This is a genomic window from Enterococcus sp. 125944 (genome assembly GCF_051909435.1).
GTDB classification, from domain to species: Bacteria; Bacillota; Bacilli; order Lactobacillales; family Enterococcaceae; genus Enterococcus_D; species Enterococcus_D gallinarum.
The window spans coordinates 57,672-108,485 of record NZ_JBQASY010000011.1 but is presented as its reverse complement, the minus strand read 5'-3'; the positions used below and the strand labels follow the sequence as shown (position 1 = coordinate 108,485).

Here is a 50,814-nt window from a genome sequence, read left to right as displayed (position 1 = left end):
ATACAGGTTTTACTATTTTTGAAATAAGTACCTTCCACTTCAAATACATGTATTCAAAGTGAAAGTATTGATTTAAATGATTCTTTTGTAATTTACTCTTGATAAAGTCCCACAGGAAGTAAAGAGTAGTCATATGTTGATCAGAAGAATTCTCGCACAAATCGTTGATTTTGTTTTAGGGATTTTAACCATATTTCTTATCTTTGTAGGAGGAATTCCGCTAATCGGTCGGGTCATCAATAATGACTTTGTTGCTGTTTTGACTGCGATTTGTTTGATGTGTGTTATGTATTTTGCACTGCAATATCCATTCATGCAAAATCAGCAGACGATCGGAAAAGCATTCTTTCAGCTGCAGATCGTTTCAACAGATAAATATCGCAAAAATGTTCCAGTGGCAGTCATTTTTCAACGAGAGATTTTATGCAAACTAGCCAGCTGTTTCTTCATTTGCCTGCCGCTACTGTTTGGCAAAGAAGGAGGGCATGAGGCATCTACACATACAAAGTTAAGAATTGGTAAAGGAGAAAATAGTTGGAAGAAATAAGACAATTTTTGGATCAAGTAATCGCACATTCTTCGCCAGAAGCACCTATTTGGAATCAAGAGGCTCGATTAGCCAATCATCCAATCCGTTGGAGTTATATCGATGGCTGCATGATTCTGGCGATCCAATACATGTTTAATGCAACACAAGACGAGAATTATCTTGCGTTTGTTGAAACCTTTATTGATCACTACATTGATGAGGCAGGGAATCCATTGGGGTACGATGAAAAAGAATATAACTGTGACGCAATCAATGAAGGAAAACTATTGTTTCAGTTATATGCAATCACTAAGAAAAGCAAATACCGCAAGGCTCTAGATAATCTGTATCGGCAAGTTTTGTTGCAACCGCGCACTAAGGAAGGAAGCATGTGGCATAAGCTGGTCTACCCGCAACAAGTTTGGCTAGATGGTTTATACATGGTTCAACCATTTGCGATCCAATACCAACTAACGTTTGGCAACTCCGCAGATGTTAGTGATGTGATTGGGCAATTCAAAAATGTCATGGAGTCAATGAAAGATCCGCGAACAGGATTGCTGTATCACGGATACGACTGTACGAGAACTGCATTTTGGGCGCATCCAAAGACAGGTTGTAGCGCAAACTTTTGGACTCGTTCTCTTGGATGGTATGCTATGGCATTAGTTGACACACTTGAAGTTTTACTGTCCCATGAAGGCTATCTCCAAGAAAAGAAGCAGTTGCAGCGCTATTTAACAGAACTTGTAGGTGCAGTAATGGCTTATCAAGATCCAAAAACGAGTCTCTTTTTTCAAGTAACAGATAGACCAGACGGTGAAGACAATTATTTAGAGACGAGTGGATCTGCTGCTTTGAGTTATGTGATGCTAAAAGCCAGTCGATTAGCTATTCTTCCTTCACAATATAAAATAATCGGCGAGACGATCCTACGCGCTCTTGTAAAGCACAAATTGGTTATTAAAAACGGAGAATTTACATTGAAAGATATCTGTTTAGTTGCTGGCTTAGGGGGGATGCCTGGAAAAGGCAACTACAAAATCAGAGATGGCTCCTATGAGTATTATATTTCAGAGCCAGTTGTCAACGATGATGCTAAAGGCATCGGTCCGTTCGTTTATGCTTACAGTGAATGGTTGCAACTGCAGAACCAATAAAGCCAGTGATTCTTATCATTTTCGTAAGCGCAAACAAACCATTTGGTCTCCTTCGCAGAGTAAGATACAATGAAATGGTAGGCAACTTCCTTCAATGAAAAGGCAAGTGCTGAAAGATAGACCGATTTCATGCGTACACAAAATAAGGAGGCTTTCAAATGGATAAAAGAAACCTGACGATTATTGGCAGTTACGACACTCGGGCTGAAGCATTGACAGCAATTGATCAATTGCGAAACGAAGGGTACAACAAAGACGACATTGTTTTGTTTGCGAATGCAACGATCATCGAGCAGTTTGGCTTAGATACGTTAAGTAGTGCAGAAGTAGAAGCGACTGGAGGATCAGATGATGATCGTTCAATGTGGGAAAAAATCAAAGATGCTTTCTCATTTGGCGACTATGACCATCGGACGATTGATGATGAGAGTGATCCTTTATTTGCCTATCGTGACGACCTTGAGCAGGATCGTTTAGTGGTAGGAGTCTACGATTATCACGCAACCGATCGAATCGAAGAAACAGATACAGCGATCATTGATCAGCCTGTTACAGGTGAGACAGCAATGCCTGATGAATCGGTTCATCCGACCCCTCGAATGGGAGATAGTGATATCGAAACACCAATTAATGACCCAAATCACTTGCGTAATTTATAAAAAAGATCCCATCCAGTAAATGGTCGGCTTATAATCAAAGAAATAGCAGCCCTGCAATGGCTGTTATTTCTTTGTATTTCAGATGTTAAGCTTGTAAAATACGGGACAATTGCTGCAACGAATTCTTAATTTGTTGCTCGTTTCTTTTTTTTGTATAATAGATGGAGAAAACCATTTCTTCAAAAAAATGCACGGTACTTCATATAAAGAGAAGGTGAGGGATAGCAATGAAGTTGAAATTTAATTTGCAGTCAGCACTCGTTAGTTGTTTTGTCACGATTATGTTGAGTATGGCAATTGATCAAGATGTAAATGCTTTTGTTGCGGCCCCGTTCCAGCGCAATTCTTCGGAGCCATCTTCTGAAGCACCAGTGCAGGTTGCCGAAACAAGTACGTCTGAAACGGAAACAACCAGTGAAACTTTTTATGAAGCACGGGTCAGTTCCTACTCCGAAACAACTGCACAGACCAGTGGAACAAAATCAAATGAAGATTCATCGGCCATTCCGTCTACAGAATCAGAAAGTATAGCTGACAGTAGTGAAGCAGTAGTGAAGGAGACAGATACAGCATCTAGCACTTCCAATAATGGATCAGCAAATTCTGATACTACGACTAGTACATCCGAAACGACGAGCTCCTCTAGCAGCAGCTCAAGTACGAGTAGTTCAACCTCTTCATCTAGCAGTTCAAGCAGTACAGACACAACTACTTCTGACGAAAGTGAAGAGAGCACAGAAGCTGGTGATACACCGATTGATAGTAATGATCCGGCCAATGCTGCGGATGGATCAGAACCATTAAAACTTCTTTTAGAAGAACCATTTGATGCCTTTTTTAGATAAGCGCTTCGGCAAAGATCGTCAGAGTTTTAAACCAGCGAATCCCTTACGACTATTCATCTATTTGCTGAAGTAGCGACTGATTATTTTGTGCAATAAAAGTGCACCTTTTTCAAGCATATCACAAAGTGATTTCATTAAATTCGCTTATAATGAGTTGAAAAGGGGGCGCGCTATGGGCAAATATTTCAGAAGCTTTGAAAAGCTGATCAGTGCTATTGTTGATATTATGTTAGCAATTTTAGTTGTATTGGTATTGGTTGTGATGGCAGAAGCAATTTATAAAATCATTACTTATGTCATTCCTTTGACAAAAGTCAGTGATCTATCCTTTTTGATCGAAGAGATTGCTACGCTATTTATTTTACTTGAAATCATTTTGATGTTACTGCGTTATGTAAAAGAAGGACATCATATTCCTGTTCGTTATCTGATTCTGATCAGTATCACAGCGATTTTGCGGGAGTTGTTGTTGGCACAAGGAAAAGGGCTAGAGACGTTGTTTCTGGCGCTGGCAATTTTAGTACTGATTTTTGTTTTACAAGCACTAGAGAAGTTGAAATCTTTTCATAGCTCCAAAGACATCTGAAAAACAAATCAGAAAGTTGCTTAGAAATAAAAATAATCCTATCAGTAAACTGAATGACTCAGTTATTGATAGGATTATTTTTTGCGAATAAACTAGCACTCTCTGCTTGAAGTTGTTTCCCAATATCCGTTTGACGCACAGTGATTCGTTCTGTTTGACGAAGAACGATTTTCTTTTGCGTCATTAGATCCTTCCGCTCCTTGATTGCTGTCTGACGATCTGTAAATGGTTGGTGAGCAGCAAGTGTCATCCCAAAAGAATTAGATAGCAGCGTGTAACCGGCGATACCGGTAACTTCCTGATAGGAGCGGGATAAGCCACCGTCAATTACCAGTAGGTGCCCATTGGCTTTGATTGGCGTCTCTCCTTTTTTCACTTTTACTGGTGTGTGGCCGTTAATGATGTGTCCTGTCGAGTCTAATCCAAACGCAGCGAATAAGCGACGGCAAAATGCTTCTTTTTCTCTTAGGGTATAGTAGGCGTTTTTTTCTTCAATATGCGTGTGTTTATTACTGATGAAATAGCGCTCGAAGGTTTTCATGGATTTTTTACCGAAAAGAGAAGACCCTTCTCCGCACCAGAGATACCAAAGGACATCGGTCGCCAGATCGTCGGTCCTTTCTGGTGTTGCGAAACTCTGTTTTACACATTCTTGAAAGAAATCCATCAATGCTTTGCCCTGATAAGAGGTTTTTCCAAAGGACACTGAAAGGAAGCGACCATCAGGATGACAGGGGATGCAACCGTGGTACAGTAGATTGCCATTATAAATTTGATAGATCGTGCCTTTTTCTACTAGAAAACGTACATGGGTTGCTAACCTTTCGGAGGATTGAAATTGTTTGAGAAGATCCTCCAGTACTTTTTGCTCTTCATCAGTCAAAAGATAGGGTGCTTCGGGATCAACCAATTGAAAGCAAGCATGGATCAGAGGCTCAAAGTGATCCTCTAGCTGAATCTGCAAATCCTTTGTGATTTTACCCAATAGCAAACGATCCGCTAATTGAAATTCGGGGCGTCGTTTGATCACAGCGGCCTCTACCTTGAATTGAATGATTGCAAAGGCTTGCTGGAGGAGCATTGCGTCGTGAATTTCCTCTTCGGAAAGATCATCAACAGTTTTCTTAGGATAAAACCCCTTATTTTCTTGATAATGTTTACGACTAAATGCTATGGCTTTAGAGAGGTCGATGCCATAGCCTTCTTTCAACAATGCTAAATTTCCATACCGTGCAGCGATCCGTATGGTACTTGCCAAACAAGGGAAAGAACCGCAGTAACTCCCGATCCACAAAATATCATGGTTCCCTAATTGGATATCCAAAGAAGGAAGCGCCATGAGCCGGTCGATGATTTTATCAGGTGCGGGTCCCCGGTCATAAATATCCCCAATAACATGTAGGTGATCAACGACAAAACGCTGAATCAAAAATGCTAGCTGTTCACAAAATAGAGGCGCTAAGGATAAGTCGATGATCTTATCAAAAATCGCTTTATAATAGGCTTCTTTGTTGAAGTCCGAGTCATATTGATACAGCAATTCTTCTAAAATATAAGCAAATTGTTTTGGTAAAGCTTTTCGAACTTTGGACCGCGTATATTTGCTGGAAGTAAAACGAGCCACTTTGACCAGTTGAGTCATTAATTGGATCCAATCCTCATGCGGATAGTCTTTTTCTTGCAATACTTCTTTTGGATAGTAAATCAAAAAACATAGCTCGGTCTTCTCAGCAGCGGTCAGTGAGTATTGAAACAATGTTTCGACTTTTTCCCGAATGCTGCCTGAACCATTGCGCAAGATATGATCAAAAGCTTCATATTCACCGTGCAGATCACTGACAAAGTGTTCGGTTGCTTTAGGTAACTGCTGGATCGCCTCTAAATTGATAATCTCAATGAAATCATTTAATTGATCTTCAGTGTGCATAGGCATTATTTTTGTAAAATTCTTCGATCAACATCGAACTTTCTTCGATCGACCGTTTGCTGACATCGATTACATTGATTCCTAGCTGTTGGAATAATTGATTCGCATAGGCTAGTTCATCATCGATCCGGCTTGGTTCTGTATAGTTAGTAGTTTCTTTCAACCCTAATGAAGCCAGTCGAGAACGGCGTATTTCGACGAGTGAGTCAGAATTTGTAGTGAGCCCGATCATTTTTTTGGGATCGATTTGATTAATCTCTTTGGGTAAAGCGACCTCAGGTATTAAAGGCAGATTAGCCACTTTGTAACCACGATTAGCCATATATAGACTTAACGGTGTCTTGGAAGTACGGGAAACACCGAGCAATACGATGTCAGCATCGAGAAAACCACGAGGATCCTTGCCGTCATCATACTTCACTGCAAACTCCATTGCAGCAACACGACTGAAGTATTCTTGATTTAAACGATGGATTGCGCCAGGTTCCTGAACTGCTTGTAGCCCGACGGTTGCTTCGATTACTGAGATCAATGGCGTCATGAAATCGACATGTTGAAGACCGGTGCGTTTAGCAAAGGCTTCGACAAATTTCACTAAATCTTTGTTAACAAGCGTCGTCACAACAATCGATTTATCCAGTAAAGCATCTTGTAAGATTTCCAATAAGCTCTCTTCATCATTTGTAAAAGGATACAGTTGAATATCGGATAGATCGATCGTAGGAAATTGTGCGGAAACTGCACTAATCAATTTTTGTGCTGTTTCACCAACGGAATCTGAAATCAAATATAGTCGAACATTCTTCATTTTTTTCGCTCCTTAGAATTGATTGTTTTCGATCGCATTGCCTGCTTGGATATAGTAGTTCATAATTTTAGACTTGGTTATTTTACCAATGACTTTTTTTGGATTCTCGGCATCAACAACAGGGAGTGTATCTATTTCATGCCTAGCTAATAAGGTACCTGCAGTCAAAATAGTTTGGTCGGCAGTAATCGTGACGATATTCGGCATTCGCGTCATGATCATTGCCACCGGTGTTTTTTCTGCTGCTGAATTGCTGATAGCGAAGCGCAGAAGGTCTTTGCGAGATAGAACACCAATTAGTTCCTCTTCTGCATTTTTCACATAAAGAGACCCGACATCATACATGAATAGGGTTGTCACAGCATCATATACCGAAACGGATTGCTCAATCATTAACGGTGGGATCATAATCTCTGCGACTTTTGCATGGTATAGCTTATCAAACAACAGCGGTTCTACGGTCTGTCCGGTATAAAAATAACCGACCTTGGGCCGGGCATCGAGTAATCCAGTCATTGTCAGGATAGAGAGATCATTGCGCAAAGTAGCACGGCTGAATCCTAGTTTTTTTGCGATGGTTTCACCACTGATAGGTTGATTGTCTTTTACGATTTCAATGATTTTAAGTTGTCGCTTTGTCAATTCCAATGTGTCACCTTCTTTAATTAAATGTGATATGCTATTTATTATATATTTTCTGCGTGGAAAATGCAATAAAGGATTTTGGCGCGAATTTTTCTTAAAAATTTCTTCTTGACGAATCAATGATGTACGCTATATACTTCGTTTTAAGTTTAATAGTATATCACATTAGGAAGGCGGAAAAAAATGAAGAATATCGTTTGGTTCTCAGAAGGTACGAAAGATCAAAAAGAGCTATTAGGGGGGAAAGGAGCAAATTTAGCTGAAATGACCAGTATCGGGTTGCCTGTTCCTGCGGGATTTATTGTTACAACAGATGTTTGCCGACAATTTTTAGAAAACCAGCAACTTACACAGCCGTTGGTAGAAGAAATTATTCGAGCAGTAGCTACATTGGAAGAACGAACCCACAAGTCTTTTGGCGGAAACCAGCAGCCATTACTGGTTTCTGTTCGCAGTGGGGCAAAGTATTCCATGCCGGGGATGATGGATACGATTCTCAACTTGGGGTTAACTGATCAAACGGTACAGACGCTGGCAGCGAATACAAAGAATCCTACATTTGCCTATGATTGCTACCGTCGCCTTATCCAAATGTATGGGGATGTTGTTAAAGGGATCGATAAGAGTCATTTTGAATCCTATTTAACGACCTATAAACATAAAAAGGGATATCCTTCTGATCAATCAATGGTCGCTCCAGACTGGCAAGAGATTTGCGAGGTTTTCAAAAGTATTTATATGGAACATACGCAAGAACGATTCCCTCAAGATCCGCTGGAACAATTATTATCAGCCGTTCAAGCTGTGTTTCGTTCGTGGAATAATCCTCGGGCTATCACTTACCGTAAAATCCACAAAATTGCTCATGATCTAGGAACAGCCGTGACTGTTCAGGAAATGGTTTTTGGCAATAGTGGTGCTGCAAGTGGAACTGGCGTTGCTTTTACTCGCGATCCGACGACAGGACACAGAGGATTATTTGGTGAATTTCTCGCTTGTGCACAAGGAGAAGATGTTGTCGCGGGGGTTCGTACGCCAAGACCGATTAGTGATTTAGCCAAAACACAACCAGAAATCCACGCGCAGTTTTCGGCGATTGCCGAGTTATTAGAGAATCATTACAAAGACATGCAAGATATTGAATTTACCATTGAAGAAGGGCGATTATTTGTTTTACAGACTCGTAATGGCAAACGGACAGCCAAAGCTGCTGTACAGATTGCTATAGATCTAGTTTCTGAAGGAAAGATCACGAAGAAAGCGGCACTGCATCGATTGACACCAGACATGCTTGATCAGTTGCTGCATCCCATCTTTTCCCCGGAGTCACTTGCTAAAGCATCTCCTCTTAGTCAAGGGTTACCTGCCAGTCCCGGTGCAGCGGTAGGTCGAGTTTATTTTTCTGCAGAAGCAGCGGTCAATGCCCACCAAGCAGGAGAAAAAGTTATTTTGTTGCGACAAGAAACCTCACCGGAAGACATTGATGGGATGGTTGTTAGTGAAGCAATCGTGACTTCTAGAGGCGGCATGACTTCTCATGCGGCAGTCGTTGCCCGAGGACTAGGAGTTTGTTGTGTGGCAGGTTGTGATCAGTTAGCAGTCGATTCATTTTTGAAACAGGCTCGATGTGGTGAAGCAATCATTCAAGAAGGAGACTATCTATCAGTGGATGGGACGACAGGCAATCTGTATCAAGGTGCGCTATCACTGGTTGCCTCGCAGGATTTTGGTTTGCTGCAGACGATTTTAGACTGGTCTAAAGAAAGAGCAGACCTAGTAGTACGAGCAAATGCGGAAACCATCGAAGAAATCAAGACAGCAGCTTCTTTTGGAGCAGCAGGTATTGGACTAGCGCGAACGGAGCATATGTTTTTTGGTGAATCTCGGATCTGGCCGATGCGGCAAGTGATTTTAGCTGAAACGACTGAAGAAAGACAGGTAGCTTTGTCTCAGCTAAAAACGTTTCAGTTAAATGATTTTAAGGAGTTATTACTGCAGACAAAAGAACAGAAATGTGTCATTCGCTTGTTGGATCCGCCATTGCACGAGTTTTTACCACGACCACAAGAATACGAAGAAATGGCCGAGCGCAGTGGCTATTCTCTAGAAAAAATCAAGCAACGAGTCCATGATCTACAAGAAGTAAATCCGATGATGGGGCATCGAGGAAGCCGTCTAGGAATTACTTATCCTGAGATTTATGAGATGCAGACAGCTGCAATTATCGAAGCAGCACTGCAAGTTTCTGATACAGGCAGTGTTGTGTATCCTGAGATTATGCTGCCTTTGATCAGTATGCCGGAAGAAATGCGCGTTTTGAAAGAACGTCTTGAAATGTACATCCGACAAATTTTTGCTCACTATCAGAAAGAAGTACCTTTCAAAATTGGGATGATGTTAGAAACACCAAGAGCATGTTTATTAACGAAAGAATTAGCTCCGCTAGCTGATTTCTTCAGTTTTGGGACCAATGACCTGACACAAATGACTTTTGGTTTTTCACGGGACGATGCTGCTGGATTTATTCAGCGCTATTTAGATCAAGGTATCTTGTCTGAGGATCCGTATCAACATCTTGATAAAGCGGGTGTAGGACAACTAATGGAACAAGCGGTAACATCCATTCGCCAGCTAACAAAGGAAAAAGCGATCGGTGTTTGCGGCGAAGTAGGTGGAGATCCTCAATCCATTGCATTTTTGCGGGAAATCGGTATTGACTACGTTTCTTGTTCTCCATATCGAATTCCAGCGGCTTGGTTAGCAATTGCCCAGTCTGCTCCGGATCCTCTTTCTTAACTATGGAACAAAAAGCGGCTTTTTTCGGATATTAAAAAGAGCACTCCTTAAGTTTTAGCTGTTTCACACCTTCCAAAAGTAATCAATAAGCCTAAATAATCAGCGAGATCCTTCCCCAACGTTCAACGTTGCTGCTAGTGGTCGCGCTGATTGTTGAGGCTTTTTTGTTTACTCTAATGACTTTTTAATTGTTGTGTATTTTTTAGATACGAAAAAAAATTTGATGATTAAAAGAACAAGGAACTCTTAATAAAAGGAATACAATGACCGATTACGAAAGAGTAAGTCTGTTTGAAGAAGTTTCTTCGTTGCAGAAGTTAGAGAGAATTTGAAAAATGAAGGAGTGTCTCAAGTTTGAGAAAAAAGAAAAAGAGTATTGGGCTTTATGTTGGTTTGGTTATGATCTTAGTTGCAGTTATTCCAATTTTATTTTTAGTTGTGAGTTCGTATTTAACAACAAAAAAATCATTGATTGAACGAAATGACATCAACAAAGAAAGTGCTGTACGATTGATTATAGCGGAAGAAGATATGCTGCGAAAATCAACAGAAGATAAATTGAAGTCAATGGCAGAACTTCCTCCAATGAAAACAGAATACAGTATGGGGAGAATCCGTGATAGTCTCTCAACAGCGATTGCTGGTACAGATAGTTTTCGAGCAGTTGCTTTCGGAACTGAGGAGAAAGAATTTGTCTCATTCAATCCATTACCCGATGACTATGATCCAACCACTCGACCATGGTATAAAGGAGCAATCGAAGCAGGGGGAGAAGTTTATTGGACAGATCCTTATCTAGATACAGTAACGAATGAATTTGTGACGACAGCTTCTGTGATGATCACAAATTCAAAAAAACAGATCGGTGTCTTGTGTGTCGACGTTTCTTATGAATCGATCCAAAAAATCTTGTCGTCTATTGACGTTGGTCGTACCGGGAATGTTTCATTGGTTTCAGAGTCTGGTGTAGTGATTACATCCAAGGAAAAATCACTGATAGGAACAAATATTCAAGAGAAAACAGTATTCAAACGAATTGCTGCTGCAGAACAACCAATCGGGAGAGTAAAGCCGGCAGATTCCAATGGAATCAATGATGTGATATACGATAAACCTGCTGGGTCAACGGTTTGGGCATTTTCAGAAGTAGAAGCAAATGATCTGGACAAAGAGCTACATTCTATTATTTGGATTTCTGTGGTCGTTGCCGGATTTATGATTCTTTTGATCGTTGCCGTGTCTATTTATACAACGAGGATCGTGAGCACGATCATGAACGTTTTCAATGAGAAATTTTCTAAAATGGGTGCCGGTCAATTGGAGTTGTTAAAACGACATCAAAAAGATCCAAACCAAAAATGGCGATTTGGTCAGTTCGCTGAACGAATCGTTTATCCAGATAAGGATGGCACAGAGATCCATCAGATGGCAGCTAATTATAATCAAATGGTTATAGAAACTGGGAAACTAATCAAAAATGTTCAAAAAGAAAGTGGCAATGTCGCTTCAATGTCTGATTCCTTATTAGAGTTGGCCAAACAAATCGGCGTGGCAGCAGAAGAAGTTTCAGAAACAATTACTGGAATTGCAGAAGTGACTGGCTCACAAGCACAGGAAACAGAACATAGTGTGGCGCAATTACAAAATCTTTCCCATGTAATCAAAGAGCTAAGCAATACCATCAATGAGATGAGCAGCAAGTCGCAAGAAGCGACAGACATCAATCAAGAGAGTTTAAATCTGATGGATAAAGTTGGTTCAAGCTGGCAAAATGAGCTGGAACAGATGGAAAAATTGATGACGAATATGACGAATATGAATGACAATATTCAGAATATCAATACCATTATTCGTGTGATCAATGACATTTCTTATCAAACCAATTTACTGGCCCTAAATGCTTCAATCGAAGCCGCAAGTGCGGGGGAATCCGGCAAAGGCTTTGCGGTAGTAGCAGCAGAGATTCGTAAGCTGGCTGAACAAAGCAAAGCTTCCACGAAAGAAATCGAATCAATCATTGAAGAAATTCGTACACAATCTGCTCAAATGGTAGAACAAACATCTGATTCGCTAAAAGGCGGCGAACGGCAAACGAATTTGATTCAACGGGTCATTGCTTCTTCAAAAGAAGTCTATAAACGCAGTATGTTCATGATTGATGGCATTCGTGATGTAGAAGAAGCAAGTAAGCGGATCGAACAGATCCAAGGAAATGTTTTAGTTGATCTTGAGAACATCTCTGCTTCGACAGAGGAAAATGCGGCTGGTACACAAGAAGTTTCCGCTAATTCAGAAGAAGTTCTAGCGACAATGGATGAATTTACCAACCATGTTTCTGATCTTAGAGATATCTCAAAAGTATTGAAAAAATTGACCGATCAATTTGAATTGAAATAAATGAAAAAAACACCGTGACAGTCTTCGTCAGCAGAAGAACTGTGCGGTGTTTTTTGCGAGGGATCGCTTTTATAGAAAGACAAAAAACGAAGCCTGTTTTCCTGTTTTTCATTGATCCAGGATAGTCAGTCTTCGTTTTTTTGTAGTAAATCACTTATCAATTTATTTTGGTTTGAACATGGCTTATTCATCTATTTGCGAGCGCTGGATGATCATTTCTACCCGTCGATTTTCAGAACGTCCGGCTGCGGTGTCATTGCTTGCTTTAGGTTGCGTATCAGCATAGGCTTGGATAGCAGCATTTTGTTCGGAGATAATCTTCTTGTCGATTAAATAGTTCATCACTGTGATTGCACGAGCCGCACTCAAGTCCCAGTTAGATTCATAAAGACCTGTGCCTTTCTCCGGTACGTTGTCAGTATGACCAGCAATAATAATTTTATGTGCTTTCAACTTTTTTAAAGCAGAAGCAAGGGTATCCAGAGACTGGCTGGTTTGGGAAGTGATCCCAGCACTACCAGAAGCAAATAGGATACTGCTGTCTAATGTGATGTGAAGACCGTCCGCTTCTAAACTGACCTCGCTTTGTCCGTCTAAAGCAGATTCGGCTAAGTCTTTTTGTAATTGTTCACTGATCTTTTCCAGTTGTTGGTTTTCTAGTTGCATGCGAGTTGCTTCTTCTTGTGCCTGTGCTTCAGAAGCATTGGTTGCAGCGCTGTTGCCTGTTTTACCAGAGGCGCCCATATCGATGACAGAACCAATGACTGGGGAGCCGCTATGATGACTGGAAAGAATTGATCCAAATTCACTACGAATCTCCTGAAACTTCTCATCATCGACCTTCGCCATGGCAAACATAACGATAAAAAGGGCCAAAAGCAGTGTCAGCATATCAGAGTAGGGCAGAAGCCATGCTTCATCAACGTGTTCTTCCTTTTTCTTTTTTCTTTTCATGTTGAGTTAACCTCTAGGATCTTTCTTCTCGTTTGTTTGGTTCAATCAAACTATAGAGTTTCTTTTCAATACTCTTAGGAGATTGTCCTGCTTGGATCGCCAATACACCTTCAACAATAATCGACATCACTTGTACTTCTTGTTCCGATTTCAAATTCAGTCGAGAACTGAAAGGAATAAACAAGACATAGCCAAAAAAGATTCCGTACAGTGTTGCCACAAAGGCAGCTGAAATCATATGCCCCAATGCTTCGACATCTTCTAAGTTGCCGAGAGCACCAATCAGACCAATAACAGCCCCTAGAACTCCTAGTGTCGGTGCACTTGTTCCGGCTGTTTTAAAAATATTAGCGCCAACGTGATGCCGCTCTTCGATACCGTAGATCTCATTTTCCATGATTTCTTTGATCTGATCTTCAGGAATTCCATCTACTACCATTTCCAATCCTTTTTTTAAGAATGGTTCTTCCAAGTTTTGAATGGCATTTTCTAAAGACAGTAATCCATCACGCCGTGCTTGGTTGGCCATATCTACGATACTATTGATCGTTTTTTTTACATCGTACTCTTCGTTTTTAAGTAGAATACCGAAAATTTTAGGTATTCGTTTGATGTCACTACTCGGAAACGAATTGACAACAGCTGCGATCACTCCAACGAAAATAATGATAGCTGCTGCTGGGTTGATCAAAACCGCTACGTTTGCCCCTTTTACGATCATTCCGACAACGACGGAAATAACGCCTAATACTATACCGATCAGCAAGAAAAAATCCATTTGTTGCTTCCTCCTATAACTTCTATTACCTAAATATGTACCTTATTTTATTATCGGATAAAAAAAATGAGAAATTAAGATGTGGAAAAAATATTTTTAATATAACGTCTTTATGAAACTTTCTTTCGTTTTTTTCTTTTTTTGGTGATTATTTGTGTAAAAATGCGCAAAAATAAAGTTAATTTAAAAGTGGCTTGACTATTTTAATAAACCGCTTTATTTAAACAGCATTTAAGTTATTTAAATTATTTAATATCCTTTATTTTAAAGAATAGTTTATTTTGTTGATTATTTTTTAATCATGTTTTTAGAAATATCATTAATCATTTTGTTTGCTGCTTCTTCCAGTTTCCTTTGTGAATAAATGATTTAAAAGAAAGGATAACAGCTATTATAAAATGACTATCAAATAACACACTATCTCCATAATCAAAAGATAATAACAGTAAAATTTAAAAAATCAAATTGTAAAATAATTTTAATTACTCTATAATTATACCGCGCGATGTTTTTTTTAATTATATCAAAAAAAAATGATTATTTTGACAAAAGGTTGAAATTCTTATCGGATGATCATCTGATACAGACTGAAAGGAGTACTGAAAAGATTGGATAGTTATGAGTTGTTAAAAACGACGCTTGCTGTTTCTGCTAAAAGAGCAGAGCTGATTTCTTCAAACATAGCCAATGTGAACACGGATGGTTATAAAGCGAAGCGAGTAGAATTTGAAAGCGAATTGAAACAAGCATTACAGGCTGCTGGGAATCAATCTTCACAAGAAGACATTCTTTTACAAGTACAGCCCCGGGTAACTCAAAATGCGAACACAAGTCTTAAGGACAATGGCAACAATGTAGATTTAGAAGTAGAAATGCTGGATCAAGCAGCAAACGGATTATATTACAGTGCATTGACTGCACAAATCAATGGGCGTTTGCAAATGATGAATTATGTATTGAGTAATTAAAGAAAGTAGGCAAATGTAGTGGGTGTTTTTGATGGACTGACGATCAATGCAAGTGGTTTAGCGTTGGAACGATTAAAACTGGATACGATATCGACCAATATTGCGAATGTCAATACCAACCAAACAGAAAATAGCGAAGCATACCAAAAGAAAAGCATTCTTTTTTCTGAAAATCTTAAGACGGTTCAAGATGGAAAGACAAAGAATTATGGTGTTAAAGTGACGGGAATCCAAACGGACGAAACATTGAAATTGACTTATGATCCGACTAACCCTGCTGCGGATGAAGACGGCTATCTTGAACAATCAAATGTGGACATCGCAGATGAAATGGTGGCAATGATCCAAGCAGTGCGTACATATGAAGCGAATGTTTCTGCCTCCGAAATGAATAAAACAATTCTCAAAAAAGCACTAGAAATATCAAAGGGGTAGAAAAAAATGAATGAATTATTATCAACACAAGGATTAACCGAATATCAGAATTCCTTACGGGCACTTGGTGCTTCAGGAACTTCTGCAACTGAAGTTGATTCTTCATCAGGTGCTGCATTCGGTAATTATTTGTCTGATGCGCTTGAAAATCTTAATCAAAAAACTGCAACAATGGATCAAGACACGATCAAAATGATCACAGGAGATGAGAGTGATCTAGGAAATATAATGATTCGAATGACAGAAGCACAGTTAGCGCTCCAAACAGCCGTGACCGTGCGCAATAAATGCTTAGAGGCATATAACGATGTTAAAAATATGCAGTTTTAGCAGTTGGCGAGGGAATAAAGCGAAATGATGGAAAAATTGAAAGAATGGCCGGACCTGATCAAAGAACGATGGCAGGCTCAAAGTTCACTGAAAAAATTGATAGCAATTCTTTCCGTTATCAGCGTTATTGGTGTCGCGGCAACAATGTATTACTTAAATACAAGAGTCGAATACGGTGTTTTGTTTACAGATTTAAGCGAAGCTGATGCAGGAGCGATCACCAATGATTTGACAGATCAGAAAATCGACTACAAGTTGACAGATAATGGAACGACCATTTTGATTGCCAAAGAACAAATCGATGAATACCGGATTGAATTAGCAGTCGAAAATAAATTACCGAACACAGCAACGGGATTTGAGCTTTTTGATGATGCTAGCATGATGACTACCGATGAAGATCGGAAAATCATGTATCAGCGTGCCGTTACCGGAGAGTTGCAACGGGCAATCGAGACATTAGATTCTGTCAAAACAGCGAAAGTTCTCCTAGTGATGCCAGAAGACAGTGTTTTTTCGAGTGAAGAAAGCAAACCTACTGCTTCGATCATTCTAACACTAAAAAATCAACAGATTTCTGAGGAAGCGGTACAAGGAATTGTGACGCTGACTTCGGGTGCCGTTGAGAAGCTTGAGCCAGAGAATGTCAAAGTCGTCGATAGCTCAGGAAATACATTGACGATCGAAAAAGATGAAAATAGTCAGCTCAGTAGTTTGAACAGTAAGTACATTGCAATCAAAAATGAGTATGAAAAAATTCTGGAAGAAAAAGTCTCGAAATTGTTGGCACCAATCTACGGTGAAGATAAATTTCAAGTCTCCATCAATTTAGATCTGAACTTTGATTCGATTGAAAGTACCAAGGTGACTTACGATGATCCGGAAATAAGAAAAGAAACAGTTCAAGCAGCTGGATCTGGCGAAGCGATCCAAGAAGCCCAAACGGGTACAGTCGATGACAATGTTTCTAATGTGACCGGAGATGATGGGGATGCAGGCAGTTCATACAGCCGCTCAGTCGAAAATGAATTGAACACAGAAACGACCAAAAGAATTACAGCACCGGGTATGATTCAACGAATGACAAGTTCAGTGGTCGTTAATGCAGACCTTTCGCAAAATGATCAGGCGGAACTGCAGTTGCTGATTGCCAGTGCTGTAGGATATGATGCTGATCGCGGCGATGATATTGCTATCCAAGGCTTTGACTTTGCCCAAGCAACAGCAGAGGTGGAAGAAACGGAAGGTACGGAACAATTAGCAGCGGCAAAAGGCTATCTGAAATATATCATTTTCGGTGGTATCGCATTGGTCGTGATTTTGTTAGTGCTATTCGTGATTGGATTGGTTCGAAAGCGTCGCGAAGATCAAATTTCAGTAGATGTAACACAAGAATTGCCGGTTGCACAGCCAGCTGATTCAGAACCAGCACCAGTTATGGAAGAATCCGAAGAAGTTGTCTTTGGCGGTCTAGGGCACAACGTTGATACTTCAGTTGAAGAATCAAATGAGCCTGAACAAGAGCCGGTCGAGGAAAATTCTTTAAATCATTCAGCAAAACAACATGCCGATTCAAATCCGGAAGTGGCTGCTGAATTGATTAAAGCTTGGATGAAGGAAAAATAGAGGGGAAAGAAACGATGGAAACACTCGATGGTGTCAAAAAAGCAGCAATACTCTTGATCTCATTGGGATCGGAAACCTCTGCGAAGATCATGAAACTTCTACCGGAAAATTATATTCAAAAAGTGAGTTATGAAATCGCCAATATCGATTTTGTCAGTCCGGAAGAACGCGATCAAGTATTAGAAGAATTTTCAACGACATTCACTGCTAGAAAATATGTTCTTGATGGTGGGATCGATTATGCAAAGAATTTATTGAATCAAGCATTAGGTTCCCACAAAGCAAAAGAAGTGATTGATGTGTTGACGCAGATCCAATTGCGAGAACGCCCATTTAATATTGCACGTAAAGCGGATGTGCAACAGTTGACGAATCTCTTGATTGGTGAGCACCCTCAGACGGTCGCTTTGATTCTATGTTACATGCAGCCCGATAAAGCAGCTAATGTGTTATCGCAGTTTCCAGATCATCTCCAAGTAGAAATTGCAGAACGGATCGGTACGATCTCCAGCACCTCGCCATTGATCATTGAGCGAATCGAAAAAGTGATCGAGAACAAGTTCTCTAACTATGTAGAGAATGACAGTGAAAACGTGGGCGGCGTGCACACATTGGTAGAGATCTTGAATTCAGTGAGTCGAAGCACCGAGAAGAATATTTTGACCGATCTGGAAAAGCGGCAGCCTGAGCTTTCAAATGAAGTCAAATCAAGTCTGTTCACATTTGACGATATCGTTACACTTGACCGATTGGATGTTCAAAAAGTGCTGCGGGATGTACCAAATGAAGTGCTTGTCCTTGCACTCAAAGGTGCTCCAGAAGATATCAAAGCTTTCGTTTTCTCAAATCTTTCATCTCGTGCAGTGGAGAATTTACAAGAAGAGATTCAATTTATGGGACCAACTCGATTGTCTGCTATTGAGGAAGCACAGCAAAATGTGGTCGCTGTGATTCGCCGTTTAGACGAAAATGGTGAGATCTATCTTGGAAGGGGCAACCAGGATGCAGTGGTCAAATAGTAGCTTGTTGAAACATGAAACGGTCAAAAATCTTGATACCGAAAAATCAATTTTAACTGAAGCTGTAATTAAAACGCCTTCTCCGTTACTTTCTCCTACTGATTCGACAGAAGCGGGGCGTCAAAAGCGGCAAGCAGCGCAACGAGAACGTGCGTGGAAACTTGAAATGGAGCGTCAGCGTAAAGAAATTGAAAGGTTGAAACAACAAACACTAGAAGCGGCTCAAGCAGAAGCCCAACAAATCAAACAATCTGCGCAAGAAGAAGGCTATGCTAACGGATTTGCAACTGGACAAAAGGAAGGCTATGAGCAAGGGTATCAAGAAGGCATGTCTGTAAGTAAAGAGACAGCTGCCAAGCTTATTGCACAAGCCGAGCAGAATGTACAGCAGGTAGCAGAAGAGATTAATGCTTTTCGGTCAGAGAAAAAAGCTGAGATGATTTCCTTCGGTGTACAGATCGCCGAAGCACTGATCAACCAGCGTTTCGAGCAAAGCAATGCTGCTTTGCTTGCTTTTTTGGAGCCTATTTTACTGCAGTTTGAACAACCGGACCAGTTCTTGACGATCCGCATTCATGAACAGCATCTGCATGTCCTTAAAGATATCTTGGAAAGTCGAAAGCAGGCGATCAGTAATTTTCGCTATTTGCTGTTACCGGATGATCAGCTTTCAGCTCACGATTTTGTGATTGAATCAGATGATTCGATCGTTGTCTTCGAGTTGGAAAAAGAAATTCAACTTTATCTGCAGCATCTTTTAGAAAGTAGTGAATAGCAATGGTGCTTGAATTACCTGTTGGACCAATTGTCCAAAAAGCAAAAAAACGTAGATTTTACTCCATTTATGGGAAGGTCAGCGAAGTGGTTGGTCTATTGATCAAAGTGGAAGGATTAGCCGTTTTTGTAGGAGAAATCTGTGAAGTGAAGATCCGCAACAGTTCTCACGTTGCGTTAGCCGAAGTTGTCGGTTTTGTTAAAAAGACTGTTCTATTGATGCCGTTAGATCAATTAGAAGGTATTGGACCTGGCTGTTTAGTGAAGCCTACCGGCACAACACTGACGGTCAAAATCAGTGACTCGCTCCTAGGGCATACATTAGATGGATTAGGACGTCCAATGGATATGGCGATCGATTTAAGTGATGCTGACGAGTACCCTGTCAGTCAAGAATCTCCTGATCCATTTCAGCGGAAAAAAATCTCTGAAATCATGAGTACAGGTGTAAGAGTGATCGATGGTTTGTTGACCGTTGGCCAAGGACAGCGGATCGGTATTTTTGCCGGAAGTGGTGTAGGGAAAAGTACGTTGCTTGGGATGTTGGCTCGCTATTGCGAAGCCGATATTATCGTGATTGGACTTGTAGGCGAACGTGGCCGAGAAGTAAAAGAATTTATTGAAAACGATCTGGGTCCAGAAGGCTACCGCAAATCAGTCGTTGTTTGTGCAACTTCCGATATGCCGCCTTTAGTACGTTTGAAAGGGGCACATGTGGCAACCGCTATTGCCGAGTATTACCGAGATCAAGGGAAGAAAGTTGTGTTGATGATGGACTCCGTGACTCGCTTTGCGATGGCGCAACGAGAAATTGGTCTATCCACGGGTGAGCCGCCGACGACTAAAGGGTATACGCCTTCGGTATTTACGGCGCTGCCAAAACTGTTGGAACGCAGCGGGATGTCCGATCAAGGATCCATCACTGCTTTTTATACGGTTCTGGTTGAAGGGGATGACATGAATGAACCTATCGCGGATGCCGTCAGGGGGATTCTCGATGGTCACATTATCTTATCTAGAAAAATTGCCGCTCAAAATCATTATCCGGCGATCGATGTTCAAAACAGCTTGAGCCGTTTAATGAAGACATTAGTTACGCTTGAACACTACAATGACGCTGGTGAATTAAAAGAAAATATGGCTGCTTACGCTGAAGCGAAAGATTTGATCGATATTGGTGCATACAAATCAGGTGCAAATGCCATCACCGATCATGCTATCGCATTGCATCATCCAATCAATAGTTTTTTACAACAAAGAGTAGATGAACGAAATTCATTTGAAGAAACACGGGCTGCATTGGCTGCTTTGTTCAATGAGGATGCAGCTCTTGAACGACAGCGAAATGCCCTGCAATAAGAAAGAAGGTAACTGAAGATGAAAGCTTTTCATTTTTCATTGGAAAAGGTATTGGATCACCGTGTGAGTGTAGAACAAGAAGCAAAACGAGCCTACGCAGAGAAACAAAAAGCAGTGATCCAAAAAGAACAAGTTCTTACTCAAATGATCAATGAAAAAACCGCATTGATGGACGTCAATGAAATGACTCTTGGTCGTATGCAAGTTCAGCATCGCTATCTTACTGCTTTAGAGTCTGGCATTCATGAGATGTATCAGCAAGTGCGTCAGCTGAATCAGGAAGTTGAAGTTGCTTTGACAGCTGTCGTTCAAGCACAGCAAGAACGAAAAGTCGTTGAAAAGCTAAGAGAAAAGAAACTCGAAGAATACAATTATGAATTGCTTCAAGAAGAACAAAAACAATTAGATGAAATGGGCAGCCGTAGTCTAGCAATGCGCTGAGTTGCAGCTGCGGATTCACAAAATCAGTGAGAGGAGGTGAAAAATGAAACAAGTGGCTATCACGCCAGCACTTATGAAAGTTGCTGACAAACAACAACCTGCTGCTGTCAAAGATCCAGGCAATTTCATTCAATTCCTGCAACAGTTTTCCCAAAATCTTGAGGATAACTCAGCGAATGAAGATGGAGTGCCGCAAGGGGATCTTTCTTGTGTAGAACAGGAAAATCAGCTAGTGGACGACAAAGAAGATGAATCAGTCGCCGATTCTGAAAATGCAACCGACACACGTATACCAGAAGCAAATTCAGAAATAACGAAACAGGCAGAAATCGTAAATGAAGGAGCTTTGGGGTGGCTAGGTTTTTTCGGATCGCAAATGACTGAATCGAAGGGAAGTATTTTGGGAGGCTGCCCATTGCAACTGCCAAAGGAAGACCCGTTAGTGGTGGGTTCGGTCAGTGAGCAATCTGTCACTTCAGTAGCGACCGATCAAGTATTTCAGTCAACAGGAGGAAATCCGTTAGAAGACACTGCTTCAGAATCAATTCTGAGCAAGCCAGACACACCTGTAGCAGCGATTCTGTCAGTAGGAGAACTGACTGCGGACGGAGAAAAAATCCACTTGGATTCTGGAACAGAGAGTATCTCACAAACAGATGCCCCAGTAGATGCAAAAGGAAATACAACCAGTGAAAAGACACTTCTGGTTGATGAACCTTCAAAGGGGAGTGTACAGTCTTTCATTCCACAGCAAGCACTTGAAAAAGTCGCTATTTCCGAGAGTTCCACAATTGACGACTCAATGAAGCCAATCGATGGATCTAACGGTTTGCAGCAAACAACGACACTAGACTTGTCCAAGTTGTTGATGCAGAACGATCAACGTCCGACACCAGCTGCAGTCAAAACAGTCGTAGAACCATTGACGCAGAAAATTGAACAGTTAGTACAGACTCCAGAGAAAAAAATCACACTCCAATTAGTGCCGGAAAAACTTGGCAAAGTCCGAATTGCATTGGAAGTTACTGCGCAAGGGAGCCGTCTGGAATTTACGGTAGAGCAGCAACAGACCAAGCACTTATTGTCATCGATCAAGACAGAACTGGAGCAAGTCCTTCAAAAACAAGAAAATCAACTGATTTCTGGGAAAGAAGGCGTCTTGAAAGAAAATCCTGCCACAGCGGTTGAACGTGCTGCTTTGACTGATTCACTTGCTAGTTTTACTTCGACGACTGATGGACAAACAGCACAACAAGGCTTCTCACAGCCTCAAAGACAATCGGGAAAAAAAAGCTACAATCAAGTTCCTTTACCTAAAGAAGAAGAGACAGCAGAGCAAACAAATCATGCCATTAGTATTTTGGCTTAATGCAAAAGGAGAAGAAAGATGCCTAATGAAATTACACAATCGGCTGCGGGGATCGCAAATGCAACTTCTTTAGCTCAAACCCACCGAGCTTCCGATATTTCAATGGATGATTTCCTTAAGATTTTAGCAGCTACTATGAGTAATCCTTCTTTTAGCGGTGACTCTTCAGGCGGCGGAACGGATTACATTTCTCAATTGGTCCAGTTTACTACATTGGAACAATTGAATGAATTAAGTGAGACGGTAATGACGTCAGTGATCCTTCAGCAGCAACAACAGGCTTTTGGTCTGATCAACAAAGAGGTCACAGTATTAGATGGAAAAGAAAAAGTTACAGGAGTCATTGAGAAAGTTCGCTTTTCGAATGGGTATGCCACGATCGTTGTCAATGGGAAAGAGTACAACATGAGTGCAATTGAAGAGATCGGCGGCGATCCTAAAACTTCGGATGGATCAGAAAGTGAATCAGAGAGCGAATCGAAAGGTGAGTCAGTATGAATCAAATAGGCCGCAATTTACCATTACAAGCTGCCACCTCTGAAAAAACGTCTAGAACCGCACCCTATCAAGCAAGAAATACCGATTTTTCGGAGATGTTGCAAGACAAGCAAAGAAGTATCAAAGTTTCCCATCATGCACAAAAGCGGCTGACGGATCGAGAATTAACACTTCAAGAGACCGATTATGATTCGCTTTCAACTGCAATGAGTGAATTAGCAGCTAAAGGTAGTAAAGAATCATTATTAGTATACAAAGATATGGGGCTGATTGCAGATGTTCACAGCCGTACGATCATTACAGCAATGGGAATGAACGAATTGAACACAGTCACCAATATCGATAGTGCAACATTTATTAAATAACAGCTGGACTGAAAAGGGGCTGTAGTATTTTCTGAATGACAGAGGAAAATACGTCAAATTGAAGGAGGAAAACAAATGTTACGATCATTATATTCAGGTGTTAGTGGAATGAAAAATCTTCAAACGAAAATGGACGTGGTATCAAATAATATTGCCAACGTCAATACGATTGGTTTCAAATCAAGTCGGGTACTTTTCCAAGACATGATGAGCCAAACCACATCAAATGCAACTGCACCAGGAAATGGTTCAGGTGGTGTCAACGGTACACAAGTCGGTTTAGGCGTGCAAGCTGGTTCGATCGACATGATCAATACAGTCGGAGCACCTCAATCTACTGGGCGAGCAATGGACTTTTACATCAGTGGGCAAGGGTATTTCATGGTCAAAGGTTCTGGCGAAAATGGCGAAACTTATTACACACGTGATGGATCTTTCGTACGAGACAGTAACGGCACGCTGACTAACAGTGATGGAATGCAAGTATTAGGACGTACTGGCAGCACAAATCCGCCACTCGTTTACGATGACAAATATGAAGAGGGTGCAGGACTTAGCGGCGAAACAGAGATTGGACCGTTAGAAATTCCTGCAACAATCACTGTTGATGGCAAAGAACTTACTTATAATTCAATGGCCATCGATGCCAATGGACTAGTCGTTGCAAAATACGGCGACAAATCATTCGTCATGGGGAAAGTCTCTATTGCAACTTTCAATAACCCTGAAGGATTGGAAAAAGTCGGCGGAAATAACTACATGCAATCGAACAACTCGGGTGCCCCAATTGTTGCGGGTGCAGGTCAAAATGGCTCAGGTCGTCTACAAGCAGGCGCATTAGAAATGTCGAATGTCGATCTATCGACGGAATTTACAGAAATGATCATTGCCAGCAGAGCGTATCAAGCAAACTCAAGAAGTATCACCACTTCTGATGAAATGCTGCAAGAATTGTTGAACTTGAAACGTTAACAGAATCCCTCATAAAAAATAGGAGGTACCGGATGATTTTATTGACGGCACTGAATGGCAGAGAGTTTTATCTAAATCCGGAACTGATCTATCGGGTCGAAGAAATGCCCGATACGTTGATTACACTAATCGATGGCAAGACACTGGTTGTAACTGAGTCTGCGGCAGAAACGGCACAGCGTGTCATTGACTATAAACTCTTGATCAATTCGAAACAAATAAATAACTAAGGGTGGGTTAAGATGGCTAAAGTGAAAGAAAAGGAAGAAAAAGAACAAGGGAAAGAAAAAAGCAAAGAGAAAGGAATCAATTTGTTTTTACTGATCCCGATTCTGTTGGTTATCGTGATTGGCGGGACGATTGGCGGGACATTGGTAACCAATCACTTCCTAGTAGAAGATAAAACCGTTGCGCCGAAAACGAAAGCAAAAGGCATTGCTTCTGATGAATCGATTGTTGCTTTAGAGGAATTTCTTGTAAATCTTGAGAAAGAAGAAGGGCAGGAACAGCAATACATGAAGGTCAACCTTTCGATTCTCGTTGATAATGAAGAAAAAAGCGAAGAAGTGACGAAGAATGTTGCTGTTATTCGGGATAGCATCGTTAACTTGTTGCGCCAAAAGAAAGCCAGTGACATTTTAAGTTCGGCAGAAAGTGTTCCGAATTTGAAAAAAAATTTGAAGGAAGCAATTAATCATGAGTATGGATCAGCAATCGTCAATGAAGTATATGTCACTGATTTAGTGATCCAATAGAAAGAGGAACGTTGATGGAAACATTTTTTTCATTGATTAAAATGATCGCTTTTTTGTTAATCATTTTGTATCTGATCAATGTCAGTTTGAAGTATTTGAATCGCTACACGAACCAACAGAATAATCAGCTGCGGATTCTACAAAAAGTCGCCGTCAGCAAATCCTCCTCCATTGGGATCATTCAGATTCTGGACAAATATTATGTGATGAGTTTTTCGGAACAGCAGAACCAGATCTTAAAAGAACTTAGTGCCGAAGAAGCAGCTATCTTGATGTCCAGAACTGGGGAAACGTCAGAATCATTACGAGTGACAGATTTCTCTGAATGGGTAAAGAAAGCAAAGAGCCAATTAGAAACGAAACGAGGCAAGCAAAAATGAGCGCAAAACGAAAATGGACGCTAGTAGCAGTGATCCTTTTAAGCAACTTATGGATGCCTCAAACTGCGTTTGCCTTAGACATTGGGGATATGAGTACCACGATTAGTGATTTGCTCTCTAACGGCAGTGGATCAAACGATACGATCAATACTTTTTTGCTGGTGACTTTGCTATCTTTGATTCCTGTTTTACTGATCATGATGACCTCGTTCACCCGCATCATTATGGTACTTTCTTTTGTACGAAGTTCATTAGGAACCCAGCAGAATCCGCCCAACCAAGTATTGATCGGTCTTGCTTTGTTTCTTACTTTCTTTATCATGAAGCCCGTCTATACGGATATTTATCAGCAAGCCATTGAACCTTTTGACCGGCAAGAAATCACGCAATCCGAAGTTTTTGATCGCTCAGAACGTCGAATCAAAGAATTTATGATGCTCCAAACACGAGAAAAAGATATTCAGCTTTTCGCCGAAGCTTCTGGGGCAAAAGAAAAATATGAAACTTCAGATGAAGTGCCGCTAACCGTAATGGTCCCGGCATTTATCATTAGTGAATTGCGGACGGCCTTCAGTATTGGATTTTTGATCTTTATTCCTTTCTTGATCATTGATTTAGTTGTTTCGAGTATTTTGATGTCGATGGGGATGATGATGTTGTCCCCGATCATGATCTCACTGCCATTTAAGATCCTACTATTCGTCTTAGTTGACGGTTGGTATTTAGTGGTGGAATCACTGATCAAGAGTTTCCAATAATTCACAGGAAAGGAGCAGAAAACCAATGTCTGTTGCAACGGTACTCGACATATTGCGAGAAGCATTCATTCGGATCTTGTTGATTTCTGGACCGGCGTTACTTATCGGGATGCTTGTGGGGTTAGTGATCAGTATTTTTCAAGCCACTACCCAGATTCAAGAGCAGACGTTAAGTTTTGTGCCCAAACTGATCGCTATTTTCTTAACATTGATTCTTGCCGGCAATTTTATGCTGAATCTTTTGCTTAATTTCACTAAAACCATCTTTAAGATGATCGCGGCATTGTAAGGAGGCAAAGCATGGCACTGATCCAAGCAAGTATCCTGATTTTTTGCCGCATGATGGCATTTGTTATCTTGTGTCCCATATTTTCACAACAAAATTTTCCTTCGCTTGCGAAAGTGGTTCTAGGCGTTGCCTTCACCTTCCTTTGTTTACCTGCGGTCGAACCATTGCCAGAGACGACAACGTTTATGTTTGCGATTTTGGCTCTCAAAGAGATTTTACTGGGAATGGCGATGGGTTATTTGAGTCAGTTAGTTTTTACTGGCGTGCAAATTGCTGGTCAAATGATCGACTTTCAAGTGGGGTTTTCGATGGCTCAGGCCTATGACCCGACGATCCAAATGAACGTCTCTCAATATGGAAAAACGTATTATTGGTTAGCCGTAGGAACCTTTTTCACCTTGAATTTGCATCATCGCTTGATTTCAGCGCTGCTTCTATCTTTTACGATTGTTCCCTTAGGAACAGTTCAAATTAGTGGTACCACCATCGAAGGTGTCGTGAAACTATTTGGACAGATGATGGAAATGGCACTCAATTTAGCTGCGCCGATGCTCATAGCACTACTGATGGTAGATCTGGTATTAGGGGTGATTTCGCGGTCGATTCCACAAATCAATATCTTAATGATGAGTCTTTCCTTAAAAACAGCAATCAGTTTTATGATCTTTTTGCTACTACTGCCAAACGCCATTACTTTTTTGAGTAAGCAGCTTCCAGATACAATCAAGTATTTACAAGAGTTCATGACATCACTGAAATCATAGAGAGGTGAAAAACGTGTCAGAAAAAGACGGCAAAACAGAACAACCCACGGCCAAGCGTTTACGGGATGCCCGTAAACGCGGAGAAGTTCCTAAAACGCAAGAGTTAGCGGCTGCGGTCTCTCTGATGGTCTTTTCTTTTATGTTGTTGCCCCTTTGGCACTTTTTTGCGCAGCGCTTTTTACCTTATCTCACTCGAGCGTTGGAGCATCTGTATTTGTTTGAAGCCAGCGTTGCGGATTTACCTCGTTTAGGACTTCAAAGTATTTTGCTATTTTTTTTGCTTTGCGCACCTGTCTTTGTGATTGCTTATGCGGTTGGTTTAATTACTAACTATGCTCAAGTGGGAATCTTATTTTCTGCTAAAGCAATCAAACCAAATTTCAAGAAGCTGAATCCGCTGGCTGGATTAAAGCAACAATTCAGCACTCGAGCGCTTGCCAATCTCGCTAAAACGTTAGCAAAATTTGGCATTATTGTTTATCTTTGTTACCAGAAATTTTTGGCGGCTGTCCCAACATTACTGGGTGTCAGTGAGGTCGGTTTAGAAAAAACAGTCTATTTTCTGATTGAACGGGCAAAGGATCTATTTTTTCAAATCTCACTTTTTTTGATTGTTTTAGCGGTAGGAGACTATGTGTATCAACGCTACAGTCATCGCAAGAACTTGAAGATGAGCAAGCAAGAAATCAAAGATGAATACAAGCAAATGGAAGGTGATCCGCAAGTCAAATCTCAGCGGAAAGCAAAATACCGAGAGATGACACGCAACGCCATCGCTCACATCAAGGAAGCCACTGTCGTTATCACTAACCCGACGCACTTTGCCATTGCGATTCGCTACGATGCGGAGAATGAAGGAGTGCCGAGGGTTTTAGCAAAAGGTGCTGATCAGTTGGCACAGCGAATGAAAGCAGAAGCAGCAAAAGAAAACATTCCGATGATCGAAAATCGGGAAATTGCTCGAGCTCTTTATAGACAAGTAGAGCCGGGGGATTTGATACCAGTAGAGATGTACGAAGCGATCGCTGAGATCATTGCACTGGTTTATCAATTGGAAGAAAACGAACGCGGAAAGATTTAAAACGGAGGCAACAGCATGAATGAGGCAGTAGCAAAATCTAAGAAAAAAATCGGTTATGCGGATGTCCTAGTTTCTTTTTTAGTGATCGGGATTATTGGATTGATCATTATTCCTTTACCAGCAACTATTTTGGACTTTTTAATCATTGTCAATCTAACGATTGCTATCAACATTCTGCTGATCACCCTGTTTACCAAAACAGTTTTGGAATTTACCACCTTTCCAACACTTCTTTTGATTACGACGATGTTCCGGCTAGGATTGAACCTGTCTTCTACCCGCTTGATTCTGACACAAGGGAATGGGGGCCATGTCATTGATGCCTTCGCGAATGTCGTAGCTGGAAGTAATTACATTGTCGGAATCATTTTGTTTGTCATCATCATGGTGGTACAACTAGCTGTCGTGACTAATGGTGCGGGACGAGTGTCAGAGGTTACTGCTCGTTTCACACTAGATGCGATGCCAGGAAAGCAAATGGCCATTGATTCGGATCTGAATGCCGGATTAATCACGGAAGCCGATGCCCGGAAACGTCGAAAAGACTTGCAGCGGGAAGCGGACTTTTTTGGCTCGATGGATGGTGCCAGCAAGTTCGTTAAAGGAGATGCGATTGCCGGGATCATGATCACGGTCATCAACTTGGTCGGCGGCGCGATCATCTTTTCCATGGGAGGGCAAATGACAGTCATGGAAGCTTTCTCCCAGTTTGGTAAATTAGCTATCGGAGACGGTTTGGTTAGTTCGATCCCCTCCCTGCTGATCTCCATCGCATCTGGTGTGATGGTCACTCGTTCAGACAATGACAGTTCCTTTGGTTTAGACATTGCAGCCGATATCACAAGAAATCCGCAGCTCTTCCGAATCGTCGGTATGATTCTTTTTGTTTTGGCGATCGTGCCAGGGTTTCCACCGATCCCTTTTCTCCTGATTGGTGGCGGTTTATTTGCCGCTAGTTTCATGATTACACAGCAAGAAGAAAAGCAACGGACAGAACAAAAGAAATTGGAACAGAAACTCGCTTTGGAACGTAAAAAAGAAGCCCAAGAAGAAGACGATTCTGTCGCTTCCTTCCAAGTAGAACCGATTGCAGTTGAAATCGGCTATGGACTAATCCCAATCGTCGACAGTTCCATCGATAATAGTCTGATGAATCGTATCGTCGCGATTCGTAAACAAAGCGCCCGAGAGTTAGGGATCCTAGTCAGTCCGGTACGTATCCGAGACAATCTCTACCTTGAGTCAAATGATTATGTGATCAAAATTCGAGGGAATGAAGTGGGACGGGGCGATATTTATCCGAATAAAGTAATGGTCATCAGTCCTAATGAAGAACCTTTCCCATTTGAAGGAATCGCAACCAAAGAACCAGCCTTTCATTTAGATGCGATGTGGATCGATGAGAAAGACAAGGAATTGGCTGAATTGCAAGGCTTTACGATTATTGAACCATTAACGGTGATTGCCACGCATCTCAAAGAAATCATTTACAGCCATGCGCCAGAATTACTAGGCCGACAAGAAGTGAAGAAATTGTTGGAAGGAATCAAAGAACAGTACAACGTAGTCATTGATGAATTGATTCCTGAGATTCTAAGGTTGGGTGAAGTACAAAAAGTATTACAAAATCTTCTAGATGAACAGATCCCAATCAATGATCTGGCAACAATATTAGAAACATTAGCCGATTACGGCGTTGTAACAAAAGATGTAGAAGTCTTGACAGAATATGTTCGTCAAGCACTGAAACGAACGATCGTGGCGAAATATATTGGGGAGCAGCATGAACTGAAGGTCGCTGTCATTCATCCAAAATTAGAAGAAATGATTGCTCAAAGTATTCAGAAGACAGCAACCGGCTCTTACCCAGTCTTAAAGCCAGAGACAGTGACGAAAATTTTGGATTCAATCAATACGATCCAACATGCAGCGATCGCTCAGAATGTTTCCTTCGTAATTCTAGCTTCACCAAAGATTCGTCTTCCGTTCAAGAAAATGATCACATTCAATTTTCCGGATTTGGCAATCTTGTCATTGAATGAGATACCTAACGAAATCGCTATTGAGACGGTAGGCAGTATTGAGATATGAGCAAAGAGTGCGAAGTGAAAGGAGAATAACCGATGTACGAAGTGGATAGAGAAGCAGAAATCATTAAATACCTTCCTCTAGTCGAACGCGTGGTTCAGCGAATGTCAATCAAAACGACAGATTACGAACAAGGAGATCTATTCAACATTGGGGTCATCGGATTGATGGATGCGTTAAACAAATTTGATCCGACGAAAAAAGTGCCTTTTGAAAGTTATGCGGTCCTTCGTATCAAAGGAGCGATCATTGACGAAGTACGCAAGCATGCAAAAATCTCACGTTATAAAATGGCGGCAGTTAACCAATTTTATCAAGCACGACAAGAGTTAGAGCAAACCTTGAAGCGAGAAGCGACTGATACAGAAATCTCTAAACAGATGGGAATTAGTCGCGGACAGTTGGCAGATATTTATGAAAGCCTACATTATTTAGCTAGTGTGTCATTAGAGGATACATTGTTTTCTGCTCAAGATGAAGGTATGACGATCAAAGATTCTATCAGCGATAAAGAAGCAGTAGATGTGGAAGAAGCGTTATTAGAAACAGAACGTCTGCAAGCATTGACTACCTGTATCAAAAAGCTCGGGGAAAGAGAGCAGTTGATTTTGAGTTTGTATTACACCGAAGAATTGACACTCAAAGAGATCGCAGAAATTTTAGAAATCTCAATTCCAAGGGTTTCACAGATCCACGGCAAAATGGTAGCTAAATTACGATTATTGATCAAGGAGGAACTAGCATGATTCGAGGATTAGATATTCTTTCCCGCAACATCAATGTCTTACAGAAACGGCAAGAAACGACTAGTGGGAACATCGCCAATGTCAAAACCACTGGGTATCAAGCAAAAAAACTATTTCAATCGACATTAGATGAAGTAGCATTACATAATTATCAAGGCGGTGCTCAGGCAAACACTCGTCATGATATTGGTGGACTGGCATTCGGGAATCAATTAGCCGGCACCAGTTTGGAACAGGCAGCTGGGGCGATAAAACAAACGGATCAAGCAACAGATTTCGCACTGCTTTCTGATGGCTACTTTACTGTCCGAACACCTGCAGGTGAAACATTATACACGCGAAAAGGGGACTTTACCCTTAATCAGCAGAATCAATACGTGACCCAAGAAGGATACGTTGTTTTAGGCAATGGCAATCAGCCAGTGACCGCAGCAGATAATCCGCAATTCCAAGTCCGTTTGTTTGAACCAGACCAGTTGATGGCCAATGGGGAAACTTACTATACCAGCGACAATGCAGGGACGATCGCTGCACGGCCGACGGTGCAGCAAGGGTATCTGGAACAAGCCAATGTGGTCGTGGCAGACGAGATGGTGGCAATGATCCAGACATCAAGAGAATTTGAAGCAAACCAGAAAGTATTGAACTCCACCAATGAAACACTCCAAAAAGCAGTGAACGAATTAGGAAAGATTTGAGGATAGCAGAATGAATATGAACGGTTTATTAGGGATCAGTCGTTCAGGAATGAACAGTTTACAAAAGAATTTGGACAATGTTGCTAACAACATTGCCAATGTCAATACCAATGGTTATCAAACGCAAACGACTCATTTCAAAGAACTGATCAACAATGCAGTATCAACTGAGGAAGTCTATTTCAGTGGTAATGCGGCACAATACGGCTGGAACGTTGGTTCTTCAGCTACAACTGGAACTAGCTTTGGTCAAGGCGTGTTGACAGCTAGCAGTCAGCCGCTAGATGTGGCGATCCAAGGTACGGGATTCTTTGGCGTCCGCAATGGAAACAATGAGTTGCTTTTGACAAGAGCTGGTAATTTCCAGTTAGATGCTGAAAAAGGACTAGTCACCAGCGATGGCTACCCTGTCGCTATGACTACTATGGTACCCGCTAATCAATGGCCAAATGCCCAGAACATCCAAATTGATTCTGCAGGCCGATTAATGACCCAACAAAATGGACAGGCAGTTCTACTAGGGCAATTGACACTTTATAACCCAACCAATATGAATGATCTGGTTCCTGTGGGAAGTCAGCTATTTCAAACACAAAATGCCCAGCTAACAAGTTCTCAAGCAGACCCAACCGCTTTTGGAACGATCAATCAACATTATTTGGAGGGATCGAATGTAGACTTGGCTGGTTCAATGACAGAACTGCTGACGACACAAAGAGCATACGCCCTTAATACAAAAGCAATGCAAACAACGGATGATATGTTAGCTGTTGTCAATCGTTTTACTAATTAGAGGAGAGACCAATGATCCGATTAACCAAAGTCAGCAAGCAATTCCAAAATGGCACGCTAGCATTAGCAAATATTACCGCTGAGATCTCGCAAGGCGAATTTATTTATGTCGTAGGACCGAGCGGCTCTGGCAAATCGACACTGTTCAAGTTACTGCTGAAAGAAGAAGAGCTTTCAGCAGGGTCGATCCAAATTGGCAATGTGCTGCTAGAAGGGCTGAAAGATCGTCACCTATATATGATTCGGCGACAAGTAGGCATTATCCAGCAGGAAGACCTGCTGTTGGCACATATGACGGCTTATAAAAACATTGAATATGCATTACAGGTATTGGGCGTGCCACGGAAAATACGCAAAGAAAAAACCGATAAAGCATTGCAAATGGTGGGCATGACGGCTTATCAATCTTGCTATCCCCATGAATTGTCGGTAGGACAATGCAAAAAGATCGCGATCGCCCGTGCCATCGTAACTGAACCGGCAGTCTTGATCGCAGATGAACCTACAGCAAATTTAGATATTAAATCTGCAGTAGAAATCATGAAATTATTCATAAAGATCAACCAGTTAGGGGCCACCGTGCTTCTTGCTACCCATGACAGCACCATGGTCAATACTGTTCGGAATCGTGTTTTTGAGCTTAAAGAAGGACGATTGATACGGGACGATCGCAACGGCGGCTATACCCGTTATGCAGACCCGAAAGATACATATGTCTGGTGACAAGCCTTAAATTTCCAGTTAATTATCCGATTAGGGAACTAGAAGATTGTTTTCATAATCGGATAAAGAAGGAGTGACACTGCGATTATCAAGTGAAGAGCGAATCTTGATAAAAATCATTGACGATCATATCGCATAGGAAAGGATACTGTCATGAAGAAGAAGTTACAAGCTATTATCAAAAAAATCCGCCTCGCTACGCTGCTTCCCTTAATTATTACGTTTGTCGTTTTATTGGGGTGCTATTTCTTTGTTTTACGGCCTCACGGAGACGATCAGTTGAGTCATGTGTTCTTTATTTTTTCAATAATCGTTCTCTTATTGGAATTTATTGGAGTTGTCGTACTCTCTTTTGTGGTGAAACATAAGGATCCAGGAATGGATACATTACTAGCAGAATTGGAAATTGTTAGTGGAGGAGACCTCTCGCACATTGATGCTATGGGGAATGACGGAAATGATCCCCTCTTTGAAAAGGTCAAAAATAGTTTTAAAGGTGTCTTGAATACATTTAAAGCAGTAATCGTGGGAATGCATGAAGAAAGCACCCGCATGACGGAAATGGTTGGAAATTTGACCAATACGTCCAAAAATGCCAAAACATCTATCGAAAATGTTCGCCAAACGATGAACGCTATCGCCAACGCAGCCAGTTCTCAAGCCTCTGAAGCAGAACAGACCTCTGTTGACATGGACGAATTAGCAACAAGCATCGAGGAAATCCACAAAGAGATCGACCTCATGAATGGCTACGTGCAAAAATCTCAAGATAGCAATTATCGAAATTCTGAAGTGATGATGTATGTCTCAGAAAGTTGGGAAGTCGAACGTCAAAATCAAGCTGATTTGGTGGATGGTATGAATGATATGAATGAAGACATTCAAAGTATCGGCAAAATCGTTCAGTTGATTAATGATATTTCTGATCAAACCAATCTTTTGGCATTAAATGCTTCGATCGAAGCAGCTCGTGCAGGGGAAGCAGGCCGCGGATTTGCCATTGTGGCAGAAGAAGTTCGCAGTTTGGCAGAACAGAGCAGTCAATCGACTAAAAGTATTCGGACGATCATTGAAGCAATCCGCAAAAAATCTGAGAAAGTTGTTTCAGCAGCGATGAATTCTTATGAGGGCGGGAAAAAACAAACAGACAATATCAATAAGGTGATTGATTTAGCCAATGAAATCTCTGATATTGTTGAAAAATTAGTAATGAGTATCCAAACAGTCGAGTCACATATTACCGGCATCGTGGAGAAAAAAGATATGGTGCAAGTCTCTGTCAGCAATATTTCCTCTGCTGTTTCAGAAACCTCTGCCGGCACCCAAGAAGTGACGGCCAACTTGGAAGATTTCTATTTGGTCATCGAAGAATTTGAATCGAATGCGCAAGAAATCGAAACGATCGCGAGCATTCTGAAGTTCCAAGTAGATAGCTTTAAATTCTAGAGAGAGGAAAAGATGCTGATGGAGCAATATGTAATATTTAGAAGTCATGACCAGCTCTTTGCAATCCGAGTCCAGCAAGTGACACGAGTGATTGAAGCCCAATCCTTTATTCAGTTACCGGAAGTGGCTGATTTCGTTTTAGGTGTCTATGAATTTCAAGAAAAAATGATCCCGATTATTGATGTTCGCCGTAAACTATTCAAAGAGCCCACAACGGTTTCTGAACGGAACAATGTCATCTTATGTCATTGGAATGATCAAGATCTTGGGCTGTATGTCGATGAGATCGTGGGGATCTCTACGCTGGAAGAGACGGATTATGAAGCTCAGCTTGATCGTTCGGGACTTAAACAAAGTTATATCGAGCAATTTTTGAAAAGCGATGAATCCGTCGTACTATTATTGGCGCTCTCCTTTTTATTTGACTATGAACCGGAGGAATGGCAGGACACGTTCGGAGAAACGAGTTGCCCCGTCTATTGAAAACAAAACAGGAGATTCATGTAGGCATCTCAGAGTATAAAATTGCCCAGTATCCGGACAAATTAATGACCGTTGGACTGGGATCCTGCGTTGGCACGATCATTTATGATGAAAAAAGCAAAATTGGCGGACTGAGCCATATTATGCTGCCAGATAGTCAACCATTTTCCCACAAGCGGGAGATCAAGCCGGGAAAATTTGCTGATCTGGCATTGCCAAACATGGTTGCAGAATTGCAGCGTAAAGTACGTGCTCCGCGATTCAAAGCCAAAATCGTTGGTGGTGCCAATATGTTTCAATTCCAAACAATCACGAATACGAGTAATATCGGACAACGCAATGTTGAGGCAGTTGAACAATCTTTGGCCAAGTTGGGAATTCCCATTGTAGCCAAACACGTTGGTGGTACGGCTGGAAGAACAATGATCGTTGACTTAGACGATTTTACAACAATGGTTCGGATCGTAAATCAAGAAATCATCTATCTATAAAGGAGTTTGAAAAAAATGAAAAGAGTATTGATCGTAGATGATTCTGCTTTTATGCGGAAAGTGGTGACGGATCTGTTGGAACAGATGCCCCACATCAAAGTAGCTGCTGCTGCTCGTAATGGCAAGCAAGCACTAGATCATCTTGCGAAAGAATCTTTCGACCTTGTAGTGATGGATGTAGAAATGCCTGTATTGGATGGATTAGAGACATTGCGGATGATCAAAGAACAGTACACCGTTCCGGTAATCATGCTCAGTTCAATGACAAATCAAGAAACAACGATTGAGTCATTAGAGCTCGGGGCGGCAGACTTCGTTGAAAAGCCTGTTAATCTATCTCAGATTCAACAAGACTGGATCGATGATTTCTACAAAAAAATCGATTCGCTTGATCAAAACCATTCTAAGGAAATAAACCATAGTATAGCTGAACAAATAAAATTAACGTCACACCATTTGCCACGGACAGTTGAAGCAGTCGTGATTGGCTCTTCCACCGGTGGCCCCAGAGCTTTGTTGGGAATCATCCGCGGCTTGCCTAAACGACTGCATTGCCCAGTCATGATCGTTCAACACATGCCGGCTGGATTCACTGCATCTTTCGCTCAACGTCTGAACTCGGAAACAACAGTACCAGTCAAAGAAGTGACCGACGGCATGCCGATTGAAAACCAAGTCTATCTTTGCCCAGGAGATTACCATATGACAGTGGGACAAGGGCGTTTTCACCTGAATCAACGGGAGAAGCTTCACGGAACTAGGCCGGCGGTTGATTATTTATTCACTTCAGCAGCCAGCGCTTATCAAAAGGGGCTAGTCGGTGTTTTATTGACTGGAATGGGTAAAGATGGTGCCAAAGGAATGCAAGCGATCCAACAAGAAGGTGGTTATACCATCGCTCAGGACAAAGACAGTTGTGTGGTCTTCGGGATGCCGCGATACGCCATCGAACAAAAGGCAGTCGATGAAGTTCTAGCACTAAGCAAGATTGAAACAAAAATCGGACAGATAGTCGGGTGAGAACATGGAGACAGATTTTGTTGTTTTTAATCAATGGGTCAGTGATCGGCTGGGGGTACAGCTAGCGGCCTACAAAGAAAGTCAAATGCAAAGACGGATTTTGACCATCATGGAACATTCAGGTGCTAAAAATTTGCAGGAATACCAGCGGCTTTTGGAGAAAGATATGGTTGCCAGAGAAGCTTTTCTAGCCCATATCACGATCAATGTTACCGAATTTTATCGTAACAAAGAGTTATTTGATGCCTTTGAAAAAACGCTGCTGACTAAGATCGTGCCACAGTTTGCATTGCCGAAAATTTGGAGTGCGGCTTGCTCGATAGGTGCGGAGCCTTATACGATCGCCATGCTGTTAGAGAAAAATCGCTTGGCAGCGCCCGCTGTTTTAGCAACGGATATCGATCAGCAGATTTTGACAAAGGCAAAACAAGGGGTGTATCGCGAGCACGAGCTAAGAAATGTTCCTATTGAAGAACTAGCGAATTATTTTGAGGTCAAAGAGAGAAACACTTATCAGATCAAACCAGAACTCAAGCGGAAAGTTCATTTCAAGAAACATGATCTATTGAAAGATCCCTATGAAAAGAATTGTCACGTGATCGTCTGCCGCAATGTAACGATTTATTTCAAAAGTGATGCCAGAGACAAAGTGTATCAGAAGTTTAGTGATGCCTTAGTACCAGGTGGGATTTTATTTACTGGAGCAACAGAAACGATTAATTTTTCGGAAAAATTCGGGTTGAAAAAAATCGATTCCTTTATTTATCAAAAAATATAATTTCGCAAAGGAGGGATTCATTTGGATGATAATAGCGTATACCGTACGCTTTTCTTCGAAGAGACAGATGACCATCTGCAACAGCTGAACGACCATGTATTGGCATTAGAAAGCAATCCGCAAGACACAGCACTTTTAAATGATATTTTCCGCTCAGCTCATACACTGAAAGGGATGGCAGCGACGATGGGGTACGATGTGATGACACAGTTGACCCACAAGATGGAAAATATTTTTGAGCTATTCAAAACAGCAACGTTGTCAGTGACGAGTGATTCCATCTCGCTGATTTTTAAATGCTTGGATCGGTTATCCGAATTGGTGGAAGACTTGCGGGAAGAAAAAGAACTGCAGCCGAATCAAATCACAGATTTGCTGCTGGAATTAGATCAAGTAGAACAGCAAAGCCAAAATCAATCCGATCAACAACATTCGGAAACAACAACCTCCGATACACCGCTTGCGCAGTTATCGCTGGCATTTGAGCAATTTGATTCTTCGGATCTTTTTGTGATCGAACAAGCGGTAGCCGGGGATTACCACGCCTTCAGCATTGCGGTCCGCTTAGAAAAAGATTCCATGCTCAAGGGGCCTAGAGCCTTTTTGATCATGGAAAAACTGGAACAATCTGGTGATATCCTGCATACGGAACCGAGTGCGGAACAATTGGAAGAAGGTGATTTTGATTCTGATTTTAGGCTAGTGTATCTCACTCAGAATGAGTTGGCGGAAGTCCAAAAGAATATTGCTAGTAATAGTGAGATCGAAGAGTTTCGAGTTGAGCCTTTTCAAGCAAATCCGTCTCAAGCAACAAATGAGACTCTAAAAACAGACACCACGAAAGAACCAATACCCAAAACCAAAGAAACAATGACACATCATGCGTCTGTTTCTAATCAATCGATCCGGGTGGATCTATCGCGACTCGATTCTTTTTTGGATCTAGTTTCGGAATTAGTCGTCTATCGCAACCAGCTGGAAGATGTCAGCCATCGCGAAAACATCGAAGCAATCAAAGATCCGCTGGAACAAGTCTCCCATCTGACATCTGAATTGCAGGACTTGGTATTGCGGATTCGTATGCAGCAGGTCAATGTCGTTTTCAGCCGCTTTCCCCGAATGGTGCGGGATTTATCGACTGAACTAGGAAAAGAAATGGATCTGGTAATCATTGGAGAAGAAACAGAGTTGGATAAGACGGTTGTTTCTGAACTGAGTGAGCCATTGGTCCATCTCCTGCGTAATTCTGTCGATCATGGGATCGAAAGTCCAGAAGAACGGGAAGCATTAGGAAAATCCCGTAAAGGAACGATTCGGTTAGCTGCATACCAGGAAGGCAATCGAGTCATCATCACGCTAGAAGATGATGGCAAGGGATTAGACCCACAAGTGATCAAAGCAAGTGCGGAAAGAAAAGGCTTAGCCACAGAAGGCTTATCTGATGAAGAGATCCAGCAACTGATTTTCCATCCGGGATTTTCGACAGCAGAAAAAGTTACGAATATCTCGGGTCGAGGTGTAGGGATGGATGCGGTACAATCGAAGATCGCTAATTTAGGCGGCACGATTGAATTATGGAGTCGGCCCAATAAGGGGACGCGCTTTACGATCAAACTACCATTGACCTTATCGATCATTCAAGCACTAATGGTGCGTGTAGGAACCGAAACCTTTGCGATTCCGCTTGATTTAGTTGAACGTGTAGTGATCATTAAAGAAGAAGAAGTGATTCAGACCGTTTCTCAAGAAGTTTATCGTTTCCAGGAAGATTTGATTCCGATTATTCGGACCGATCAGCTTTTAGGAATCGAGGGAAACACAGTCGGAAAAAAATTCGCCATCATTGTCAACAGCGAACAGCAATATTATGGCTTGTTGGCAGACGAGTTAGTTGGTCAGCAAGAAATCGTGATTAAAAAGATCGATCCGCTCCTCCAGCAGCTGGATCGCTATCAGGGGGCGACGATTTTAGGAAACGGCTCGATTGCACTGATTTTAGATGTCAATGCGATTTGTGGAGAAAAAAAGGATGAGCGGCAATGAAATACACCGACTTGCAATTAGACGGATTAAAAGAACTGATCAATATTGGAGGCGGAAATGCTGCCACAAGTATTTCTAAGCTGATCGCGCAACCTATCTCAATGAGTGTACCGGAAGTAGCGGTCTTGGATTATCAAACTCTCTATACACAGATCATGGAAGAAGACAAAGAGGTCCATGCAGTGATCAGTTCAATCAGCGGTACATTCAGCGGCGTGTTTCTCTTTGTACTTTCAGATGTTGCTGCCGATCGACTGGTCCATCTGGTCATGGAAGATGCCACTGAAGAAATGAAGCAGTCGATCATTAGTGAGGTGACGAATATCATTTTTAATTCGTTTCTAAATGCGATCAGCCAACTATTGTCTGCTGAATTAGCGGCGTCGCTACCGATGGCTCGTTATGATTTCTTTGGTGCTGCAATTAGTAGCCTTTATCTAGCATTAAATCAGTTTGATGATCACGTTTTGGTCATTCGCAATGAGTTTTCTTATGAACAAGAAACACTAGACGCCTCGCTGTTCTTTATTCCAGAAGAGGGTGTTCTAGAAGAAATATTTGGTACATTAGGTATTTGAAGGGAGTAACAATTATGTCAAAAAAAGTATTAATCGTCGATGATGCGGTGTTTATGCGCATGAAATTAAAAGATATTCTTGAAAAAAACGGCTATGAAGTAGTCGGAGAAGCACAAAATGGGAAAGAAGCTTATGAAAAATACCAAGCCACTGCACCCGATCTAGTAACAATGGATATTACAATGCCAGAAGTAGATGGCTTAGAAGCGTTGAAAATGATTCGTTCGTCTGATCCATCAGCGAAAGTGATCATGTGTAGTGCCATGGGTCAACAAGGTATGGTTATGGATGCTATTCGAGCAGGAGCAATGGATTTCATCGTGAAACCATTTGATACCGATCGAGTGATCGCGTCTATTGATAAAGCTTTTGCTTAGACTTCAGAGGATGTGTTGAGATGCAAATGATTCTTTTTAAAATGGCGCAGCAACATTATCTGATTTCTGCTGAATCGGTTGAGGAAGTTATCGATGCACCAGAAATCACTAAAGTCCCATTAGCGCCTGAATGGGTCGAAGGCTTGATCAACTTGCGAGGGACCGTTTTGACAGTGATTCGGCTCTCGAAATTGATCGCAGTATCAAGTTCTGCAGAGGATCGGAATGTTTTGATCATGAAGCAAGGCGATGATCGCAAGGGCGTTTTAGTCGAAGAAGTCATCGAAGTGCTGGAATTACAAGAGTCAGATCTGCAATTGAGTGATCAAGAAGGCAGCAGTCATGCCATTGGTGTCGTATCATTGTCAGATAAAGTAGCAAGTGTGATCAAAATTGATCAGTTGATTTTTTAAGAAAAATGGGGGATTAGTGTGGATCAGGTATTGACGCAGCAAGAAATAGATCTCTTACTGAATGCGATGAGCACAGGAGAGATCGATAAAGAGGTAATGAATGAAGAAGACAAGCAGACAAAAGTAAAAACCTACGACTTTCGCAGACCAACAAAGTTATCCAAAGAGTACGTCAATACCCTGCACATGATCTTTGAAGACTTTTCTAAAATGAGCAGCAGTATGCTGTCTACCCAATTGCGTACCAACGTAACTTTGCAGTTGGCTGCTATCGAACAAGTAAGTTACGATGAATTTATCCATTCGATCCCTAAGTTTACGTTGTTAGGACTCTTTCGTTCTCAACCGCTAAATGGGATTCAATTCATCGAGATGAACCCTCAACTGTGCATGTTGATGGTGGAACTATTATGTGGAGGATTGGATGCGTATCAAAGCAAACAATCAGAGATTGATTTAGAAGACAAGACGAATTTCACGGATATTGAAACAGCCATTCTGGAAGAAGTAGTCAAACTATTCGTACGGGTCTATGAAAGTGTCTGGCAAGATATCGTCAAGTTAGATTCAGTCTTGGATGGGTTGGATACTAATCCGCAGTTGCTGCAAAATATGTCACCCAATGAACCTGTTGTGTTGGTGACCTTCACATTGAAAATTTTCGAAACCAAGAGTTTTATCAACTTATGTGTTCCTTATGTCTTCTTTGAAGGAATCATTGATAAACTAAGTTTTCGTAATTGGTTCGACAGCAATCAACCAGCCAGTTCTGAGGATAGCCGCGAGCTGCAAAAAAGTTTGAATGGAGTCGCGTTAAATCTGGAAGCTTTGTTAGGATATGCCCAGATGAGTTTGTCAGACTTCATTCATTTAGAAGTCGGGGATGTCATCAAATTAGATAAAAAGATCACGGAACCATTAGAGACCTTTGTTGATGGAAAACCGTTTTATCGCGCGAAACCTGGCAAGCAGGGAGATAAGCTAGCCATTGAATTATTAGACAAGTTAGAAGAGGAGCAAGAAGAATGAGCGAAAGTTTTAGCCAATCAGAGATCGATGCATTGATGAATCACGATACCTCTCAGCAAAATGTAGATGAACAAGTAAAAGTTGATATTATCGGAGAAGTCGGGAATATTTCGATGTCCCAAGCGGCAACGACCTTATCGTCGATCTTGAATCGACGTGTCAGCATTACAACGCCTAGAGTTGTCAGAGTCAAACTTCAAACGATTTTAGATGATCTAGTGGCACCGAAAGTGGCCACGATTGTTGAGTTTAAAGAAGGACTTGTCGGCAGCAATTTGATGCTCTTGGAAGTCAAAGATGCAATCATCATTGCAGATTTGATGATGGGAGGCACAGGTGAAACAACAAGTACTCAATTCACAGAACTAGAGCTAAGTGCTGTTGCCGAAGCAATGAACCAAATGATCGGTACCGCATCTACCTCGATGGCAACGATGATCAATCGCAAAGTGGATATTTTACCACCGATCGTCAAACTATGGAGCGAATCAGAAGCTCTGGAATACGAGGCAGTTAAGGAAGAAGAAATTTACTGTATTTCATTCTCACTAAGTGTGGAAGGTGCGATCGAGAGTGAGATCATGCAAGTTTTTAGCGATCCAGTCGTCAATGATATCGTAGCCGCGATGTTAGCAGATCAAGCAACAGTTGTGGAACGGGAAACACCGGCAAAACCGCAGCCCGCTGTAGAAGCAAAACCAGAACCTGCGGTTAACCAACCGCAAGTGGAAGTCAGTCAACCAGCATTCCAGCCATTAAATGCAACACCAACCACAGATGGCGATAATCTGGATTTGATTTTAGACGTGCCATTGGATCTAAGTGTTGTTTTGGGACGCAGCAAAAAAACAGTCAAAGAAATTTTATCTTTCAATGCTGGATCGGTCATCGAATTGGACAAACTGACAGATGAACCGTTAGAAATATTGTTGAACGGGAAATTGATCGCTAAAGGAGAAGTTGTCGTCATCAATGAGAACTTTGGTGTCCGGATCACCAATATCTTGTCCCAAAAGCAACGGATTCATAACTTGAGTTAAGTGAATCTTCTTAGAAAAAGTTAAACAAAAAGGTTTAACTTTTTTTCTTTTTATCCGATAGTATAAAATAGAAGAAGCACCGAGAATGGAGGAACTCTCATGAAAATCGCAAGAGGTTATGCAGAGTATAGCGACAAAGCCATCCAACGAGAAACAATCAAGCCAACCAAAGCAGAGCAAACCGCTGCCGAAAAAAAGGTTGACGTCCAATTGTCAAAAACAGCGCAAACGATCAAAAACAGTGGCGGTAACGAAGCGAGCCGTGCTGATCGTGTCGCTGCATTAAAACAATCCATCAAAGATGGCACTTATCAAGTATCAGCAGAAGCAATTGCCACTAAAATGCTTGCTAGCGATGTAAAGAAGGCGGATTAGATGACAGAACGTGAATTTGAACGACAATTACAACGTTTTTTTCGACTTTTGGTCAAAGAGAAAGAGTATTTGATCAAGGGCCAAGGTGAAAAACTGATCGAGCTGGTAGAGAAAAAAGAAGGATTTGTCCCAGTCATCGAATCTTATGAAGGCAATCTGACAGACAAATGTCGTGAATTGATCCAACAAATCCAAAGACAACAGCAAGAAAATCTCTTATTGACTGAACAAGCCCTCAGCTACCAAAAAACATTGATGGATGCCGTTAAAGACAACATCCAGCCGGCAGCAAATACGTATTCGAAATATACGGAAAAGGCCACTGTTCAGACAGCGATCATTGACCAAAAAATTTAAGGAGAACTTTTATGACAGGATTATTCGGATCACTTGGGACCGCTACTGGCGGTATGAGCGCAAACCAAGTAGCACTACAAACGAGCAGCCATAATATCGCCAATACGAATACAGACGGGTATTCACGGCAACGTGTCAATCTACAGACTCAGCAACCTTACTATCTACCAGGAGCAGGTACGATCGGTACAGGGGTCAAGGTTAGCAGTGTGCAGCGCGTTGTTGATGATTTTGTGATTGGGCAAGTACGAAATGCCAATTCCAAATATACATACTATGAACAAAAAGCAGATATCCTTGGTCAATTGGAAGGTATCTTAAATGAGCCTTCAGATAATGGTTTATCGAAACAGCTGTCTACGATGTTTGACTCTTGGACTGCGCTAGCCAACAATCCCGAATTAGAAACGGCCAAAAGTCTAGTCCTCGAAAACAGCAGTACCCTGGCTGACATTATCAACCAAATGTCTTCGCAAATGAAAAAATTGCAAGGTGACACGGTAGATGACATCGAAAAATCTGCATTGGATTTCAATGAAAAAATCAAACAGCTAGAATCATTGAATGAACAGATCTATGCCTTAGCAACTGACGGACAAACCTCCAATGACTTACTGGATCTGCGGGACAATCTACTCAAAGATATTTCAAGCTTGGCACCGATCGAAACGACATTTGATCAATATGGCCGAGGCTATGTAGCGATTGGCGGCCAAACGATCCTAAATGCAGACGAACGCAATACGATCAGTGTAGTGATGGGTAAAAACGAGCAAGGAACCATCGTTTCCAAAGACGGTAACAGCTTGAATCCACGGGAGACAATCAGTGGGGATTACCCTCCAGGGACGATTTTGATCAATAAGCCAACAGAAGACGGTCAAACAAACTACGAGGAGTTGCCGATCAAAGAAGGATCGATCGGGGGTCTGCAAGTTTCGGTCACTGAGATTGACAGTCGCTTAAGCGAATTGAACAATTTTGCCACAACCATTGCCAAAGCAGTCAATATGATCTTTACAGATGGAAAATCCAGTACTTCCGGTCTCTTTGAATTCGGAGAAGATACTGCCGGTACGATCAAAGTCTCTCAAAGTATCATTGATAATCCTAGCTTATTGCAAGCCGGTAAAACAGGTGAATCTGGAGATGGTTCAAGAGCAGCAGCGATTGCGAAGCTTCGCAATGCAAAATTGGATTTTCCGCTGTCAGATGAAACGATGGCTTCTTTTGATCCCGACACACTTACCTTCAAAACAGATGGTTCAGGTATGACGTGTGACAGTTACTTCAATAGTATCGTCACGAAGAACGGGATCTCAAAACAGCAAGCAGATAATACTGCTAGCGCTCAGCTATCACTGCTAAATCAATTAGAATATAGAAATCAATCCGTTTCAGGGGTTTCGATCAATGAGGAAATGTCTGACGTGATAAGGTTTCAACAAGGCTTCCAGGCAAATGCACGAATCATTTCTGTGGTTTCGGAGATGCTGGATACCTTGATCAATCGAACAGGAGTATAGATAAATGCGTATTTCAAATAATATTACTTATAGTGATTTTATTCGTAATTTAGGCACTAACGCCTCGAATGTTCACAAGACACTTAACCAGTTATCTAGTCTGAAAGAAGTCAGCAAATCATCAGAGAACCCATTGCTGATCTCTAAAATCATGAATCTAACTGGATCCATCAATCAGAACGCAACATTTGGCAGTACGATCAAAGACAGTATTTCTTGGTCAAAAGTTCAAGATTCAACATTAGACAATGTCAGCAAATCGATGCTGCGAATCCGTTCGTTGATCCAATCTTCTGCCAATGGTACGAATGGTGATGATGAGTTAAAGGCCAATAAAGCAGAGATTGAAGAAGAAATCGAAGGGATCGTAGAAGCGCTAAATACCAATTACGATGGCCGATATATCTTTGGCGGTACCAGTACGACGACCCCGCCATTTGAAATCGTAAAAGAAGATGGCGAAATCGTTGGGATCAAATACAATGGGACTAGCAAAGACTTGCCGCGAGAAATCGCGAATGGTGTTTCTGTCGATTTACTATCCGACGGCAGTCGTCTAATGAAGGAAACCGGAACAGAGTCAGATCCAGAAAATTTAAGTACGTATTTCAATGATTTATTGTCTGCATTGCGTACTGATGACAAAGAAGCTTTGGGGGGCAAGCTGCTGGAAGCCCATGATGAGTATGCCAATCATTTTGTGAATGTGCGTTCTCAGATCGGCGCTTTGTACAATCGGCTAGAAGCTGCCTCAGATCGTAATGAAACAGAGAAACTGAATTTGACAGAGACGCTTTCCAACAAACAAGATATTGATTTTGTGGAAAAGTATATGGAGTTTTCTAATCAAATGACGGCTTATCAAAGTACATTGGCGATGGGAACAAAAATCATGCAATTGACGATCCTTGATTACGTTAGATAATCGTTTATAGATGTCACCGTAAGATGCAAGAGAGGAACAACAAACTCTATGGACTCTACTTAGAAAAGGAAGTTGCAGGCGGCTATGCTCCGCTGCAATTTACGAATAGCTAAGTAGAGTTTTTTGTTTAAGATGTTTTTTTGATGGTTGACTATAGCAGTTTTATTGCCAGATTGGATAAGAATCACTCCCACGATAGCTGGAGCAATAGAAGATGATTTCTTAGATCCTATCGTTTACCAAGAATGAACGTGGGTTTCTCTTGTTCAAGAGCAGCTGTTTATACGGAGCATAAATTTTTTTTGATTTTTTTATTTCCCTATCTTAACTAACGGTTTTTTCTTCCGATACATATAAACAGAGGGAAACCTTAGCGAAAAATTAGGAGGAATAATCAAATGAGAATCAATACAAACGTGTCTGCGTTAAACACTTACTCTCGTTTAACAGCAGCAAATGCTTCTAAAAGCAACTCTTTATCAAAACTATCTTCAGGTATGCGTATCAACAAAGCCGGCGACGATGCTGCTGGACTAGCAATCTCTGAAAAAATGAAAGGCCAAATCGGTGGATTATCTCAAGCGAAAAGCAATGCACAAGATGGTATCTCATTGATCCAAACAGCTGAAGGTGCGCTAAATGAAACCCACAGCATCTTAGGCCGTATGCGTGACTTAGCAGTTCAAAGTTCAAACGGAACTTTGAGTACAGATGACCGCGAAGCAATCTCAAAAGAGTTTTCTGCTTTGTCTGACGAAATCGATCGTATCAGCACAACAACAGAATTCAATACTAAGAGCTTATTAAAAGGTGGAGAAAGTGGTGAAAAAGCTTCTTTCATCTTCCAAATCGGTGCCAATGCGAACCAAACAATGAGCGTAAAAATCGGTGATATGGGTGCCAAGGCATTAGGCGTAGACGCTTTAAAACTTGAGGAAGCAAAAGATGCTGAATCTGAAATTGCTAAAAAAGTTGAAACGGCCTTTTTAGATGCAGCTAATTCAGATAAGTATGATGCTGACGGTAAAATTGATGCATCAGCTGGTAAAACAGCTGCAGAACTTAAAGATGCAATTGAAAATGCGGCTGATGATACTGCAAAAGCAGCAGCACAAAAAACATATGATGCAGCTTTAGAAACTTTTAAAGCTTCTACTAATGGCCAAACAGCTATCGCAACGGCTAAGACAGAAGTTGAAGAAGCTTCTAAAAACAGCACAGTCAGCAAAATCGATGAAGCCATCAAAACTGTTTCTGCACAACGTGCGGACCTAGGTGCGGCTCAAAACCGTCTAGAACACACAATCAACAACTTGGGTACAACGCAAGAAAACCTTTCTGAAGCAAACTCACGTATCCGTGACGTTGACATGGCGCAAGAAATGATGAGCTTTACTAAGAGCAACATCCTTTCTCAAGCAGCAACTTCTATGTTGGCACAAGCAAATTCAATGCCAAACAGCGTATTGAGCTTACTTCAATAATTTTGGGGAAATCACAGCCAAGGACCAGACGGGGAAGCAAGGTCCTTGGCTTTACATAGCACCACTAAGAACATCGGTCGCTGGATGACCGCTCACATAATCAAGAGGCACCAAACAAGCAAATTCACAGAGCTGGTCCAGTGTGAAACGCTAGTTGACTGGATGGTCGCTGTTGTCTGCACCACAGCTTTTGAAGAATATCGTCCAAATCAGGAAAAGTGAACAACTTGTTGGAAAGCCCGCCACTATGGTGCAACAGATGATCAGCGTAATTGAAGACTTTAGAGAATAGATCTCTGAAGTCTTTGAAAGGTTGCGCACTAGAAAGGGATGAGGAAATGGCAAGTATTACAAGTGCTTCAGGAATCAGTACGACATTAGGGAGTTATTCGGGGATCACTGCAGAAGATATCGAAAGTTTATTGGCAGCAGATGCCATTAATAAAACCCGCGCCCAGAATCAAATCAAAACCATCAACTCGCAAAAGACTGCCTGGAGCGACATCAGCACTCGTTTGACCAACTTTTTGAACAAAATCGATGCCCTGCAAAAAGACGAGGCATTTCAAACGAAGAAAGCAGCGTCGTCAAACAGTGGGATAGCGTCTATCTCAGGAACAGCCGAAGCATTGGAAGGTTCCTACGATCTAAAGGTAAAGCAGTTAGCTACTGCTACTAAAGTAACAGGAACGAAAGTTACTGATAATAGCAAAGCTGCATTGAATGTCGAAGGCACGCTTTCTTTGACAAGTTCCGAAGTAGATAAAGACGGCAATCCTATCACGGTAGACATTGAGATCACTAGTGAAGACTCACTAAAAGACATTGCAGATAAAATCAATAAACAAAGCAAAAATTCCTCTGTGAGTGCCAATATTATCGATAACCAGTTAGTATTGACCAATACTAAAATGGGGGACAAAAATTTTACTATCTCTGGTGATGTTGCAGAAAGTCTAGGGATCGGTTCCACTGCGAAAACGACGCAAGGGCAATCAGCTATTTTTGAGTTAGACGGTATGGAGATCACTCGTGACAGCAACACGGTCAGCGACGTAATCGATGGTGCAACACTGACGCTATCCAAGGTCAGCGACGAATCCGTAAAAGTATCTTTGACCAACGACACTTCCAAATTGGTAGATGCGGTACAAGGATTAGTTGATCAATACAACAGCTTAATGAGCTTTATTGGTGAAAATCTATCTGTTGGTGATCCTAGCAGTGAAAACAACAAGACGGGTGCGTTGGCTGGGGATACTGCGCTGACTCGGCTTCAAACCCAATTACGTAATTTGATCACGATCCCTTCTGTCAAAGGTTCAGATCTAAAACCGAATGATCTGGGAATTTCGACAATCGACAATAACGGCACTTTAGGCTTTGATAGTGAGAAATTTAAGAAAGCTTTAGAAGAAGATCCTTCAGCGATCAAAGATTTCTTTTATGAAAAGACCAAAAGCAAAGACAGCGACGGGACCACATCAACGACAGAATCTGGCTATACATTAGCGATCAAGGAGTTAGTCAATAGTTATGTTGTTAATACTTCTACCAATAAAGGGGTCATCGCTACAAAATCAGCCACCTATGATTCCACCATCAAAGATCTGAACAAGCAAATCACACGTTTTGACAAGATTTTAGAGATGAAAAGAGATCGGTATATCACGATGTTTACCAAACTTGATGAAGCAATGATGCAAGCTGAGAGCCAGTTAGAATACTTAGCTAGTCAATTCTCATCTAAATAATTCTGGACAATCAGAGTAAGAGAGGAAGAGTGGAATGGAAAATAGCCTGCCTACACTGGACGAACGATTAACACGGATTTTACAAGGGTTGACGGATTGGAACGGTGAAGTGGAGCAAGCAGAAGTACTGCTGGCAACCAATGCTGAGCTTTTAGCAACTCTGACAGATAGTCCGAATCGCACAAAACAGACACAAGCCCTAGTTGAAAAGGTCGTGGCTGCGTATCAAACATTTCTTACACAAGTGCAAGCACAACAAACACTGATCAAACAAGAACTGGGACGTTTGAATCGACAAAATAATTTGGTAAAAACCTATCTGCAGCAGGAAGATGTTGCTGGATTTGTCGAATTCGACTATTAGTGAGGGAAAGAAAATGAATTATCAGCAAATGCAATCAAATTATTTAAAGAATCAAGTGATGAGCGCGTCTCCTAACAAATTGATCGAAATGCTTTTGCAGGCAGCAATCAAGAATATCAAGTTGGCCCAGTTAGCGATTGAAAAACAAGAACTAGCAAAAGCCCATGAATACTTTATAAAAACACAAAATATTTTGTTGGAGCTGCGTACGTCGTTAGACGAAAAACAAGGCTGTGAGATTGCTGAAGGTCTTGCAACGTTGTATGAATACATGTATCAGCAGCTGATTGAAGCCAATATCAAAAAAGAAGTGGCTCCTGCCCAAGCTGTTGCGGAACTGCTGAGCGAGTTATTAGAAAGTTGGCAGGCCATTACCCAATCTGCTTGATCAAGTCTACCACCAGCTTGCTGACGGTAGCAAAAGCAAGTATGTATATAGAAAAAACAACGACATGCTGCTTTCAGCCGGGCAAAGTCGCAAACATTGGGTTTGCGACTTTTTTATTTATTGACTTTAGTCAGTTTCTTTCGCGTAGCGTACGAAACAAAAAAAACGCGCGTTTCTACGCGTGGACGAAATAGATTTAGCGATAAAAAAAAACCTTTCGATATACTAATAATGGCTACCAACCGCATATCAGATCGAAAGGAGTTTTTTTACGTCTAACGACGATAAAAGTTTAGCACATACGAGATGGAATTGTAAGTATCACATCGTCTTCACGGGTGGATATTTACTTGGAGGAAATCATATGATTAAAATAAGAAACGTTTGAGGAGGATATATAGTGAAAGAATTATTTTTAAACAAGGATCATATGGCAAAATTTAGTTACATGATGGAAGAATTAGGGTTTGAGGATCTTCGGGATCCATATTGGACGAGCCTTTCCTTTATTGTTACAGGCAATGAAAAGCTTTTTAACAAACGTCACTCACTAATCAATTTTGATCAAAGATTGATTAATAGTGAAGTGTGGTTTTCTGGAACACTTTCGGGTGGGGAGCAACGATTGA

At 41.4% G+C, this 50,814-nt stretch carries 56 protein-coding genes (1 of these 56 cut by a window edge); 51 read left to right on the top strand and 5 right to left on the bottom strand.

Translation table 11 applies throughout. The annotated features are described in order from the left end of the window. Positions 1-133 precede the first annotated feature (133 nt). The 5 genes from ACTFWY_RS11090 (at position 134) to ACTFWY_RS11070 (ending at position 3,779) form a co-directional block, all read left to right on the top strand. A complete protein-coding gene (locus ACTFWY_RS11090; protein ID WP_021148958.1) occupies positions 134-547 on the top strand; it encodes an RDD family protein in 414 nt (137 codons plus the stop codon). Continuing rightward, a complete protein-coding gene (locus ACTFWY_RS11085) occupies positions 535-1,689 on the top strand; it encodes a glycoside hydrolase family 88/105 protein (RefSeq protein ID WP_423121565.1) in 1,155 nt (384 codons plus the stop codon). The genes ACTFWY_RS11090 and ACTFWY_RS11085 overlap by 13 nt, the downstream gene beginning before the upstream one ends. Positions 1,690-1,847: 158 nt before the next feature. Further along, positions 1,848-2,348: a general stress protein gene (locus ACTFWY_RS11080; RefSeq protein ID WP_003129022.1), complete on the top strand. Its 501-nt coding sequence runs from the start codon at positions 1,848-1,850 to the stop codon at positions 2,346-2,348. Between the two features lie 227 nt (positions 2,349-2,575). Then, positions 2,576-3,193: a hypothetical protein gene (locus tag ACTFWY_RS11075; protein ID WP_005473007.1), complete on the top strand. Its 618-nt coding sequence runs from the start codon at positions 2,576-2,578 to the stop codon at positions 3,191-3,193. A gap of 172 nt (positions 3,194-3,365) precedes the next feature. Continuing rightward, positions 3,366-3,779, top strand: coding sequence for a phosphate-starvation-inducible PsiE family protein (locus ACTFWY_RS11070; RefSeq protein WP_081131849.1), 414 nt, complete (start codon positions 3,366-3,368; stop codon positions 3,777-3,779). A gap of 58 nt (positions 3,780-3,837) precedes the next feature. Here the strand turns inward: ACTFWY_RS11070 and ACTFWY_RS11065 are convergent, their stop codons facing one another. Genes ACTFWY_RS11065 through ACTFWY_RS11055 form a run of 3 tightly spaced genes read right to left on the bottom strand, consistent with a single transcriptional unit; the run spans position 3,838 to position 7,162 of the window. Continuing rightward, positions 3,838-5,712: a fructose-1,6-bisphosphatase gene (locus ACTFWY_RS11065; RefSeq protein WP_103300703.1), complete on the bottom strand. Its 1,875-nt coding sequence runs from the start codon at positions 5,710-5,712 to the stop codon at positions 3,838-3,840. After that, positions 5,696-6,514, bottom strand: coding sequence for a pyruvate, water dikinase regulatory protein (locus ACTFWY_RS11060; RefSeq protein WP_003129026.1), 819 nt, complete (start codon positions 6,512-6,514; stop codon positions 5,696-5,698). Before ACTFWY_RS11060 ends, ACTFWY_RS11065 begins: the two co-directional genes overlap by 17 nt. Before the next feature lie 12 nt (positions 6,515-6,526). Then, entirely contained in the window at positions 6,527-7,162 is a 636-nt protein-coding gene (locus tag ACTFWY_RS11055; RefSeq protein WP_003129027.1) for a helix-turn-helix transcriptional regulator, read from the bottom strand. Positions 7,163-7,342: 180 nt separating this feature from the next. On the opposite strand from ACTFWY_RS11055, the gene ppdK reads away from it, so the two are divergent. Both ppdK and ACTFWY_RS11045 read left to right on the top strand, forming a co-directional pair. Next, positions 7,343-9,955: a pyruvate, phosphate dikinase gene (ppdK, locus tag ACTFWY_RS11050; protein WP_081131847.1), complete on the top strand. Its 2,613-nt coding sequence runs from the start codon at positions 7,343-7,345 to the stop codon at positions 9,953-9,955. A gap of 354 nt (positions 9,956-10,309) precedes the next feature. After that, complete coding sequence (locus tag ACTFWY_RS11045) at positions 10,310-12,352, top strand: methyl-accepting chemotaxis protein (RefSeq protein ID WP_439926949.1); 2,043 nt, start codon at positions 10,310-10,312, stop codon at positions 12,350-12,352. A gap of 183 nt (positions 12,353-12,535) precedes the next feature. Here the strand turns inward: ACTFWY_RS11045 and ACTFWY_RS11040 are convergent, their stop codons facing one another. Then, positions 12,536-13,306: an OmpA/MotB family protein gene (locus ACTFWY_RS11040; RefSeq protein ID WP_156248260.1), complete on the bottom strand. Its 771-nt coding sequence runs from the start codon at positions 13,304-13,306 to the stop codon at positions 12,536-12,538. A 13-nt stretch (positions 13,307-13,319) separates the two neighbouring features. Then, entirely contained in the window at positions 13,320-14,084 is a 765-nt protein-coding gene (gene motA / locus ACTFWY_RS11035; RefSeq protein WP_060813697.1) for a flagellar motor stator protein MotA, read from the bottom strand. A gap of 608 nt (positions 14,085-14,692) precedes the next feature. On the opposite strand from motA, the gene flgB reads away from it, so the two are divergent. The 44 genes from flgB to ACTFWY_RS10815 form a co-directional block, all read left to right on the top strand. Then, positions 14,693-15,052, top strand: coding sequence for a flagellar basal body rod protein FlgB (gene flgB, locus ACTFWY_RS11030; protein WP_409535898.1), 360 nt, complete (start codon positions 14,693-14,695; stop codon positions 15,050-15,052). 18 nt (positions 15,053-15,070) lie between these two features. Then, the gene (flgC, locus tag ACTFWY_RS11025) at positions 15,071-15,487 is read left to right on the top strand and encodes a flagellar basal body rod protein FlgC (protein ID WP_081131844.1); all 417 of its coding nucleotides are present in this window, start codon (positions 15,071-15,073) and stop codon (positions 15,485-15,487) included. 6 nt (positions 15,488-15,493) lie between these two features. Continuing rightward, positions 15,494-15,817 carry a flagellar hook-basal body complex protein FliE gene (gene fliE, locus ACTFWY_RS11020; RefSeq protein ID WP_060813694.1) on the top strand — a complete coding sequence of 108 codons (324 nt, stop codon included), beginning with the start codon at positions 15,494-15,496 and terminating at the stop codon, positions 15,815-15,817. 27 nt (positions 15,818-15,844) lie between these two features. Then, the gene (fliF, locus tag ACTFWY_RS11015) at positions 15,845-17,443 is read left to right on the top strand and encodes a flagellar basal-body MS-ring/collar protein FliF (RefSeq protein WP_219645397.1); all 1,599 of its coding nucleotides are present in this window, start codon (positions 15,845-15,847) and stop codon (positions 17,441-17,443) included. 14 nt (positions 17,444-17,457) lie between these two features. Next, on the top strand, positions 17,458-18,462 hold the full coding sequence (gene fliG, locus ACTFWY_RS11010; protein WP_060813693.1) for a flagellar motor switch protein FliG: 1,005 nt from the start codon (positions 17,458-17,460) through the stop codon (positions 18,460-18,462). Next, complete coding sequence (locus tag ACTFWY_RS11005) at positions 18,446-19,237, top strand: FliH/SctL family protein (protein ID WP_409535897.1); 792 nt, start codon at positions 18,446-18,448, stop codon at positions 19,235-19,237. The genes fliG and ACTFWY_RS11005 overlap by 17 nt, the downstream gene beginning before the upstream one ends. Positions 19,238-19,239: 2 nt before the next feature. Continuing rightward, positions 19,240-20,595, top strand: a complete 1,356-nt coding sequence (gene fliI, locus ACTFWY_RS11000; protein ID WP_103300697.1) for a flagellar protein export ATPase FliI — start codon at positions 19,240-19,242, stop codon at positions 20,593-20,595. Between the two features lie 18 nt (positions 20,596-20,613). Further along, positions 20,614-21,036, top strand: a complete 423-nt coding sequence (gene fliJ, locus ACTFWY_RS10995; protein ID WP_060813690.1) for a flagellar export protein FliJ — start codon at positions 20,614-20,616, stop codon at positions 21,034-21,036. Between the two features lie 43 nt (positions 21,037-21,079). Then, positions 21,080-22,405: a flagellar hook-length control protein FliK gene (locus tag ACTFWY_RS10990; protein ID WP_409535896.1), complete on the top strand. Its 1,326-nt coding sequence runs from the start codon at positions 21,080-21,082 to the stop codon at positions 22,403-22,405. 18 nt (positions 22,406-22,423) lie between these two features. Beyond that, positions 22,424-22,903, top strand: coding sequence for a flagellar hook capping FlgD N-terminal domain-containing protein (locus ACTFWY_RS10985; protein ID WP_060813688.1), 480 nt, complete (start codon positions 22,424-22,426; stop codon positions 22,901-22,903). Next, positions 22,900-23,268 (top strand): flagellar protein, encoded by a 369-nt coding sequence (locus ACTFWY_RS10980; protein WP_409535895.1) that lies wholly within the window; start codon positions 22,900-22,902, stop codon positions 23,266-23,268. Before ACTFWY_RS10985 ends, ACTFWY_RS10980 begins: the two co-directional genes overlap by 4 nt. A gap of 75 nt (positions 23,269-23,343) precedes the next feature. Next, entirely contained in the window at positions 23,344-24,240 is an 897-nt protein-coding gene (locus ACTFWY_RS10975) for a flagellar hook-basal body complex protein (protein WP_060813687.1), read from the top strand. A 32-nt stretch (positions 24,241-24,272) separates the two neighbouring features. Beyond that, positions 24,273-24,470: a flagellar FlbD family protein gene (locus ACTFWY_RS10970; RefSeq protein ID WP_060813686.1), complete on the top strand. Its 198-nt coding sequence runs from the start codon at positions 24,273-24,275 to the stop codon at positions 24,468-24,470. A 12-nt stretch (positions 24,471-24,482) separates the two neighbouring features. Next, a complete protein-coding gene (locus ACTFWY_RS10965; protein ID WP_060813685.1) occupies positions 24,483-24,995 on the top strand; it encodes a flagellar basal body-associated FliL family protein in 513 nt (170 codons plus the stop codon). Positions 24,996-25,009: 14 nt separating this feature from the next. Continuing rightward, positions 25,010-25,375 carry a flagellar biosynthetic protein FliO gene (locus tag ACTFWY_RS10960; RefSeq protein WP_060813684.1) on the top strand — a complete coding sequence of 122 codons (366 nt, stop codon included), beginning with the start codon at positions 25,010-25,012 and terminating at the stop codon, positions 25,373-25,375. Then, positions 25,372-26,133: a flagellar type III secretion system pore protein FliP gene (fliP, locus tag ACTFWY_RS10955; protein ID WP_409535894.1), complete on the top strand. Its 762-nt coding sequence runs from the start codon at positions 25,372-25,374 to the stop codon at positions 26,131-26,133. Before ACTFWY_RS10960 ends, fliP begins: the two co-directional genes overlap by 4 nt. Positions 26,134-26,158: 25 nt before the next feature. Beyond that, entirely contained in the window at positions 26,159-26,422 is a 264-nt protein-coding gene (gene fliQ / locus ACTFWY_RS10950; protein ID WP_060813682.1) for a flagellar biosynthesis protein FliQ, read from the top strand. Between the two features lie 11 nt (positions 26,423-26,433). Further along, on the top strand, positions 26,434-27,186 hold the full coding sequence (gene fliR / locus ACTFWY_RS10945; protein ID WP_257602798.1) for a flagellar biosynthetic protein FliR: 753 nt from the start codon (positions 26,434-26,436) through the stop codon (positions 27,184-27,186). 13 nt (positions 27,187-27,199) lie between these two features. Next, entirely contained in the window at positions 27,200-28,267 is a 1,068-nt protein-coding gene (flhB, locus tag ACTFWY_RS10940) for a flagellar biosynthesis protein FlhB (RefSeq protein ID WP_103300693.1), read from the top strand. 15 nt (positions 28,268-28,282) lie between these two features. Beyond that, positions 28,283-30,358: a flagellar biosynthesis protein FlhA gene (gene flhA, locus ACTFWY_RS10935; RefSeq protein ID WP_103300692.1), complete on the top strand. Its 2,076-nt coding sequence runs from the start codon at positions 28,283-28,285 to the stop codon at positions 30,356-30,358. A gap of 32 nt (positions 30,359-30,390) precedes the next feature. Next, complete coding sequence (locus tag ACTFWY_RS10930) at positions 30,391-31,101, top strand: sigma-70 family RNA polymerase sigma factor (protein WP_081131836.1); 711 nt, start codon at positions 30,391-30,393, stop codon at positions 31,099-31,101. Further along, the gene (locus ACTFWY_RS10925; protein ID WP_113848983.1) at positions 31,098-31,799 is read left to right on the top strand and encodes a flagellar hook-basal body protein; all 702 of its coding nucleotides are present in this window, start codon (positions 31,098-31,100) and stop codon (positions 31,797-31,799) included. Before ACTFWY_RS10930 ends, ACTFWY_RS10925 begins: the two co-directional genes overlap by 4 nt. A 10-nt stretch (positions 31,800-31,809) precedes the next feature. Continuing rightward, the gene (locus ACTFWY_RS10920) at positions 31,810-32,592 is read left to right on the top strand and encodes a flagellar hook-basal body protein (RefSeq protein WP_081131834.1); all 783 of its coding nucleotides are present in this window, start codon (positions 31,810-31,812) and stop codon (positions 32,590-32,592) included. 11 nt (positions 32,593-32,603) lie between these two features. Beyond that, the gene (locus ACTFWY_RS10915; RefSeq protein ID WP_081131833.1) at positions 32,604-33,314 is read left to right on the top strand and encodes a cell division ATP-binding protein FtsE; all 711 of its coding nucleotides are present in this window, start codon (positions 32,604-32,606) and stop codon (positions 33,312-33,314) included. 153 nt (positions 33,315-33,467) lie between these two features. Further along, positions 33,468-34,760 carry a methyl-accepting chemotaxis protein gene (locus ACTFWY_RS10910; RefSeq protein ID WP_081131832.1) on the top strand — a complete coding sequence of 431 codons (1,293 nt, stop codon included), beginning with the start codon at positions 33,468-33,470 and terminating at the stop codon, positions 34,758-34,760. Positions 34,761-34,778: 18 nt separating this feature from the next. Then, positions 34,779-35,243: a chemotaxis protein CheW gene (locus tag ACTFWY_RS10905; protein ID WP_103300688.1), complete on the top strand. Its 465-nt coding sequence runs from the start codon at positions 34,779-34,781 to the stop codon at positions 35,241-35,243. Then, a complete protein-coding gene (locus ACTFWY_RS10900; RefSeq protein ID WP_103300687.1) occupies positions 35,201-35,734 on the top strand; it encodes a chemotaxis protein CheD in 534 nt (177 codons plus the stop codon). The genes ACTFWY_RS10905 and ACTFWY_RS10900 overlap by 43 nt, the downstream gene beginning before the upstream one ends. Before the next feature lie 15 nt (positions 35,735-35,749). Then, entirely contained in the window at positions 35,750-36,754 is a 1,005-nt protein-coding gene (cheB, locus tag ACTFWY_RS10895) for a chemotaxis-specific protein-glutamate methyltransferase CheB (protein ID WP_060813671.1), read from the top strand. A 4-nt stretch (positions 36,755-36,758) separates the two neighbouring features. Next, a complete protein-coding gene (locus ACTFWY_RS10890; protein WP_439926942.1) occupies positions 36,759-37,532 on the top strand; it encodes a CheR family methyltransferase in 774 nt (257 codons plus the stop codon). A 21-nt stretch (positions 37,533-37,553) separates the two neighbouring features. Beyond that, entirely contained in the window at positions 37,554-39,575 is a 2,022-nt protein-coding gene (locus tag ACTFWY_RS10885; RefSeq protein ID WP_409535892.1) for a chemotaxis protein CheW, read from the top strand. Beyond that, a complete protein-coding gene (locus ACTFWY_RS10880; protein WP_138371415.1) occupies positions 39,572-40,153 on the top strand; it encodes a chemotaxis protein CheC in 582 nt (193 codons plus the stop codon). The genes ACTFWY_RS10885 and ACTFWY_RS10880 overlap by 4 nt, the downstream gene beginning before the upstream one ends. A gap of 14 nt (positions 40,154-40,167) precedes the next feature. Continuing rightward, the gene (locus tag ACTFWY_RS10875) at positions 40,168-40,530 is read left to right on the top strand and encodes a response regulator (RefSeq protein ID WP_060813667.1); all 363 of its coding nucleotides are present in this window, start codon (positions 40,168-40,170) and stop codon (positions 40,528-40,530) included. Between the two features lie 20 nt (positions 40,531-40,550). Then, a complete protein-coding gene (locus tag ACTFWY_RS10870; RefSeq protein ID WP_081131826.1) occupies positions 40,551-40,943 on the top strand; it encodes a chemotaxis protein CheW in 393 nt (130 codons plus the stop codon). Between the two features lie 18 nt (positions 40,944-40,961). After that, positions 40,962-41,972 carry a flagellar motor switch protein FliM gene (gene fliM / locus ACTFWY_RS10865; protein ID WP_171917806.1) on the top strand — a complete coding sequence of 337 codons (1,011 nt, stop codon included), beginning with the start codon at positions 40,962-40,964 and terminating at the stop codon, positions 41,970-41,972. After that, entirely contained in the window at positions 41,969-43,012 is a 1,044-nt protein-coding gene (gene fliY, locus ACTFWY_RS10860) for a flagellar motor switch phosphatase FliY (protein WP_081131824.1), read from the top strand. The genes fliM and fliY overlap by 4 nt, the downstream gene beginning before the upstream one ends. Positions 43,013-43,111: 99 nt before the next feature. Next, the gene (gene flgM, locus ACTFWY_RS10855; protein ID WP_060813663.1) at positions 43,112-43,387 is read left to right on the top strand and encodes a flagellar biosynthesis anti-sigma factor FlgM; all 276 of its coding nucleotides are present in this window, start codon (positions 43,112-43,114) and stop codon (positions 43,385-43,387) included. Further along, the gene (locus ACTFWY_RS10850) at positions 43,388-43,744 is read left to right on the top strand and encodes a hypothetical protein (RefSeq protein WP_081131823.1); all 357 of its coding nucleotides are present in this window, start codon (positions 43,388-43,390) and stop codon (positions 43,742-43,744) included. An 11-nt stretch (positions 43,745-43,755) separates the two neighbouring features. Then, positions 43,756-45,270 carry a flagellar hook-associated protein FlgK gene (flgK, locus tag ACTFWY_RS10845; protein ID WP_081131822.1) on the top strand — a complete coding sequence of 505 codons (1,515 nt, stop codon included), beginning with the start codon at positions 43,756-43,758 and terminating at the stop codon, positions 45,268-45,270. 4 nt (positions 45,271-45,274) lie between these two features. Beyond that, positions 45,275-46,195, top strand: coding sequence for a flagellar hook-associated protein FlgL (gene flgL / locus ACTFWY_RS10840; RefSeq protein WP_103300683.1), 921 nt, complete (start codon positions 45,275-45,277; stop codon positions 46,193-46,195). A 398-nt stretch (positions 46,196-46,593) separates the two neighbouring features. Continuing rightward, complete coding sequence (locus ACTFWY_RS10835; protein ID WP_103300682.1) at positions 46,594-47,679, top strand: flagellin N-terminal helical domain-containing protein; 1,086 nt, start codon at positions 46,594-46,596, stop codon at positions 47,677-47,679. 338 nt (positions 47,680-48,017) lie between these two features. Next, entirely contained in the window at positions 48,018-49,433 is a 1,416-nt protein-coding gene (gene fliD / locus ACTFWY_RS10830) for a flagellar filament capping protein FliD (RefSeq protein ID WP_081131819.1), read from the top strand. 34 nt (positions 49,434-49,467) lie between these two features. Then, positions 49,468-49,797 (top strand): hypothetical protein, encoded by a 330-nt coding sequence (locus ACTFWY_RS10825; protein WP_103300681.1) that lies wholly within the window; start codon positions 49,468-49,470, stop codon positions 49,795-49,797. 13 nt (positions 49,798-49,810) lie between these two features. Further along, complete coding sequence (gene fliS, locus ACTFWY_RS10820; protein WP_409535891.1) at positions 49,811-50,185, top strand: flagellar export chaperone FliS; 375 nt, start codon at positions 49,811-49,813, stop codon at positions 50,183-50,185. Positions 50,186-50,585: 400 nt separating this feature from the next. Beyond that, positions 50,586-50,814 carry the 5' portion of a DUF6075 family protein gene (locus tag ACTFWY_RS10815; protein WP_113848978.1) on the top strand. Its footprint extends 158 nt past the window's final position, so 229 of the gene's 387 nt are visible here — the first part of the coding sequence; its start codon is at positions 50,586-50,588; its stop codon lies off the right edge, out of view.

What these genes read in the sequence shown, in the direction of transcription:
- ACTFWY_RS10850 (WP_081131823.1), top strand. Translation starts at nt 43,388, where the DNA reads ATGACAGAACGTGAATTTGAACGACAATTACAACGTTTTTTTCGACTT.
- ACTFWY_RS10875 (WP_060813667.1), top strand. Translation starts at nt 40,168, where the DNA reads ATGTCAAAAAAAGTATTAATCGTCGATGATGCGGTGTTTATGCGCATG.
- ACTFWY_RS10870 (WP_081131826.1), top strand. Translation starts at nt 40,551, where the DNA reads ATGCAAATGATTCTTTTTAAAATGGCGCAGCAACATTATCTGATTTCT.
- ACTFWY_RS10880 (WP_138371415.1), top strand. Translation starts at nt 39,572, where the DNA reads ATGAAATACACCGACTTGCAATTAGACGGATTAAAAGAACTGATCAAT.
- fliR (WP_257602798.1), top strand. Translation starts at nt 26,434, where the DNA reads ATGGCACTGATCCAAGCAAGTATCCTGATTTTTTGCCGCATGATGGCA.
- fliS (WP_409535891.1), top strand. Translation starts at nt 49,811, where the DNA reads ATGAATTATCAGCAAATGCAATCAAATTATTTAAAGAATCAAGTGATG.
- ACTFWY_RS10890 (WP_439926942.1), top strand. Translation starts at nt 36,759, where the DNA reads ATGGAGACAGATTTTGTTGTTTTTAATCAATGGGTCAGTGATCGGCTG.
- fliI (WP_103300697.1), top strand. Translation starts at nt 19,240, where the DNA reads ATGGTGCTTGAATTACCTGTTGGACCAATTGTCCAAAAAGCAAAAAAA.
- ACTFWY_RS10920 (WP_081131834.1), top strand. Translation starts at nt 31,810, where the DNA reads ATGAATATGAACGGTTTATTAGGGATCAGTCGTTCAGGAATGAACAGT.
- ppdK (WP_081131847.1), top strand. Translation starts at nt 7,343, where the DNA reads ATGAAGAATATCGTTTGGTTCTCAGAAGGTACGAAAGATCAAAAAGAG.
- ACTFWY_RS11075 (WP_005473007.1), top strand. Translation starts at nt 2,576, where the DNA reads ATGAAGTTGAAATTTAATTTGCAGTCAGCACTCGTTAGTTGTTTTGTC.
- ACTFWY_RS10965 (WP_060813685.1), top strand. Translation starts at nt 24,483, where the DNA reads ATGGCTAAAGTGAAAGAAAAGGAAGAAAAAGAACAAGGGAAAGAAAAA.
- fliY (WP_081131824.1), top strand. Translation starts at nt 41,969, where the DNA reads ATGAGCGAAAGTTTTAGCCAATCAGAGATCGATGCATTGATGAATCAC.
- flhA (WP_103300692.1), top strand. Translation starts at nt 28,283, where the DNA reads ATGAATGAGGCAGTAGCAAAATCTAAGAAAAAAATCGGTTATGCGGAT.
- ACTFWY_RS11060 (WP_003129026.1), bottom strand. Translation starts at nt 6,514, where the DNA reads ATGAAGAATGTTCGACTATATTTGATTTCAGATTCCGTTGGTGAAACA.
- ACTFWY_RS11090 (WP_021148958.1), top strand. Translation starts at nt 134, where the DNA reads ATGTTGATCAGAAGAATTCTCGCACAAATCGTTGATTTTGTTTTAGGG.
- ACTFWY_RS10825 (WP_103300681.1), top strand. Translation starts at nt 49,468, where the DNA reads ATGGAAAATAGCCTGCCTACACTGGACGAACGATTAACACGGATTTTA.
- fliJ (WP_060813690.1), top strand. Translation starts at nt 20,614, where the DNA reads ATGAAAGCTTTTCATTTTTCATTGGAAAAGGTATTGGATCACCGTGTG.
- ACTFWY_RS11040 (WP_156248260.1), bottom strand. Translation starts at nt 13,306, where the DNA reads ATGAAAAGAAAAAAGAAAAAGGAAGAACACGTTGATGAAGCATGGCTT.
- ACTFWY_RS10960 (WP_060813684.1), top strand. Translation starts at nt 25,010, where the DNA reads ATGGAAACATTTTTTTCATTGATTAAAATGATCGCTTTTTTGTTAATC.
- fliD (WP_081131819.1), top strand. Translation starts at nt 48,018, where the DNA reads ATGGCAAGTATTACAAGTGCTTCAGGAATCAGTACGACATTAGGGAGT.
- flgL (WP_103300683.1), top strand. Translation starts at nt 45,275, where the DNA reads ATGCGTATTTCAAATAATATTACTTATAGTGATTTTATTCGTAATTTA.
- ACTFWY_RS11080 (WP_003129022.1), top strand. Translation starts at nt 1,848, where the DNA reads ATGGATAAAAGAAACCTGACGATTATTGGCAGTTACGACACTCGGGCT.
- ACTFWY_RS10905 (WP_103300688.1), top strand. Translation starts at nt 34,779, where the DNA reads ATGGAGCAATATGTAATATTTAGAAGTCATGACCAGCTCTTTGCAATC.
- fliE (WP_060813694.1), top strand. Translation starts at nt 15,494, where the DNA reads ATGAATGAATTATTATCAACACAAGGATTAACCGAATATCAGAATTCC.
- ACTFWY_RS10975 (WP_060813687.1), top strand. Translation starts at nt 23,344, where the DNA reads ATGTTACGATCATTATATTCAGGTGTTAGTGGAATGAAAAATCTTCAA.
- fliP (WP_409535894.1), top strand. Translation starts at nt 25,372, where the DNA reads ATGAGCGCAAAACGAAAATGGACGCTAGTAGCAGTGATCCTTTTAAGC.
- ACTFWY_RS11065 (WP_103300703.1), bottom strand. Translation starts at nt 5,712, where the DNA reads ATGCCTATGCACACTGAAGATCAATTAAATGATTTCATTGAGATTATC.
- ACTFWY_RS10990 (WP_409535896.1), top strand. Translation starts at nt 21,080, where the DNA reads ATGAAACAAGTGGCTATCACGCCAGCACTTATGAAAGTTGCTGACAAA.
- ACTFWY_RS10980 (WP_409535895.1), top strand. Translation starts at nt 22,900, where the DNA reads ATGAATCAAATAGGCCGCAATTTACCATTACAAGCTGCCACCTCTGAA.
- ACTFWY_RS10925 (WP_113848983.1), top strand. Translation starts at nt 31,098, where the DNA reads ATGATTCGAGGATTAGATATTCTTTCCCGCAACATCAATGTCTTACAG.
- flgK (WP_081131822.1), top strand. Translation starts at nt 43,756, where the DNA reads ATGACAGGATTATTCGGATCACTTGGGACCGCTACTGGCGGTATGAGC.
- ACTFWY_RS11005 (WP_409535897.1), top strand. Translation starts at nt 18,446, where the DNA reads ATGCAGTGGTCAAATAGTAGCTTGTTGAAACATGAAACGGTCAAAAAT.
- fliF (WP_219645397.1), top strand. Translation starts at nt 15,845, where the DNA reads ATGGAAAAATTGAAAGAATGGCCGGACCTGATCAAAGAACGATGGCAG.
- ACTFWY_RS10900 (WP_103300687.1), top strand. Translation starts at nt 35,201, where the DNA reads ATGGCAGGACACGTTCGGAGAAACGAGTTGCCCCGTCTATTGAAAACA.
- ACTFWY_RS11070 (WP_081131849.1), top strand. Translation starts at nt 3,366, where the DNA reads ATGGGCAAATATTTCAGAAGCTTTGAAAAGCTGATCAGTGCTATTGTT.
- ACTFWY_RS10930 (WP_081131836.1), top strand. Translation starts at nt 30,391, where the DNA reads ATGTACGAAGTGGATAGAGAAGCAGAAATCATTAAATACCTTCCTCTA.
- ACTFWY_RS10835 (WP_103300682.1), top strand. Translation starts at nt 46,594, where the DNA reads ATGAGAATCAATACAAACGTGTCTGCGTTAAACACTTACTCTCGTTTA.
- cheB (WP_060813671.1), top strand. Translation starts at nt 35,750, where the DNA reads ATGAAAAGAGTATTGATCGTAGATGATTCTGCTTTTATGCGGAAAGTG.
- ACTFWY_RS10970 (WP_060813686.1), top strand. Translation starts at nt 24,273, where the DNA reads ATGATTTTATTGACGGCACTGAATGGCAGAGAGTTTTATCTAAATCCG.
- fliG (WP_060813693.1), top strand. Translation starts at nt 17,458, where the DNA reads ATGGAAACACTCGATGGTGTCAAAAAAGCAGCAATACTCTTGATCTCA.
- ACTFWY_RS10910 (WP_081131832.1), top strand. Translation starts at nt 33,468, where the DNA reads ATGAAGAAGAAGTTACAAGCTATTATCAAAAAAATCCGCCTCGCTACG.
- motA (WP_060813697.1), bottom strand. Translation starts at nt 14,084, where the DNA reads ATGGATTTTTTCTTGCTGATCGGTATAGTATTAGGCGTTATTTCCGTC.
- fliQ (WP_060813682.1), top strand. Translation starts at nt 26,159, where the DNA reads ATGTCTGTTGCAACGGTACTCGACATATTGCGAGAAGCATTCATTCGG.
- flgM (WP_060813663.1), top strand. Translation starts at nt 43,112, where the DNA reads ATGAAAATCGCAAGAGGTTATGCAGAGTATAGCGACAAAGCCATCCAA.
- ACTFWY_RS10985 (WP_060813688.1), top strand. Translation starts at nt 22,424, where the DNA reads ATGCCTAATGAAATTACACAATCGGCTGCGGGGATCGCAAATGCAACT.
- ACTFWY_RS10915 (WP_081131833.1), top strand. Translation starts at nt 32,604, where the DNA reads ATGATCCGATTAACCAAAGTCAGCAAGCAATTCCAAAATGGCACGCTA.